This window comes from Weissella sagaensis (genome assembly GCF_005405285.1).
GTDB classification, from domain to species: domain Bacteria; phylum Bacillota; class Bacilli; order Lactobacillales; family Lactobacillaceae; genus Weissella; species Weissella sagaensis.
This window is the reverse complement of the sequence record NZ_BJDT01000007.1, coordinates 1-57,671: the sequence shown is the minus strand read 5'-3', so window position 1 is coordinate 57,671 and position 57,671 is coordinate 1. Positions and strand designations below refer to the sequence as shown.

General features: G+C 35.9%; 56 protein-coding genes, 4 tRNA genes, 1 rRNA gene, 1 other RNA gene and 1 pseudogene. 4 read left to right on the top strand and 59 right to left on the bottom strand.

From position 1 onward, the window contains the following. Positions 1 to 86 precede the first annotated feature (86 nt). The 7 genes from FFM55_RS07570 to FFM55_RS07540 all read right to left on the bottom strand — a co-directional run bounded on the left by FFM55_RS07570 (position 87) and on the right by FFM55_RS07540 (position 5,581). The gene (locus FFM55_RS07570) at positions 87 to 704 is read right to left on the bottom strand and encodes a histidine phosphatase family protein (protein ID WP_042493714.1); all 618 of its coding nucleotides are present in this window, start codon (positions 702 to 704) and stop codon (positions 87 to 89) included. A gap of 107 nt (positions 705 to 811) precedes the next feature. Further along, on the bottom strand, positions 812 to 1,765 hold the full coding sequence (trxB, locus tag FFM55_RS07565) for a thioredoxin-disulfide reductase (protein ID WP_042493713.1): 954 nt from the start codon (positions 1,763 to 1,765) through the stop codon (positions 812 to 814). Between the two features lie 161 nt (positions 1,766 to 1,926). After that, positions 1,927 to 2,802 carry a UTP--glucose-1-phosphate uridylyltransferase GalU gene (gene galU, locus FFM55_RS07560; protein WP_042493711.1) on the bottom strand — a complete coding sequence of 292 codons (876 nt, stop codon included), beginning with the start codon at positions 2,800 to 2,802 and terminating at the stop codon, positions 1,927 to 1,929. 7 nt (positions 2,803 to 2,809) lie between these two features. Beyond that, the gene (locus tag FFM55_RS07555) at positions 2,810 to 3,868 is read right to left on the bottom strand and encodes an NAD(P)H-dependent glycerol-3-phosphate dehydrogenase (protein WP_170999668.1); all 1,059 of its coding nucleotides are present in this window, start codon (positions 3,866 to 3,868) and stop codon (positions 2,810 to 2,812) included. Between the two features lie 69 nt (positions 3,869 to 3,937). Further along, complete coding sequence (hprK, locus tag FFM55_RS07550; RefSeq protein WP_042493707.1) at positions 3,938 to 4,867, bottom strand: HPr(Ser) kinase/phosphatase; 930 nt, start codon at positions 4,865 to 4,867, stop codon at positions 3,938 to 3,940. Between the two features lie 15 nt (positions 4,868 to 4,882). Continuing rightward, a complete protein-coding gene (locus tag FFM55_RS07545; RefSeq protein ID WP_042493706.1) occupies positions 4,883 to 5,266 on the bottom strand; it encodes a phage holin family protein in 384 nt (127 codons plus the stop codon). A gap of 141 nt (positions 5,267 to 5,407) precedes the next feature. Beyond that, entirely contained in the window at positions 5,408 to 5,581 is a 174-nt protein-coding gene (locus tag FFM55_RS07540) for a type II toxin-antitoxin system RelB/DinJ family antitoxin (protein ID WP_042493705.1), read from the bottom strand. A gap of 562 nt (positions 5,582 to 6,143) precedes the next feature. Here FFM55_RS07540 and FFM55_RS07535 point away from each other — a divergent pair. Further along, positions 6,144 to 6,593: a universal stress protein gene (locus FFM55_RS07535; protein ID WP_042493704.1), complete on the top strand. Its 450-nt coding sequence runs from the start codon at positions 6,144 to 6,146 to the stop codon at positions 6,591 to 6,593. Positions 6,594 to 6,732: 139 nt separating this feature from the next. After that, a complete protein-coding gene (locus FFM55_RS07530; protein WP_042493702.1) occupies positions 6,733 to 7,077 on the top strand; it encodes a hypothetical protein in 345 nt (114 codons plus the stop codon). Between the two features lie 76 nt (positions 7,078 to 7,153). Here FFM55_RS07530 and FFM55_RS07525 read toward each other — a convergent pair whose 3' ends face one another. The 24 genes and pseudogenes from FFM55_RS07525 to FFM55_RS07415 all read right to left on the bottom strand — a co-directional run bounded on the left by FFM55_RS07525 (position 7,154) and on the right by FFM55_RS07415 (position 30,760). Continuing rightward, on the bottom strand, positions 7,154 to 7,933 hold the full coding sequence (locus FFM55_RS07525) for a peptidylprolyl isomerase (protein WP_042493698.1): 780 nt from the start codon (positions 7,931 to 7,933) through the stop codon (positions 7,154 to 7,156). An 88-nt stretch (positions 7,934 to 8,021) separates the two neighbouring features. Further along, positions 8,022 to 9,107: an ABC transporter substrate-binding protein gene (locus FFM55_RS07520; protein WP_042493696.1), complete on the bottom strand. Its 1,086-nt coding sequence runs from the start codon at positions 9,105 to 9,107 to the stop codon at positions 8,022 to 8,024. 2 nt (positions 9,108 to 9,109) lie between these two features. Further along, positions 9,110 to 9,931, bottom strand: a complete 822-nt coding sequence (locus tag FFM55_RS07515; RefSeq protein WP_042493695.1) for an ABC transporter permease — start codon at positions 9,929 to 9,931, stop codon at positions 9,110 to 9,112. Further along, the gene (locus FFM55_RS07510) at positions 9,921 to 10,739 is read right to left on the bottom strand and encodes an ABC transporter permease (protein WP_042493694.1); all 819 of its coding nucleotides are present in this window, start codon (positions 10,737 to 10,739) and stop codon (positions 9,921 to 9,923) included. The genes FFM55_RS07515 and FFM55_RS07510 overlap by 11 nt, the downstream gene beginning before the upstream one ends. Further along, positions 10,729 to 11,841, bottom strand: a complete 1,113-nt coding sequence (locus FFM55_RS10140; protein WP_137600800.1) for an ABC transporter ATP-binding protein — start codon at positions 11,839 to 11,841, stop codon at positions 10,729 to 10,731. The genes FFM55_RS07510 and FFM55_RS10140 overlap by 11 nt, the downstream gene beginning before the upstream one ends. A gap of 129 nt (positions 11,842 to 11,970) precedes the next feature. Continuing rightward, positions 11,971 to 14,094 (bottom strand): elongation factor G, encoded by a 2,124-nt coding sequence (fusA, locus tag FFM55_RS07500; protein WP_042493691.1) that lies wholly within the window; start codon positions 14,092 to 14,094, stop codon positions 11,971 to 11,973. Between the two features lie 130 nt (positions 14,095 to 14,224). Next, complete coding sequence (gene rpsG, locus FFM55_RS07495) at positions 14,225 to 14,695, bottom strand: 30S ribosomal protein S7 (RefSeq protein WP_042493690.1); 471 nt, start codon at positions 14,693 to 14,695, stop codon at positions 14,225 to 14,227. A 19-nt stretch (positions 14,696 to 14,714) separates the two neighbouring features. Continuing rightward, complete coding sequence (gene rpsL / locus FFM55_RS07490) at positions 14,715 to 15,134, bottom strand: 30S ribosomal protein S12 (RefSeq protein ID WP_042493689.1); 420 nt, start codon at positions 15,132 to 15,134, stop codon at positions 14,715 to 14,717. Between the two features lie 768 nt (positions 15,135 to 15,902). Then, entirely contained in the window at positions 15,903 to 16,061 is a 159-nt protein-coding gene (locus FFM55_RS10075; RefSeq protein ID WP_228179998.1) for a HeH/LEM domain-containing protein, read from the bottom strand. Next, a pseudogene (gene rplT, locus FFM55_RS07485) lies at positions 16,038 to 16,451 on the bottom strand (50S ribosomal protein L20); the annotation flags it as partial. The pseudogene rplT and the gene FFM55_RS10075, both read right to left, overlap by 24 nt. A gap of 66 nt (positions 16,452 to 16,517) precedes the next feature. Next, positions 16,518 to 16,712, bottom strand: coding sequence for a 50S ribosomal protein L35 (gene rpmI, locus FFM55_RS07480; protein WP_042493686.1), 195 nt, complete (start codon positions 16,710 to 16,712; stop codon positions 16,518 to 16,520). Between the two features lie 25 nt (positions 16,713 to 16,737). Further along, positions 16,738 to 17,271 (bottom strand): translation initiation factor IF-3, encoded by a 534-nt coding sequence (gene infC / locus FFM55_RS07475; RefSeq protein ID WP_042493684.1) that lies wholly within the window; start codon positions 17,269 to 17,271, stop codon positions 16,738 to 16,740. Between the two features lie 175 nt (positions 17,272 to 17,446). Then, positions 17,447 to 17,866 carry a transcription antitermination factor NusB gene (nusB, locus tag FFM55_RS07470; RefSeq protein ID WP_042493683.1) on the bottom strand — a complete coding sequence of 140 codons (420 nt, stop codon included), beginning with the start codon at positions 17,864 to 17,866 and terminating at the stop codon, positions 17,447 to 17,449. Next, positions 17,863 to 18,300 carry an Asp23/Gls24 family envelope stress response protein gene (locus FFM55_RS07465; RefSeq protein ID WP_042493682.1) on the bottom strand — a complete coding sequence of 146 codons (438 nt, stop codon included), beginning with the start codon at positions 18,298 to 18,300 and terminating at the stop codon, positions 17,863 to 17,865. The genes nusB and FFM55_RS07465 overlap by 4 nt, the downstream gene beginning before the upstream one ends. Before the next feature lie 99 nt (positions 18,301 to 18,399). Further along, positions 18,400 to 18,966: an elongation factor P gene (gene efp, locus FFM55_RS07460; protein WP_042493680.1), complete on the bottom strand. Its 567-nt coding sequence runs from the start codon at positions 18,964 to 18,966 to the stop codon at positions 18,400 to 18,402. Between the two features lie 161 nt (positions 18,967 to 19,127). Continuing rightward, positions 19,128 to 20,471, bottom strand: coding sequence for a glucose-6-phosphate isomerase (locus FFM55_RS07455; RefSeq protein WP_042493679.1), 1,344 nt, complete (start codon positions 20,469 to 20,471; stop codon positions 19,128 to 19,130). A gap of 115 nt (positions 20,472 to 20,586) precedes the next feature. Then, positions 20,587 to 21,621, bottom strand: a complete 1,035-nt coding sequence (locus FFM55_RS07450; RefSeq protein ID WP_042493678.1) for an aldose epimerase family protein — start codon at positions 21,619 to 21,621, stop codon at positions 20,587 to 20,589. A gap of 125 nt (positions 21,622 to 21,746) precedes the next feature. Beyond that, positions 21,747 to 22,493, bottom strand: coding sequence for a sensor histidine kinase (locus FFM55_RS07445; protein WP_165207015.1), 747 nt, complete (start codon positions 22,491 to 22,493; stop codon positions 21,747 to 21,749). A 173-nt stretch (positions 22,494 to 22,666) separates the two neighbouring features. Continuing rightward, positions 22,667 to 23,395 carry a response regulator transcription factor gene (locus FFM55_RS07440; RefSeq protein WP_042493777.1) on the bottom strand — a complete coding sequence of 243 codons (729 nt, stop codon included), beginning with the start codon at positions 23,393 to 23,395 and terminating at the stop codon, positions 22,667 to 22,669. 308 nt (positions 23,396 to 23,703) lie between these two features. Next, a complete protein-coding gene (gene codA, locus FFM55_RS07435; protein WP_042493677.1) occupies positions 23,704 to 24,951 on the bottom strand; it encodes a cytosine deaminase in 1,248 nt (415 codons plus the stop codon). Positions 24,952 to 24,978: 27 nt separating this feature from the next. Beyond that, positions 24,979 to 27,057 carry a DNA topoisomerase gene (locus FFM55_RS07430; RefSeq protein ID WP_137600799.1) on the bottom strand — a complete coding sequence of 693 codons (2,079 nt, stop codon included), beginning with the start codon at positions 27,055 to 27,057 and terminating at the stop codon, positions 24,979 to 24,981. A gap of 38 nt (positions 27,058 to 27,095) precedes the next feature. Then, on the bottom strand, positions 27,096 to 28,493 hold the full coding sequence (locus FFM55_RS07425) for a cytosine permease (RefSeq protein ID WP_042493675.1): 1,398 nt from the start codon (positions 28,491 to 28,493) through the stop codon (positions 27,096 to 27,098). Between the two features lie 123 nt (positions 28,494 to 28,616). Next, entirely contained in the window at positions 28,617 to 29,669 is a 1,053-nt protein-coding gene (locus FFM55_RS07420; RefSeq protein WP_137600798.1) for a mechanosensitive ion channel family protein, read from the bottom strand. Positions 29,670 to 29,773: 104 nt separating this feature from the next. After that, the gene (locus FFM55_RS07415; RefSeq protein WP_042493672.1) at positions 29,774 to 30,760 is read right to left on the bottom strand and encodes a GMP reductase; all 987 of its coding nucleotides are present in this window, start codon (positions 30,758 to 30,760) and stop codon (positions 29,774 to 29,776) included. Positions 30,761 to 30,955: 195 nt separating this feature from the next. Here FFM55_RS07415 and ssrA point away from each other — a divergent pair. Then, positions 30,956 to 31,320: a transfer-messenger RNA gene (gene ssrA, locus FFM55_RS07410) on the top strand. Positions 31,321 to 31,837: 517 nt separating this feature from the next. Here ssrA and epsC read toward each other — a convergent pair. The 21 genes from epsC to FFM55_RS07315 all read right to left on the bottom strand — a co-directional run bounded on the left by epsC (position 31,838) and on the right by FFM55_RS07315 (position 51,271). Then, positions 31,838 to 32,341 (bottom strand): serine O-acetyltransferase EpsC, encoded by a 504-nt coding sequence (epsC, locus tag FFM55_RS07405; RefSeq protein ID WP_042493655.1) that lies wholly within the window; start codon positions 32,339 to 32,341, stop codon positions 31,838 to 31,840. A gap of 239 nt (positions 32,342 to 32,580) precedes the next feature. Next, entirely contained in the window at positions 32,581 to 33,492 is a 912-nt protein-coding gene (locus tag FFM55_RS07400; protein ID WP_042493652.1) for a PLP-dependent cysteine synthase family protein, read from the bottom strand. Between the two features lie 433 nt (positions 33,493 to 33,925). After that, positions 33,926 to 34,435 (bottom strand): Asp23/Gls24 family envelope stress response protein, encoded by a 510-nt coding sequence (locus FFM55_RS07395; protein WP_137600797.1) that lies wholly within the window; start codon positions 34,433 to 34,435, stop codon positions 33,926 to 33,928. A 40-nt stretch (positions 34,436 to 34,475) separates the two neighbouring features. After that, positions 34,476 to 34,673 carry a DUF2273 domain-containing protein gene (locus FFM55_RS07390; RefSeq protein WP_042493649.1) on the bottom strand — a complete coding sequence of 66 codons (198 nt, stop codon included), beginning with the start codon at positions 34,671 to 34,673 and terminating at the stop codon, positions 34,476 to 34,478. Positions 34,674 to 34,690: 17 nt separating this feature from the next. After that, the gene (gene amaP, locus FFM55_RS07385) at positions 34,691 to 35,245 is read right to left on the bottom strand and encodes an alkaline shock response membrane anchor protein AmaP (RefSeq protein WP_042493646.1); all 555 of its coding nucleotides are present in this window, start codon (positions 35,243 to 35,245) and stop codon (positions 34,691 to 34,693) included. Between the two features lie 42 nt (positions 35,246 to 35,287). Next, complete coding sequence (locus FFM55_RS10070; RefSeq protein ID WP_255313610.1) at positions 35,288 to 35,422, bottom strand: hypothetical protein; 135 nt, start codon at positions 35,420 to 35,422, stop codon at positions 35,288 to 35,290. A 415-nt stretch (positions 35,423 to 35,837) separates the two neighbouring features. Further along, positions 35,838 to 36,593, bottom strand: coding sequence for a TraX family protein (locus tag FFM55_RS07380; RefSeq protein WP_240006015.1), 756 nt, complete (start codon positions 36,591 to 36,593; stop codon positions 35,838 to 35,840). 165 nt (positions 36,594 to 36,758) lie between these two features. Then, entirely contained in the window at positions 36,759 to 37,322 is a 564-nt protein-coding gene (locus FFM55_RS07375) for a hypothetical protein (RefSeq protein WP_137600796.1), read from the bottom strand. Between the two features lie 91 nt (positions 37,323 to 37,413). Next, entirely contained in the window at positions 37,414 to 38,748 is a 1,335-nt protein-coding gene (locus tag FFM55_RS07370; RefSeq protein ID WP_042493641.1) for a C1 family peptidase, read from the bottom strand. Between the two features lie 74 nt (positions 38,749 to 38,822). Then, positions 38,823 to 40,499, bottom strand: a complete 1,677-nt coding sequence (locus FFM55_RS07365) for an aryl-sulfate sulfotransferase (protein ID WP_137600795.1) — start codon at positions 40,497 to 40,499, stop codon at positions 38,823 to 38,825. 491 nt (positions 40,500 to 40,990) lie between these two features. After that, positions 40,991 to 41,173, bottom strand: a complete 183-nt coding sequence (locus FFM55_RS09850; protein WP_141926526.1) for a hypothetical protein — start codon at positions 41,171 to 41,173, stop codon at positions 40,991 to 40,993. Between the two features lie 122 nt (positions 41,174 to 41,295). After that, the gene (locus FFM55_RS07360) at positions 41,296 to 41,556 is read right to left on the bottom strand and encodes a hypothetical protein (protein ID WP_137600794.1); all 261 of its coding nucleotides are present in this window, start codon (positions 41,554 to 41,556) and stop codon (positions 41,296 to 41,298) included. Between the two features lie 128 nt (positions 41,557 to 41,684). Then, entirely contained in the window at positions 41,685 to 42,563 is an 879-nt protein-coding gene (locus FFM55_RS07355) for an ROK family protein (protein WP_042493635.1), read from the bottom strand. A gap of 282 nt (positions 42,564 to 42,845) precedes the next feature. Further along, positions 42,846 to 44,636, bottom strand: coding sequence for an FtsX-like permease family protein (locus tag FFM55_RS07350; protein WP_137600793.1), 1,791 nt, complete (start codon positions 44,634 to 44,636; stop codon positions 42,846 to 42,848). 12 nt (positions 44,637 to 44,648) lie between these two features. Further along, positions 44,649 to 45,401: an ABC transporter ATP-binding protein gene (locus FFM55_RS07345; RefSeq protein WP_042493631.1), complete on the bottom strand. Its 753-nt coding sequence runs from the start codon at positions 45,399 to 45,401 to the stop codon at positions 44,649 to 44,651. Between the two features lie 154 nt (positions 45,402 to 45,555). After that, a complete protein-coding gene (locus FFM55_RS07340) occupies positions 45,556 to 46,599 on the bottom strand; it encodes a PTS sugar transporter subunit IIC (protein ID WP_228179650.1) in 1,044 nt (347 codons plus the stop codon). 955 nt (positions 46,600 to 47,554) lie between these two features. Beyond that, on the bottom strand, positions 47,555 to 49,120 hold the full coding sequence (rny, locus tag FFM55_RS07335; RefSeq protein WP_137600792.1) for a ribonuclease Y: 1,566 nt from the start codon (positions 49,118 to 49,120) through the stop codon (positions 47,555 to 47,557). 195 nt (positions 49,121 to 49,315) lie between these two features. Further along, entirely contained in the window at positions 49,316 to 50,899 is a 1,584-nt protein-coding gene (locus FFM55_RS07330) for an HAD family hydrolase (RefSeq protein WP_137600791.1), read from the bottom strand. Between the two features lie 79 nt (positions 50,900 to 50,978). Further along, positions 50,979 to 51,068, bottom strand: a tRNA-Ser gene (locus tag FFM55_RS07325). Positions 51,069 to 51,073: 5 nt separating this feature from the next. Continuing rightward, positions 51,074 to 51,147, bottom strand: a tRNA-Met gene (locus FFM55_RS07320). Positions 51,148 to 51,181: 34 nt separating this feature from the next. Beyond that, positions 51,182 to 51,271: transfer RNA gene (locus FFM55_RS07315), tRNA-Ser, on the bottom strand. Between the two features lie 226 nt (positions 51,272 to 51,497). Here FFM55_RS07315 and FFM55_RS07310 point away from each other — a divergent pair. Continuing rightward, the gene (locus tag FFM55_RS07310; protein WP_042493624.1) at positions 51,498 to 51,680 is read left to right on the top strand and encodes a hypothetical protein; all 183 of its coding nucleotides are present in this window, start codon (positions 51,498 to 51,500) and stop codon (positions 51,678 to 51,680) included. Between the two features lie 148 nt (positions 51,681 to 51,828). On the opposite strand, the gene FFM55_RS07305 is transcribed toward FFM55_RS07310, so the two are convergent. The 7 genes from FFM55_RS07305 to rrf form a co-directional block, all read right to left on the bottom strand. Then, positions 51,829 to 51,912 (bottom strand) — tRNA-Leu (locus FFM55_RS07305). A 154-nt stretch (positions 51,913 to 52,066) separates the two neighbouring features. Further along, positions 52,067 to 54,253: a Tex family protein gene (locus FFM55_RS07300; RefSeq protein ID WP_137600790.1), complete on the bottom strand. Its 2,187-nt coding sequence runs from the start codon at positions 54,251 to 54,253 to the stop codon at positions 52,067 to 52,069. A 1-nt stretch (position 54,254) separates the two neighbouring features. Then, positions 54,255 to 54,701: a hypothetical protein gene (locus FFM55_RS07295; RefSeq protein ID WP_042493622.1), complete on the bottom strand. Its 447-nt coding sequence runs from the start codon at positions 54,699 to 54,701 to the stop codon at positions 54,255 to 54,257. 112 nt (positions 54,702 to 54,813) lie between these two features. Further along, positions 54,814 to 55,374 carry a ribosome hibernation-promoting factor, HPF/YfiA family gene (gene hpf / locus FFM55_RS07290; protein ID WP_042493620.1) on the bottom strand — a complete coding sequence of 187 codons (561 nt, stop codon included), beginning with the start codon at positions 55,372 to 55,374 and terminating at the stop codon, positions 54,814 to 54,816. A gap of 152 nt (positions 55,375 to 55,526) precedes the next feature. Then, on the bottom strand, positions 55,527 to 55,952 hold the full coding sequence (locus FFM55_RS07285; RefSeq protein WP_137600789.1) for a ComF family protein: 426 nt from the start codon (positions 55,950 to 55,952) through the stop codon (positions 55,527 to 55,529). 241 nt (positions 55,953 to 56,193) lie between these two features. Continuing rightward, positions 56,194 to 57,486, bottom strand: a complete 1,293-nt coding sequence (locus FFM55_RS07280; RefSeq protein ID WP_042493617.1) for a helicase-related protein — start codon at positions 57,484 to 57,486, stop codon at positions 56,194 to 56,196. Positions 57,487 to 57,574: 88 nt separating this feature from the next. Continuing rightward, positions 57,575 to 57,671: ribosomal RNA gene (gene rrf / locus FFM55_RS07275) — 5S ribosomal RNA — on the bottom strand; the annotation flags it as partial.

The following is a 57,671-nucleotide window of genomic DNA, read 5'->3' as shown; positions in this document are numbered from 1 at the left end:
TTTGATTTCCTCCTAAATACTATTACAGGCTATTATACTTGTACAAGCACAAAAAAACATTAATTTTTAATAAAAATTACATTTCATCAATACTGTTGATTAAAAAAGTGTAAATACTTTTGACCATCAGTTGTCTGTGTCAATTTTGTCATACTAGCATTGCCTGGTTCTGGTAAATGTATTGTTGCTGGCGTTATACCAAAAGTCGCCATTATCACTGCTTTAATCGTAAATCCATGCGTTACTACCACAATATTATCAGTTGGATAATTTTTCGTCATTTCATCTAAAAAGATCTGTACACGTTCAACCACCTGTTCAAATGTTTCACCCTCAGTTGCATATTTAACATATTGTGGTAAAACATCATGCAAGATGTCATCAAAAACATCCGGATATGCCGTCATTAATTTTTGATTACTTTTACCGTCCCATTGACCATATGAAATTTCTAATAATCTTTCATCAGTTTGTAGCGACAATTGACCCGTTTTATTTAATAATGCCGCTGTTTGTTGCGTTCTGTTCAATGGACTAGCTACAAGATGTTGCGCAAAATCTAAATCAAAATGCTCTGCTAGCCTTGTAACTTGTTGAATTCCCGTTTCATTTAACTCTGTATTTTCAGTATTAATTTGACCTTGTTTTAAACCACTTGCATTTGCTAGCGTTTGACCATGTCGTACAAAATAAAAGGTTGTCATCGTGTTACTCTCCTGTATTAGCTAAAAAAGCTGGAACAAAATGATGTTCCAGCCAAGTGATACTAAAGATTATCAATAACATTGCTTAAATTGGTAAGTATGCCAAATTATGCTTTTGTTACCTTTTGCTGTTTTAACTTGAATTCTTCATTATATGAGAAGACATTTTGACCAGCTACGGCAGCATCACCCACAGCAGTGGTAATTTGACGTAGTTCCTTATCACGAACATCACCAAGAGCAAACATTCCTGGGCGTGCTGTTTCCATACGCTCATTGGTTTCAATCCAGCCTTGTTCATTTGTAACACCTAAATCAGCCACAACTTGTGATACTGGCAATACACCAACATAAATAAAGACACCAGCAGCATCTACCGTATAAACTTCATCAGTGACATTATTATGCACGCGAACGCCAGTTACCTTCTTGTCGTCGCCTAAAATTTCTTCAACTTCAGTATTCCAAACAAATTCAATCTTTTCGTTGGCAAATGCACGATCTTGCAAAATTTGTTGTGCACGTAATTTATCACGACGATGGAAAACCGTAACTTTATCAGCTAATCCAGCTAAATAAGTTGCTTCTTCCACAGCTGAATCACCACCACCAACAACAATTACATGTTGATTACGGAAAAATGCCCCATCACATACTGCACAGTACGAAACACCACGGCCAGCATAGGTATCTTCACCAGGGACCGCTAATTTCTTATAATCAGAACCAGTTGCAACAATAACCGTATTACTTGTATACTCATCCATATCAGTTACAACATGCCATGAACCATCTTCTTGTGCTTGAACATGCAAAACTGTTCCAAATGCATATTCTGCACCAAATTGTGTTGAGGATTTATACATATTTTCGGCTAAGTCAGGGCCTAAAATACTACTAAAACCAGGGTAGTTTTCTACTTCGGCTGTATTATTCATTTGACCACCATAAATACCGCGATCAATCATCAACACAGAAAGATTTGCACGCGATGCATATGTTGCTGCTGTCATACCACCAGGTCCTGCACCTAAAATTATCGTGTCATAATGTTGAACCATAATAACACCTCCATCTTCAAATACTTTATTTTCTTATTTCCTAATTACTTCTATTACATTTTACCTTCTTTGAAACAGAAAGCAAGCTATTTACTTACTTTTTGTTAACAAAAATAAAACTGTAAGTATTTTATCATACCAACAGTTTTATTTTTAACAAATTAATCTAGTTTATTGGCTAAATCTTTAATGTAGCGCTTCAAAGCTTCAGCTGTTTGTGGATGCTTCAAACCAAATTCAATATTAGTTGTCAAAAAGCCAATTTTTGAACCAATATCATAACGGTCACCCTTAAATTCATGCGCATAAACATGTTGACGCTTGTTTAACGTATCAATGGCATCTGTTAATTGGATTTCGTTACCTTTACCAGGCTTAGTATTTTCCAACTCTTCAAAAATTTCAGGCGTCAATAAGTAACGTCCAATAATAGCCAAATCTGATGGTGCATCTTCAGGCTTTGGCTTCTCCACAAAGCTATTAACTTGGTGAAGGCCATCAGCAACTTCCTTTTCAGGTGCAATGACACCATATTCAGAAACTTGATCGTGTGGAACCTTCATAACAGCCAACGTTGACTCACCTGTTGTATTATAACGGTCAATCAACTGCTTTGTTAATGGTTCATCATCATGCATCAAATCATCACCTAGCATGACAACAAATGGTTCGTCCCCAATAAATGACTTAGCAGTCAAAACCGCATCCCCCAAACCGCGTGGATGTGATTGGCGAATAAAGTACAAGTTGATATCGGTTGTTTCTTCAACAATCTTCAATAACTCATTCTTTCCCTTCTCACGTAAGTTATTCTCTAACTCAGGATTTGAATCAAAGTGATCTTCAATAGAACGCTTTGACTTACCATCAACAATCACGATATCTTCAATTCCTGAAGCTAATGCCTCTTCAATGATGAATTGGATAGTTGGCTTATCAACGATTGGCAACATTTCTTTTGCTAATGCCTTAGTAGCTGGCAAAAAACGTGTCCCTAATCCTGCGGCTGGAATAATTGCTTTACGTACTGGTTTCATGATTTAATTACTTCCCTTCTTGTGAGACTGGCCGTCCCATTAATAACTGCATAACATTTTTAACATCTTCATTGTCATAAATAACACGATACATAGCTGAAGTAATTGGCATTTCAACATGTTTCTTTTGTGCTAATTCATGCGCAACTTTGGTAGTTGAAATTCCTTCAATAACCATTCCCATATCAGCCACGACATCATCTAGTTGCTTCCCCTGGCCTAATTGCACACCTGCACGATAATTACGTGAGTATACTGATGTTGCCGTCGCAAATAAGTCGCCTACACCAGCCAAGCCCATAAATGTAATGGGGTTGGCACCAAAAGCTTGTCCAAGACGACTAATTTCAGCTAACCCTCTTGTAAACAATGCTGCTTTTGCATTAGCATCATATCCTAAACTCTCCAAAGCCCCTGCTCCAATGGCAATCACATTTTTAAGAGCTGCGCCGATTTCTGATCCCACAACATCGGTATTGGTATAAACACGGAAAATTTGATTGCTCAATACATTCTGTACATACTTTGCAACCGTCAGATCTGAGCTGACTGCCGTCACTAGTGTTGGGTCATGCTTGATAACGCCTTCAGCATGTGAGGGACCAGCAATAATCCCCAAGCCACCTAAATATTCACTTGGAATTTCTTCGGCAAGCATTTCAGATACCCGCTTATAAGTGACCGGTTCGATTCCCTTAGTCGCTGCCATAACAACAACTTTATGGTTAGTTTCCTTTAAAATTGTCACTAACTGGCGAGCTACTTCACGTGTTGCTTTAGTTGGAACAACACTTAACACAAGATTAGCGTCTGCAATTGCTTGCTTCATATCAGCAACTGCGATGACACCTTCATTAAGTGGATGTTCACCCAGATATTTTGTATTACGATGGGTTTCGTTAATTTCATCAACTTGTTCAGCACGATGACTCCACAAGCGCACAATATGCCCATTTTCAGCGGCAACATTTGCCAGGGCGGTTCCCCAAGAACCGGCACCTAAAACTGCAATAATTTCGCGACTCACGAGATTCCTCCTTGTTACTAATATCCCTGAGAATACCATAATAATACCACATCTTAATATCTTGGCAATCAAAATTTAAGCTTTGTCTACCCTTATATATTGAAAATACTATTTTGAATTATCAGAAATTAATTTATTTAAGTTATTATTAAATGTCTGAGTTGCATCGAATCCCATTAATTTAGCACGGAAATTTTTTGTTGCTGTCTCAACTAAAACAGCTAAATTTCGTCCAGCTTGAACAGGGAGAACAAAGCGTGGTAAATCAACGCCTTGTATAGTCATTACTTCCTCACCATTCCCTAAACGATCAACGTCTTGATCATCATGCCATTTAGCAAGATGTAAATTAAACGCAATCGTTGCATGTGAACGAACCGCTCCAGCACCAAATAAATCCATCACATCAATGATGCCCACACCACGCAACTCCATTAGATTCCTTAGAATTGCTGGCGGCTCACCTACCAGACGCTCTTCATCTTGTGCATAAACATCTACTCGGTCGTCTGCAATTAGTCGATGACCACGTTGTACTAATTCTAAAGCTGTTTCTGATTTACCAACGCCAGAATCACCCGTGATCAAAACACCTAACCCGAAAATATCAACCAATACACCATGAATAGATTCACGTTCTGCCAGACCTCCACTCAAAAAATACGTCATGTTGGCCAAAGTTTTAGAAGAAGTCAATTCAGTTGCTAATACTGGAATGTGATTTTCTTCGGCAGATTGCATAAATTCTTCTGGTAATTGCCGACCTGTTGACACAACAAATGTTGGTGTATTTGGTTGCATCATTTTTCTTGCAATCAATAACAACTCTTCATGATTCATACGATGCGCAAATGACGTTTCCGTAATCCCCATTAACTGAATACGTTCGGGTGCATAGTAATTAAAATATCCAGTCATTTCTAGACCAGGACGCGAAATATCTGGTGTCGTAATTTTTCGATCTAAATATTCCTCACCTGCCACAATTTTTAGACGCGTATTGTCTAACAAATCTTTTACTGTTAGTTCTTTTGTCATCTTTAATTCCCCATCTTATGCCTGTTGATTATCTTTATTGAAATAATTAGAAATGATCAAATTAACAAGCGACATTATAATTGCAATAAAGACCGCCCAACCAAAACTGGCAAACTTAAAGCCATCCCCAATGACCCAAGCTGTTAACCAAAGCACTAGTCCATTAATCACTAAGCCAAACAGTCCAAAGGTCAAAATGGTAAATGGTAATGCTAATAAATGTAACACTGGTTTAACTAGGGCATTTAAAATACCTAAAATAAATGCCGCTAAAATTGCTGTCCAAATACTGCTAATATAAAGACCGTTTCTAAACAATCCTGCCATTGCTAATAATGTAATTGTATTAATAATAATGCGTTGCCAAAAAGAAAAATTCTTAAAAGTAACTGTTTTCATAAAATTCCTCCAGTTATTCTTAATAAACAGTATATCAAAATTACAGTTATATTTGGCTAAATGTCTTGTAAATTAGTCTTTAAATATATAAAAAAAGCGGAAATGAAATAAATCATTTTCGCTAATATTGAAAATTTTTAATCAACGTTGATCTTTAGCTTTGAATAAATCATCAAATGGTGATTTCCCACTATGCGCAACTTGCGTTAAAAACATTTTAACAGCTTGTTGGGTGGTTAACCCATTTTCTTTAAAAACATTATCTGCTGCATTACGCACCTCTTCTTCAACACGTATTTGAATCAATTTTTCCATTGGCGCATCCCCCCTTTTACCTTATTAAGTATATTTAACCCATGCTTTATTATATACCATTTTACGGAAAATATCTTATTCCAGCATAGATTTGAAATACAAAAATTTTGTCTGTATAAAAAAATGCACTGTCTTATACAAGACAGTGCATTTAGATTGGCATTGCTAAGATTGACGCGTCTTAGCGCACGTGATGGTTACCCATCAGTCAACGTACACCCAATAGCAAAGCTAAAGGTAGTCATGTGCAGCAATCCGAGTTCCACAACTCGTTTTGCATCCTCCAGTATATACGACTGTTAATGAGGACCGTTTATAAAAGATCTATTATGATCTTTCTCGACTCATCGCATAAGTAAAATTATAGCACATAATAATATTTAAAACAATCTAAACATCATTTTAAACATTACTAGGTGAAAATTCACCTTTTGTATGAATTATGCATTAAAGGTGTCACCTAATTTTAAAGATTGCGCTTACATTTAACTATTATTAGGTATATAATACAAGTATAAAATAATTTATTTAAACATAATACCTTATAAGGATGGTGACTTCCATGGCAGAGGACAAGATTGCATACAAGAACATATTGGCTCCTATTGATGGATCGAAAATTTCTAGCGTCATAATTGAAAAGGCTGCTGCAGTTGCTGTGCGTAACCAAACTGCTCTAGATTTGTTGTATGTTATTGATACAAACTCAATTTCTGGACTAGCTGGTATGTCAATATCTGGTGATGTTGTTTATCAATTAGTACAAGATGCTGAAGAAAAGCTAACAAAATACGCTCAAATTGCTCGTGATAATGGTGCAGAACAAGTTAATATTCACGTTCGTTTTGGTTCACCAAAGACGGTTATTGCCCGTGATTTCCCACGTGACCACGATACTGGTCTAATCATGCTTGGTAAGTCAGGATTAAACGCACTGGAACGTATTCTTGTTGGATCAGTTACATCGTTTGTGGTGCAAAACGCTAAAACAGATGTTTTGATTGTGCAGTAAATTTTAAAAAGCCGGCTACTTCGTAGTTGGCTTTTTTATTGCCTATCCAACTTAATTTAATATAACTTAATGGACTTTTATTAAAATTAGGTTATAATAATTCTATGTTTTTAATCATTATTAACACAGGGGATGCACTATGAAAATTATTGGAAATACACTAGAAACAATTCATAAATTTAGACACGGACATGTTAGCCAACATTGGTTAAATGATCCATTTTTAACTTCATCGACCTCACTTGGGGCCAATCGTAATATTAAATTACAACTACTCTACTTAGATATCAATGATACGTTCTATTTAGTTGAAAGCACTTCAGCTATGTCTCATTCATTACAGTACCAGGATGGTGCAATTGTTATTTCTGACTGGTCACCAGCTGATTTTGCTGGTTTACTACGTAGTTACAATAAACCTGGTTTTGATAATTATTTCCAATTAATTGTTACAAATACTGCCCTAGCCTACTCAAATTCATAGCCTAAACAAAAGGCAGCAAACTATCGTTATTCGATAGTTTGCTGCCTTTTAAATGATATTAAACCACTAAAACTAACTAAGACTTTTTATCAATTGTTATCTTTACAATTTTATCTGGGTTAACCGGCGTTGATTTTTCTGAATGATCCGCATTATCTTTAACTTCAGCAGCTGCAATTTTATCCACAACATCCATCCCACTAATGACTTGTCCAAAAACAGTATAATGACCATCTAATGATGGGTTACCACCTTTTTTATACGCATCAATAATTTTATCAGGATATTTTGATTTTTTTAACTGTGTTGCTGAATTCTCATGATTTTGATTAATAAAAAATTGTGAGCCATTTGTGTTTTCACCCGAGTTAGCCATTGAGACTGCTCCCCTTATATTATAAAGATTAGGCGAAATTTCGTTCTTAAAGCCTGAGCCATCATCAATTTTTTCATTTTTATTCTTCCAAATTGATGCACCACCAGTTCCTGTACCAGTTGGATCACCACCTTGAATCATAAAATCATTAATCACGCGATGAAAAATTGTCCCATTATAGTAATTTTTTTGAGAATGCTTAACAAAATTTTTAACTGCTAATGGCGTATATTTATTAAATAACTTCAGTTTGATATTACCAGCTGTCGTTTCGATTGTCACAACTGTCTCATTTTTATGAACCTTTTTTGATAATTGTGGCAATGTCAATTTATTTAATTTTGTTTTTGAAAGAGACTGCTGTTTTTCAGACATCTCATCTTTATCTGAATGTGCCGACTGAAACGCAATCGCAAGTCCTAAAATAACAAAAACAACTGCAACCAACGCAACAATCTTTTCTGATTTGCCTTTCTTCATTATGTTAACTCCCGTTCTTAATTAACTTTTCTTGTTAACCCCATTTTATAATGCAATGCTTAGTGTAAAGATAAAATTTTACTTTAAATTAACGATTTGTCATTTTAAACTCTAAGAAGTAGTCATTATACTTACCAACCCAATTTGGCCCTAAATCTTCGTACACTTCAAGTTTTGACAATGTTTTATTATCAGGGTACCAAGATGGGTTATTTTTAATTGCTTTTGGTAATTGTTGCACTGCTTTTTTATTTGGTGTTGCATAGCCAACATAAATGGCATTTTGTTTTGCATTAGCTGGCTTACTCATAAAATTCAAAAAAGCATAAGCTGCTTTTTTATTTTTAACCGTTTTAGGCATAACAATATTATCAAACCACAAGTTACCACCATCGCTAGGAACAACATAATGCAAATGTTTATTTTCAGAAATCATTTCTGCTGCATCACCTGAATAATCAACTGCCAGTGTTGCTTCCTCTTGTGCCATATACGTCTTAATCTCATCTGCGACAATTGCTTTAACATTTGGCATTAATGTATCTAATTTTCCTTTAGCTGCAGCTAACTCCGGGATGCTTTTTGTATTAACAGATTGTCCACTAGATGCTAAAGCCATCCCCATAATATCCCTTGAAGAATCGATCAACATAATACTTTTTTTGTACTTAGGTTGCCAAAGATCATTCCAAGTTTTAATCTCACCAGGCTTAATGTACTTATCATTATAGACAATCCCCAATGTCCCCCAAAAGTACGGAACAGAGTATTTATTACCTTTATCAAATGCTTGGTTCATAAACTTTTTATCATAATTACCGAGCCCCGTTAATTTTTTATGATCCAATGGTAACAAAAGATTAGCAGCCTTCATCTTTTGAATCATGTAATCTGACGGTACTGCTAAATCATAATGTGTGCCACCTTGTTGAATTTTCGTAAACATTGCTTCATTAGAATCAAATGTTTCATAATCAACTTTATAACCTGTCTCTTTTTGAAACTTTTTTAACAAATCTGGATCAATATAATCTCCCCAATTATAAATTGTCAATTCTTGATGACCATTATTTTTAGTGCCAACATTTTCAGTATGTTCTAAAAAAATATTAACCCCGAATAGCGCTAACGTGGCACCTAATATAATTGTTGTTAACCAAATGATTTTTTTCATGATTAATGCACCACCACTCTATTACCTTTCTTTTTTTTGCTATTAGCAGCACTATAATTTGAAATAAAGTAATAGATAATAACCAAAACTAGTGACAACAAGAACATTAAGGTCGCCATCGCATTGATAGAAAGATCAATTCCTTGACGTGCACGTGAATAAATTTCGACTGACAGCGTTGAAAAACCGTTTCCTGTTACGAAAAAGGTTACTGCAAAATCGTCCAATGAATACGTAATTGCCATAAAAAATCCAGACAAAATACCTGGCCATGCATATGGCAAAACAACTCTTGATAACACTTGATAACTATTTGCACCTAAATCACGTGCTGCATCAATCAGGGCTGGATTCATTTCATTTAAACGTGGTAACACCATTAATACAACAATAGGAATTGAGAATGCAATATGCGCTAACACAACAGACCCAAATCCTAATTTCAAGCCAATCATTGTAAAGAAAATCAAAAAGCTTGCACCGATAATAACATCTGGCGATACCATCAAGACATTGTTTAACGATAATAAGACATTTTTAGTGCTAGCTTGTTTTGTATTATAAATACCAATCGCGCCAAATAAACCGATTAAAGTTGCAATTAGGGCTGACAATAATGCCACAATAAAGGTATTTACTAGCATCTGCATTAATCGAGCATCGGCAAACATATCGATGTAGTGTCGCCATGAAAATCCCGAAAATCCTGCCATATAATCACCTTTATTAAATGAATAAAAAATAAGGTAAAAGATTGGCGCATACATTAATATAAAGACAAAAACCAAATAAATATTTGCCCATTTTTTGTGCTTATCTACCATGCTTGCCTCCCTTCTTCTTACGATCTCTGGTTATCATCATCGTTAAAATCATTGCAACAATCAAAATGACACCAATGGTCGAACCCATTCCCCAATTTTGCGTAACTAAGAAATGCTCCTCAATTGCAGTTCCTAAGGTAATCACACGATTACCTCCAATTAGTCTAGTGATCATAAATAATGACAATGTTGGGATAAAGACGGCTTGAATACCAGCTTTAACACCACCCATTGACATTGGAAAAACAACCTTAACTAAGGTTTGCCATTGTGTTGCCCCCAAATCACGCGCTGCATTAATATAACTTTTATCTAGCTCAACCAGTGAATTAAAAATCGGCATAATCATAAAAGGTATTTCTATATATGCAGCAACAACCAAAAAAGACATATTTGTAAACATCATTTGATGCGGCGCAAAGCCTATTAATGATAAAAACTCGTTAATAGTCCCTGTTTTAGAGAATAGTCCTATAAAGGCATATGCTTTTAATAATAAATTCACCCACGTTGGCAAAATAACCAATAATAACCAAAATTGGGCATGCTTGAGACGACTCATTATATATGCCATTGGATAACTAATCAATAGTGTAATTGCTGTGACAATAAATGCAAAAAAGATTGAATTAAAGGTCATCCGTAGATAAGTACCTGAACTAAAATACGTCACATAATTTCCAAATGTAAAATGCCCATTAAGGTTCCCAAATGATTGAATAATCAATAAAATAACAGGGGCAATGACAAATAATCCTAACCACAATATATATGGAATTGTATAAGTTAGTGTGCGTTTACGATTCATTCATTGTCCCCTCCTCAGTATCATCATATTCTTCCATTCGTGCATCAAAATCTTCCTCAGACTCATTTAAACGCATAATGTGGATATCTTCAGGATCAAAGAACAAGCCACGCCGTTCACCAATAACAGCAGGATTAGTTGCTTGAATTTGCCACTCATTTTGATCATCATCATATGCTGTAATTTCATAATAATCACCTCTAAATGATTGGTCATCAATCGTGACAATTAATTTCCCCTTATCAGCACTTACTAAATCTAAATCTTCAGGTCGCAATACCACTTCAACCTGTTCGTTAAGTCGCATACCACCATCGACATTTTCAAATTCTTTACCTGCAAATGAAACTAAGTAATCTTTACGCATCACACCTGGTAAAATATTTGATTCGCCGATGAAGTCTGCTACAAAGTGATTAATTGGGGCATCATAAATATCCACAGGCGTACCATTTTGAACAATCTCACCTTCATTGGTAACAAATATCCAGTCTGACATTGCCAGTGCTTCTTCTTGATCATGTGTCACAAAAATAAATGTTATCCCCAGACGCTTTTGAATCTCACGTAATTCATATTGCATTTCCTTACGTAATTTATAGTCTAACGCTGATAACGGTTCATCTAACAATAAAACCTCGGGATCATTAGCTAATGCTCGTGCAATCGCTACACGTTGTTGTTGCCCACCAGACAGTTCTGAAATTTCTCGATCTGCTAAACCAGATAATTTTACTAGGCTTAACATTTCAGCAACTTTTGCTTTAATCTCAGCCTTGCCTTTGCCTTTAATTGACATACCAAATGCAACATTTTCAAAAACATTCATATTTGGAAACAATGCGTAATTTTGAAAGACTGTATTAACGCGCCGTTTCTCAGGCGGTAATTCATTAATTCTTTGACCTTCAAATAAAATGTCTCCTGAAGTAGCTTCTAAAAAGCCAGCAATTAAACGTAAAATTGTCGTTTTACCAGAACCTGAAGGTCCTAATAACGTATAAAACTTACCAGCTTCTATTACTAAATCAACTGACTTCAAAACAACATTGTCATCATATTGCTTAGCAACATGTTTAAATTCGATAATTGGTTGTGCCACTACCAGTACCACCTTTCTTTACATAAACTTTATTATACAAATTAATCAAAAAATAGTCGATAATAAAACAAAAAAGGACATTGATAAATGATTTTATCAATGTCCTTCTTAATTTTTATTAAATAAAACTTATTCAGCTGATGAAGAAGAACCGTACTTAGCAATAATATCTTCTTGTACGTTCTTAGGAACTGCTTCATAGTGGTCAAAGACCATTTGGAATGTTCCACGACCTTGCGTTGATGAACGCAAAGTAGTTGCATATCCAAACATTTCTGACAACGGAACCTTAGCGTGTACTAGCATTTGCTTTCCACGTTGGTCCTGTCCTTCAAGCAATCCACGACGAGCTGAAACGTGACCCATAGCATCACCCAAGTTATCCTCAGGGACCATAATGTCAACCTTCATGATTGGCTCCAAAATAACTGCACCAGCAGTCTTAGCAGCTTCACGCAAAGCTAATGAAGCAGCAATCTTAAAGGCAGCTTCAGATGAGTCGACATCGTGGTATGAACCATCATACAACTTAGCCTTCAAATCAACCAATGGGAATCCTGCCAAAGGACCATTGTTCAATGAATCCTTCAATCCAGCTTCAACTGAAGGGATGTATTCACGAGGAACAACACCACCAACAACGGCATCTTCGAATTCAAATCCAGCACCTTCTTCATTAGGTGAGAATTCAATCCAAACATCACCATATTGTCCCTTACCACCTGATTGGCGCTTGAAGTATCCACGAGCTTGAACAGTCTTCGTAAATGCTTCACGGTAAGCAACTTGTGGTGCACCAACCGTAACGTCCACGTGGAATTCACGCTTCATACGGTCAACAATGATATCCAAGTGCAACTCACCCATTCCAGAAATTAGTGTATCACCAGTTTCTTGGTTAGTTTCTGCACGGAATGATGGATCTTCTTCAGCCAACTTTTGCAAAGCAACAGTCATCTTAGCTTGATCAGCCTTAGTCTTAGGCTCAACAGCTAGTTGGATAACTGGGTCAGGGAATTCCATTGATTCCAAGATCAATCGACGATCTGGTGAAGTCAAAGAATCTCCAGTAGTCGTATCCTTCAAACCGATGGCAGCAGCGATATCTCCTGAGAACACTTCAGGGATTTCTTTACGATCAGTTGCGTGCATTTGTAGCAAACGACCAACACGCTCACGCTTGTCCTTTGACGTATTCATGATATATGAACCTGATTCCAAAGTACCAGTATATACACGTAAGAATGTCAAACGACCAACGAATGGATCAGTCATAACCTTAAATGCCAAAGCAGCAAATGGATCCTCATCGTTAGCAACCAAGTCAATTTCTTCACCAGTTTCTGGATCGTTAGCAACATATGGCTTAACGTCCAATGGTGATGGCAAATATTCAACAACGGCGTCCAACATCATTTGAACACCCTTATCTTTATAAGCTGAACCAGCAAGAACTGGGTAGAATTGTAGAGAAATTGTTGCACGGCGAATAGCAGCCTTCAATTCAGCTTCGCTAATTTCTTCACCTTCCAAGTACTTGTCCATGATTTCGTCGTCAACATCAGCGACGGCTTCAACCAATTCGTTGTACTTTTCTTCTACTAAGTCAACATAGTCGGCAGGAATTTCACGTGCTTCCCATTCTTCACCTAGTTCAGTGGTTGGGTACATTGCCTTCTTTTCGATTAAGTCAATAACACCTTCGAAATCGTCTTCGGCACCAATTGGCCATTGAATAGCCTTAGCATTGGCATCCAAACGATCCTTCAATGAATCAACAGACATACCAAAGTCAGCACCCAACTTGTCCATTTTGTTAACAAAAACAACACGGGGTACTTCATAAGTTTCAGCTTGGCGCCAAACAGTTTCTGTTTGTGGCTCAACACCGGCAGCCCCATCCAATACGGCTACGGCACCATCAAGAACACGCAATGAACGTTCAACTTCGATAGTGAAGTCCACGTGACCTGGTGTATCAATGATGTTAACACGGTATGGCTCGTTCTTATATTGGTCATAAAAACCATGCCAAACAGCTGTTGTGGCCGCAGATTGGATCGTGATTCCACGTTCCTTTTCTTGGTCCATAAAGTCCATTTGTGAAGCCCCATCATGAGTTTCACCAATTTTATGAATCTTACCAGTATAGTACAAAATACGCTCTGTCGTCGTTGTCTTACCAGCGTCGATGTGCGCCATGATTCCGATGTTACGAGTGCGTAGCAAAGGATATTCACGCTTGTTAGCCATGAGTAATTCTCCTTGAGTTTCTTAACAATTAACTGATTAATATGTTAATTGTTGGTTGTCTAGATATATTATACCGTAAATACACCAAAAGTGGCTACTGTCATTTGACTGCAGCCACAAAATTGGTCTATTACCAGCGGTAATGTGCAAAGGCACGGTTGGCTTCAGCCATCTTATGTGTGTCTTCACGTTTCTTAACAGATGCACCAGTGTTGTTGGCAGCATCCATAATTTCCTTAGCTAAACGCTCTTCCATAGTATGCTCACCGCGGGCACGTGAGTATTGCACCAACCAGCGCAATCCCAATGTCACACGACGTTCTGGACGAACTTCAACAGGAACTTGGTAGTTAGAACCACCGATACGGCGTGCTTTAACTTCCAATACGGGCATAATATTGTTCAAAGCTTCTTCAAAGACAGCCAATGGTTCATTACCAGTAGCTTCCTTAATACGACTAAAAGCATCATATAAAATTGTTGAAGCAGTTCCACGCTTACCATCAAGCATCAAGCGATTGATCAAACGTGAAACAAGCTTTGAGTTGTAAATTGGATCTGGCAGAACTTCAGCCTGCTTAGTGTAACTCTTACGTGGCATTATATAAGTCCTCCCTTAATTATTTCTTGTTCTTAGGGCGCTTTGCACCATACTTAGAACGTGATTGCATACGTCCGTCAACACCAGCAGTATCTAGTGCACCACGGATAATGTGGTAACGAACTCCAGGCAAGTCCTTAACACGACCACCACGAATCAAAACAACTGAGTGTTCTTGTAGGTTGTGTCCGATACCTGGGATATATGCAGTAACCTCAATCAGATTTGACAAACGTACACGAGCGTACTTACGCAAAGCTGAGTTAGGCTTCTTAGGTGTCATCGTACCAACACGGGTAGCAACACCACGCTTTTGTGGTGAAGACACGCGTGTGGCCTTCTTTAATTGTGAGTTATAACTAAAGTTCAAAGCAGGTGACTTTGACTTTGTGCTCTGTGACTTACGAGGCTTACGAACCAATTGGTTAATTGTAGGCATTTCGAAGAGTCCCCTTTCAAATTTTTATTCTATAGTGTTTAGTCCACATTTCCAGGCGTGTCATTTATTAAACAACAAACCAATGAACTTTGATCATTTGGTACTTTTGGTTTACGAGTTCAGCACGTCGCGTAACCGCAAACACCCTGCTAACTAAAAGCACAATTAATAATATACCACTGACTCGAATATTATGCAACCTTTTTATCATATAAAAAACGTTGATAGAATAACCTTTAGTTTGCAAACAATTCCGGGCGTATCATTTTTGTAAAATACACGACATTAGGCGTCTCTATAACTAGGTGCACACAGAAAGGACTTCATATGCTACTTGATTTTTTATTATTGCTAATTTTAATTCTTATTTCTTATCAAGATATTCGATTTCAACAATTTAATAGCATTTGGTTAGCGCTACCTTTATTTCTTGGTGCCCTTTTTTATCATACCCCTATTTTTATTATCTTAACCGGTTATATTATTTGCCTAACAATTAATGTTTTTACTCAAGAACACTATATTGGTAATGGCGATTTAGATGTATTAGCTACTATACTTTTCTACGTTAATTTCTATGAGTTTTGGTTAATTTGCTGCCTTGCTTGTGGCATTCAAATCGTTTTTCACTATATTAATGATCAAAAAACATTGCCGTTCGTACCTGCGATTACCTTTAGTTTCAGCATAATTGTTATTTATTCATTTTTATTTTGAAAATAAAAAACACCAAGAATAATATCCTGGTGTTTTTAAAAATTTTAAGAATTAAACCAAAGCTAACAAATCAGCCTTCTTTGCTGAAGAAGCAAATTCGATGCCGTTTTCTGACAAATATGCTTTAATTTCAGCAACAGTATTCTTTTCAGTTGGCTTTGAAGCAGCCTTCTTTGAAGAAGCAGCGTTGATAACAACACCCTTCTCCAAAGTAGCAGCTGACTTTTCAGCAACAACTTGTCCGTTGTCAGCCAATGCCTTCTTTGCTGATTCAACCAAAGCTGAGAAAGCTTCGAAATCTGAAACAGCTAGTTCAGCAAGCATCTTACGGTTCAAAGTTGAACCCATCAATGACAAACCGTTCATGAAACGTGAGTATGATAGACCATTCATACGCGCACCAGCATTGATACGTGCAATCCACAACTTACGGAAGTTGCGCTTAGTTTGCTTACGATCACGGAATGCATAGAACCATGACTTCCAAACTTGTTGCTTAGCAACCTTATAGTTGATGTGACGTTGACCACGGTAACCCTTGGCCAACTTAATCATCTTCTTACGACGTGAACGCGTAACGTTACCACCCTTAACTCGCATGGGTATTTCCTCCAGTAATTTCTAATTTATTCGGAACCAGTTATAACTATTTAACAATAATTATGATTAACGGCTCAACATTTGTGTATATGTCTTCAAAGTAGTGTGGTTCATCATTGAAGTACCACGCAATTGACGACGTTGCTTCTTAGTCTTACCGTGGAAACGGTGTGACGTATAGGCATTAGCTGACTTCAACCCACCATTTGCAGTTTTCTTGAAACGCTTTGCTGAAGCGCGATGTGTCTTATACTTAGGCATTGATATGTCCTCCAAACTGGTTTAATTACTTAGTTTCTCTGGGTGCAAGCACCATAAACATGCTGCGCCCTTCCATCTTAGCTCTTGATTCAATTTTAGCAATTTCCTCAAGCTCCGTTGCCATACGATTCATTACTTCACGCCCAATTTCCTTGTGTGTGATAGCACGTCCGCGGAAACGAATTGACACTTTAACTTTATTACCCTTGTTCAAGAACTTAATTGCATTGTTCTTTTTAGTATTAAAATCATTAATATCAATAGTTGGGCTAAGACGAATCTCTTTAACGTTGACAACTTTTTGGTTCTTTCGTTGTTCGCGTTGCTTTTTTTGCGCTTCGAATTTGAACTTTCCATAGTTCATAATCTTAGCTACTGGTGGCTTAGCATTGGCTTGTACCAATACCAAATCCAATTCAGCATCGTCAGCAAGGCGTTGTGCGTCTACTTTAGACATGACACCTTGGTCACCGTCATCCGTAATCAAACGAACTTCACGAGCACGAATGTGATCATTAATTAAATCTTTTTGTTGTTGTGGTTGGCGTGCGTTTGCTATGATCCTTACCTCCGAAAAAACTTGTGATAAAGTAAAAACGGCTTGCCGTTACACACGACAACCCGCCATTATCATCTTTAATAATAAAGTGATTGACCTGCTAAGTAATCTTAACTAGGTGAACAGCGGGTATGCCATTACTTTATTTCCTAACAAATACTTATTATACGCCAGACTAATCTAAAGTCAAGGCCTTATTCAAAATACCATTAATAAACTTACGTGACTTATCATCTGTAAAATCATGAGCTAATTGCAATGCTTCGTTAACAGCAATTTTAGCAGGTACTTCAGTAAACTTTGCCTCATAGATTGCTAAACGCATCAAAACAAGATCTGTTGTATTCAAACGTTCTAATGTCCAGCCCGTTGAGAGATAATCTGAGATGATTAAATCTAATTGATCTTGATGTGCAACAACCCCCGTCACAACCTGTGTTAAATCAGCTGGTATTTCTTGAGTCCACGCCACTTCCGGGTCACCAACTAATACTTGTGAGATAGTCGTTTCAACATCAGCTGTTGGATTTAGTGCCAAACCAAATAGTGATTGAAAGGCTGCCTGACGAATTTGGTGTCGATTTAGTTCGCTCATTTCTTAGTTCCTTCCGTATCTGATTCTTCACCAAATAAATTATTAACATCAATTGTGTTAGTTGTCTTTTGTGAAACAACACCTTGGACATGAACATTTACAAGGTTAACTTGTAGTTCTGTCATTGCTGCCACTTGGGATGTAATACGTTGTTGTATAGCATGTGATACCTTTGGCACACTCACACCGTAGTTAAGATATACATAGACATCAACATCTAATCCTGATTTAGTTTGTTGTAACTCAACACCTTTTCCGTGTACGCGTCGCCCAAATGCTTCTTGTGCACGCTCTGTTAATGAACCGCGTAGCCGAGAAACACCTTCAACTTCTTGTGCTGCCAACCCTGCGATAATTTCTAGTACGCGCATGCTAACCAATGTCTCGCCAGAGGCCTCATTTGAATATGTTAATACGATTGTCTCTTCTGCCATATGGAACTAACCTCCTAAATAAGTCGAAAGCGCCGGCCGGCTGCCGGTCGGCGCTTTCTTAATTAATATCGTTATTATACCTAACTTTCCTAGTAAAAACTAGGCACGTGACGTATATGATCCACCATTATCAGTATTAACAACTAACTTATCACCTTCATTGACGAAATCAGGTACAGTAATTACCAAGCCAGTCTCCAAAGTAGCAGGCTTACCACCACCATTAGCAGTAGCTCCCTTGATACCTGGTTGTGTTTCCGTAACTGTTAATTCAACAGTCTTTGGTAATTCAACATCCAAGATTTCACCTTCATAAGTTGTGATCTTAACAGTCATATTTTCTAGCAAAAACTTCAATGCATCTGAAATTTTATCTGCTGGAATAGAAACTTGATCGTAAGTCTCATTGTCCATAAATACGTGTTGATCGCCATCCGCATACAAATATTGCATGTCAGTTTGTTCAATACTTGCTGTTTCGAACTTATCACCAGGACGGAACGTTACTTCGTTTACCGCACCAGTACGCAAGTTCTTCAACTTTGAGCGCACAAAAGCTGCACCCTTACCTGGCTTAACGTGTTGGAATTCCAAAACGCGCCAGATTGATTGGTTATACAAAATTGTTAACCCTGTTTTCAAGTCATTCATACCAATAGTTGCCATGATTGAATTCTCCTAAATTTATGTCTTTCTGAATTATATTAGCAGGTTTTTAGAATAAAGACCAGCATTACATTAATTTTAGCACGATATTTGTAAATATTTTTTATATTTATCAAAAAAATCGAAACTAGCATTGTTTCGATTCTTTCATCAATTTTAAATTATAGACGAGCCTTTAGTGATTCTGTTAATTCTTCATAACCAGGCTTACCCAACAAGCCAAACATATTCCGCTTGTATGCTTCAACACCTGGCTGATTAAATGGATTAATACCATTTAAGTAACCTGAAATACCAACAGCTACTTCAAAGAAGTAAATCATTTGTCCTAAAGCAAATTCATTTTGCTTATCAATTTCAACAATCATATTTGGCACGCCACCGTCAACGTGAGCAAGTAACGTACCTTCTGAAGCAGTACGGTTAACATAGCTCATGTCTTTACCTTGTAGATATCCCAAACCATCATCTGCATCCATTGTTGGAATAACAACATCTGAAACTGGTTCTGTTACACGAACTAAAGTCTCAAATAAGTTACGACGACCGTCTTGAATATATTGACCAAAACTATGCAAATCAGTTGAGAAGTTTCCAGATGCTGGGAAAATACCTTTACCATCCTTACCTTCTGATTCACCTTGCAATTGCTTCCACCATTCACCAAATTGTGTCAACGTTGGATCGTAATTAATCAACAATTCAGTTGTGTATCCCTTACGATACAAAATATTACGATAAGCTGCATATTGGTAAGCAGGATTCTTAGTCAAATCTGCATCTGCATAAGTTTGTTCACCAGCTGCGGCACCGGCCATTAACTGATCAATATCTGCACCAGATACGGCGATTGGTAATAGACCTACTGCAGTTAAGACTGAGAAACGGCCACCAACGCCGTCAGGAACAACGAATTCTTCATAACCTTCAGCATCAGCTAATGTCTTCAAAGAACCACGGTGGGCATCCGTTGTTGCAAAGATGCGTTCACGAGCTCCCTCAACACCATACTTTTCTTCTAATAGTTGTTTGAACACACGGAACGCTACCGCTGGTTCTGTTGTTGTACCTGACTTTGAAATGATATTTACTGAAAAATCACGATCACCAATCAACTTAATTAAACTATTTAGGTATGCTGGTGCAATTGAGTTTCCTGCAAATAATACTTGTGGAAAATCACGTTCTTCATCACCATAATAGTTATTAAAGTAATCATTTAAGAAATCAATAGCTGCACGAGCCCCCAAGTAAGAACCACCAATACCAATAACAACTAGTACTTTTGAATTACCTTGGATCTTCTTAGCAGCTGCTTTAATACGTGCAAACTCATCTTTGTCGTATTCTGTTGGCAAATGTAGCCAGTCCGTAAACTCAGCTCCAACACCAGTACCCTTACGCAACAATTCATCTGCAGTATTTACCATTGGTTGCATCATTGACAATTCTTCTTCGCCAACAAATGCTGATAACTTTGAAGTATCAAATGATAGTGTGCTCATAATTAATTCCTTCTTCCTGTAAGTCCCATTTTTTAGCTTTACGGTATAGACCAATTATAACTTCTTGTTCCCTAAATTGAAAGTGTTTTCATGAATTTATTCACAACCATTTCAATTATGCTAAATTATTGAACTTATAGGTAGTACGGTATGTTTGTTTTTTATTAGCTGGCAATACAATGTCACCAAATCCTTCATGATTAATCGCATCACTCAAAGTTTGCGCTTCAAGCGCAATTGCATTATAAGGATGCGCATCAAACCATTCACGATCCCCCTCATGATAAGCCACTTCCGGATTAGCAATAAAGAATATAATCGCATTACGATCAGAATAAACTTCAATATTACGACCTGATTTTGGATCAGAAACAACTGCAGCTGGCTGACCTGCTACTTGATTAATTTCAAAGGCTTCATCAAATTTAACATCATAAGGTCCTTCTAGTTGCGCCAAATTATCACCAATTCGTGTGGGCTTTAGAAAATCATATGCCGTGTGGGCATTTTCAAAGAAATTTCCAGTTGGTGTTGTATCTTCATCACGTAACTCTAAACGGCGTTGTGAATTAATCTGCAAGTTCAAGTCACGAGCATCAGTATCAATTCCAGCTGGGTTAAAATAACCATGGCTTGTTGGATTATACAATGTTGTTTGGTCTGATTCAGCAGCAAAATCTAAAATAACTTCATCATTATCAGTTAGTGTATAAGTAATTGATGTCGGCATTGTCCCTGGAAAATTATCAATTGCTTCTGTCATAGTTGTTGTAAAAGTAACGGCATTATTTTCTTGGTCAATTGTAAAATCCCATGTACGATTTGAAAAACTATCTCTTCCACCATGCAAAGCATTTCCTAATTCATTATCCTTTAAATGGTATTGTTTACCCTCTAATGTGAATGTGGCCCCAGTAATACGGTTACCTACACGACCAATTGCATCACCTACTGAGTATAGTTGTTCCCATAACTTATCAGTTGTATGTAATCCTACCATCAAGTCATGACCGTCATTAGTCTTAAAGAATTGCCAAGTTGCCCCCCAAGTTGTAACACCGATTTGATGACCATTTTTATTTTCTAATACAATTTGTTGTGCTAAGTCACCATTTGGCATTTTCCCGATTTCATGAACTGATACTGTCATTTTTAATTTCCTCTTTCGTTCCCCTAAAGTGGTTTGTTTTTTCAATATAATTGTATTCTAACACATTATATTGTTTCTAATTGTACATAAATAAACCGTTTTCATAAATAATGTAACCTTAATGATTAACTTAATTTTTGTGGCAATATCACTTCAAAAGTAGTCCCAACATCAACTTTGGAAGTGACCTTAATTTCACCATTATTTGCCTTAATCAACTCACGGACAATTGACATTCCTAATCCTGATTCTCCTTTTATTGTGCGCGAAGGATCAGCTTTGTAATACCGTTGCCACATTCTGTCTATTTGATTAGCAGTCATGCCAATACCAGTATCCGTAACAAAAAGATGGGTTTTGCCTGCAACGTCTTTAGCTGAAACAGTTATAATACCATTTTTAGTAAATTGAATTGCATTCGCCAAAATATTAATCAAGATTCGTTCTACTTGGTCAACCGCGGCATACACATAAACATCTGGCTCACAAAGATTTTGAATTTCATTACCAAATTTATTTGCTTGTGGCCACATTTTTTCTATCAGTTCACCAATTAACAAGGTTACATTAAACGTCTCTGCTTGATTTTCTGCATTCCCTTGTCTCATACGCTCAAAAGAAAGGACTGATTTTACCAGCCTTGTTAAACGGTCCGCTTCTTCTTTAATTAAATCATAAGATCGCTGTTCGTTACCATCCATAACACCATATTGAAGGCCTTCTGCAAGGCCTGTAATTGTCGTCAGTGGTGTGCGCATTTCATGTGACACATTGGCTAACATGGTCGCTTCTTCATCTCTTTGTTCAACTATTTGTTGTTTCAAGGCCGCGATTTCATCTGCTTGTTGTACCGTTACTTTTTTTTGTCTCATAACCAATGTTATCGTTGTAATTAATAGGCCTATCACAATTACTAGCATCACAAAAAAAGCTATGTTAGCACTATTAATTAATGCCCAACTAGTTAATAAGAAAAGAAGTACGCTCAAAACCTTTAATATTATCTCAAGCCATCTATTTTTCATATTTATTCATGATCCTTTATCTATTTTCTTGGATTTTCTGGCAAAATAGAGTCATCAAACTTATAGCCAACACCCCATACTGTTTGAATAACTTGTGGCCCTACTTTTTCAATTTTTTGACGTAACTTTTTAACATGTGCATCAACCGTTCTTTCATCACCAAAATATTCATAATCCCAAACTAATTGTAGCAGTTGGTCACGTGAAAAAACTTGTCGTGGTTTTTGTGACAACACACGAAGTAAATCAAATTCTTTAGGTGTTAAGTCAGGTATCAACACATCATTTATATATGCTTCACGCGTGCGTGAATTTAATTTGAATGTCCGAGTTTTAATATCAAAATCGTCTGCAACATTATCATCTTGTCCGTTTGATTTCATCGTTGCTCGACGATGTAATGCTTTAATTCGCGCAATCAACGTAATCGGGCTAAATGGCTTTGTAACATAATCGTCTGCACCAACTTCAAATCCTAATACTTGGTCAGAATCAGAATCACGTGCTGTTAACATAATTAATGGCACCGTTTCTGTACTTTCTCTGATTTTAAGTGCAACCTGCATGCCGTCAATTTTTGGCAAATTCAAATCTAAAACAATGACATCCCAAGCTTGTTTATTATCATCAAATAATTTCAAAGCTTCTTCACCATCATAAGCATTAACCACATTCCATTGCTCTTTTTTGTAAAACATCCCCATCATTTCTGATACGGCAGTATTATCCTCTATCATTAATAAATTCATCTTATCACCCGACATTTCATTATTGTTTTATTTTATTTTTAAAAAAATCTTCACAATTATTATACAACGATGTGGCCTAAATTTTTTTATAGTGCTATCCCATCAACGCAACACTAAATACCAATCATTGTTACGATAAGGAGCCTATTAATAAAATGATTTCCTTTTAATGATAACCCTCATTTGACTAACACATGGTCACCACAAAGTGCATAATATCACAAAAACATTAATATACGACACCGTCATGATGGAAGTACATAAAAAAAGTAAGCCAACTCTTTTTAAAAGATGACTTACTTTTATAATTAATCTAATTTTGGTAAATCAATCTGCATTTTTGCAGGTTGTGTCTTTACTAATATTTTGCCTTCATGAACAGAATATAATATTTCAGCACGTTCATTTAAGGTGTTATACCAGTTATCCGCATTAAAAATCAAGAAATTAGCTGGCTTACCAACTTCAATACCATATTGATTTTCTACTTGCAGTGTACGTGCACCATGGTGAGTGATGAAACGATATGAATTCATCACTTCTGTATATCCCATCATTTGCGTAGCATGAAGCCCCATATGCAACACATCCATCATGTTACCATTGCCCATTGGATACCAAGGGTCTTTAATGTCATCTTCACCAAAAGCAACATTCAATCCTTCTTGATCTAATTCCTTAACACGTGTCAAACCACGTCGCTTCGGATACGTATCAAAACGACCACCCAAGTACATATTGATCAACGGATTGGCTACAAAATTAATATCAGCTAGCTTCAATAATCTCATTAACTTAGATACATAAGCATCATTATATGATCCCATTGCCGTTGTATGTGAAGCCGTTACACGTTCCTTTAAGCCAGTTTCTAACGCCAAGGTAGCTAATGTTTCTAATCCACGTGAAGCAGGATCATCAATTTCATCAGTGTGCGCATCAATCAATAAATCGTATTTTTGGGCCAAATCAAATACAAAACGTAATGATTCTACTGAATATTCACGTGTAAACTCAAAATGCGGAATGGCACCAATAGCGTCAACCCCCATCTGAGCTGCCTTAGTCATCAATTCTTTACCATTAGGAAATGATAAAATGCCATCCTGAGGAAAAGCAACGAGTTGCAACGTCATCCATGGTTTCACTTCTTCACGCACCTCTATCAATGCCTTTAGCGCTACCAAATTAGGATCAGTTACATCGACGTGTGAGCGGACAAACTGCAGCCCATGTGCAGCTTGAATTTTCAGTGCTTTGATCGCCCGCTGCTTAACATCTTCATGTGACAGTGTTTGCTTGCGTTCACCCCAAATACGAATCCCTTCAAACAAAGTCCCTTTTTCATTCCACTCTGGCTCACCGGCCGTCATCGTAGAATCTAGATGTACATGCGGATCTACAAATGGTGGCATCATCAATTTACCATTTGCCGCAATAACTTGCTCACCTTCATTTGCTTCTAAATAATCTGCAATTGCCGCAAATTTACCATCAATAATTCGTACATCTTGCCTCTTTGCTGCATTTTCAATCACAACTTGCTTAATTAGCATTGTCCCTATCCTCTTTATTTCTACTTACTACGATTTAGGATTTAATTTAAACCCATAGTATGAATGCCCTTTGAAAGTTTGTTTTGCTAGCTTACCCGTTGCAGTATACTGCTTGCCACGCTTTGTTTTAGATAAAAAGCTAACCTCACCACCAGACAATAATGTTTGAACCTCTACATCTGAAAATGTATGATCACTCCACGTTTTAGAAAATTGAATCGTCTGATTATTAAATATACCACTTACTTTTTCAGTTGTTTTTGCCTTACTAGTCGTTTTTTTTACTTTAGGTTTCCCTAGTATTGTTTCTAATTTTTGGGCATTTTCAACCATGATTGGCATATCATGCGCAACAACTTGCGTTAACGAATTCAATGCTTGTGGCATTGATATTTTAAATTCACCAACCTCGTTCATTATTTCAAATAATCGCTTCGTTATTTTGGGTGATGCAATCCATGTATTTTGTACCATAACAGCTGAAACATTACCCGTTTCAGTCAATGTTAGGCGCCCCTTCTTTTCTTGCATCATTGCTTTAACACCTTGACTCATTTGCGAGAGTGTTGAAACACGTGTTGCCCCAGTACCAACATTATGTTTTTCTAAAAATGCCATTAACCACTTTGTCGTTGGATAAGTTGGTTTTTTATTAACACCTTCAAAAATAAATGGTGTTGCCTGTGGGCCAACTTGGGTATTTGGCGTATGTGTATCCTCTTCATCTGCTTGCAGCGCTTTTTGTGCATCATACACAAGCTTATAATTAAGCGCAATCGGTATATTAAATGCCGTTTTAAAGGCTGGATATTGTGCTAATTGCGCTGTGACATGATCGTAAATATAATTTTCTGCCAACATCGCCAAATAATTTTTAGCTAATATTTCATAAATTGCTGCTGCACTTGGTCCATACTTAGATAAAGCGGCTAAATTAGCCGGTACTTTTGTTCCTGGTCGATTTGCACCATGCGATCCAGTCTCTTTTACATGTGTTGTACGCACTTGTCGATGTGTTAATAATTGTTTATCAACACCAACTACGTCAGCAATTTGATCAACTTTTGGTAATAGTTCAAAAAATTGCTCTGGTGTAACCGTTTTATCATCCGTTCTAGGATATGACACAATTTGTGCCTCATACATTTTTTGATAAGTTTGTAATACTTCTTTACTATCAAATCCTCTTGGCGCCAAAATTGCTGCTAAGCCTGCCAAATCAAGTAATTTATCAGGTGCTTGTTGCCGTTTTTCATGCTGTTCATTAGTGACATCAGCCGTAGCATAACGTTGTAGTTCTTGTTTTGCTTGTGCTTCATCATCATATCGCCACTCAGGTGACGTATTTTTAGGAGCCTGTCGTCGATAAATATGATTTGATGCATCTGTAAAGCAGACTTCATAATATGGCTTTTTGACATAATTTTTAATAGCCTGCATTTGTTCAAAAATTTTCCAAACAATAACTGATTTCAAGCGACCTTCACGTGCTACAACTTTGTATCCTGCTTTTTTTGCTGAAGTAGTGGCAATTCTCGTCAATTGCATTGAAGCAAAGTCCCAGCGACTACGTGTTTCTCCTTTTAAGTAGGCACCATGTTGCCACTTATCAGATACATCTGTTAAGTTCTCCATAGATTTTTGAATACTATTCGGTGCTTCATCCACAAAATTCGCACGTAACACGCGACCATGCCAACGAATAGCATCAATCACTTCCCATGCTAATAAATCACCTTCACCAGAAGGATCTGTATCAGTTGCGATTACTAGTGCATCATAGTTGTTTTTACTTTCTTGCTGTAGTTCTGTTAATTCTGTTTTAGTTGATTTTAAGCGTCCAGTCCGCGGCTGGCGTTGCTTTAAATAAGTTCTTTGCCAGTTCATCTCATCTAGTTGCCAAGGCAAATATTTCAAAGTCCACGACTTATACGCTGTTTGTTTCTCTTCACTAACCATTTCTTCAGGTTCTTTAAAACCCATCATATGACCATGCAAATTAACAATACGATAATCATTACCTGAAAATTGACCTGTTTGGCCACCTAATGCCTTAACAAAATTCTTCGCAGCAGATGGTTTTTCCGTCACAATTAAATATTTCATTTTTATAGTCCTCAAATATATTGTACGAAAAAAATCTATTATTTTACATATTTACCAAACACTTTTGTCAAAACATAATAGATAAGGCCAGAAAGAAGCATCGTCACAAAAGTAACACCAATGGTTTGACTAACCCAAAAGACTGATTTCAAACTGAAATATAACATGATACCAATCGCCCACGATGCAATGGCAAGCCAATTTACACCACCATGATACCAATACTTACCTGAAACCTTCGTTATCTCACTAATTTCATATTGTCCTTTACGAATAATATAATAATCTACTAAGAATACTGCTATTTCGGGTCCTAAGAACATACCAATATAATCCAAAAACACAGTAAAAGCATCTAAGAATGTTGCAAATAACAGTGGAATAAATGATACCAATGTTGCTATTAGCGTTACAATCCATAATGCTGGCGTTAGCTTTAACTTATGCCACATATTCGTCAATGCTGAACCAGCAGCCATTAGATTCACAGCATTAGCCGTTGTTGATGTAATCACTATAACTAATAGTGCAATAATACCTAATCCCAATTTAGAAGCTATTGTAGAAGGATCTGAATCATTAGGATCAAACGATTGATTCATAACCGCTGTACCAATAGTTGCTAACAAACCAATAAAAGCAAAACTAAATAAACCAACATTAGCACCCAAGAATGACCACCCGGTGCCCCCTGACTTCTTCTTAGCAAAACGTGAAAAGTCTGATGAGGCAGTTACCCAAGCCAAGTTAAAAGCTGCCAATATATCAACAGCTTCTCCTGATGAAATACGTACAGACTTAGGTGGTTGCCACTCAAAAATTTGATCTAAAGAAACATGTTGAAAAACAACAATTGCTTCCCAAATCACAAAAACGATAACCAATAAAATTCCTACACGTTCAATCATACGGACTGATTTTTCGCCTAATGAAATTGATGCTAAATGCAGTAATGACATGATAACAATTCCAACAACTAACCCAGTCTTGCCGCCATCAGCGTATGATGTCCAATTAAATAAATCTTTAAAAATAACAGATATAGAAATAGCTGCAATAAAGGTATTTGCTGCTGCCCAACCAATGAATTGAACCAGATTAATAATCGACGGTCCAAACGATCCTTTCAATCCAAAAGAGGCGCGTGTTAGGGTCATCATTGGTAATCCTGTTTTGTAACCCATATATGATGCTAACGCTAAAAATATGTATGACATTATCCCTGTCGCAATTAATGTCGTTGAAGCTGTATACATACCTGCTGCCGCAATTACCCCACCGATATACCAAGTTCCATTGTTTGCATTAGCCCCAATCCACGTTGCAAACATATCCCAATTCGACATCGTCCGCTGATTTTTGCCAATAGCTTGAATTTGACCAAACTCTTTTGCCACTTTTTTTCTCCTTGTATTAATTAAAAAAAATCGCACCATAACAATGGCGCGATTAAGTATACTTATCTCTTTTTACGCGCTCCTTAGCCAGCTCTCGTCTGACAATTAAAAAAGCAATATTTTGTTGTATAAAACTATACCCGTTTCTAAAAACTAAGTCAATTACGATTTTTGTATCGGCCAGTTAGTAACTGCTAATTGGATATCATGCTCTGCTAAAATACGCATGACTGCCATGTTTACATCTGCTCGTTCACTTGCAAAATCAGTATCAGCTGCCATTTTCAGCATAACACTAACATCAAATTCATATCCCTCAGGTAGCACTTGACTAATCGATGCTGACGCCGAGTCTTCGACAAAATGATCATTTTGTGCTAATTTTGCCATCGTATCCTCTGATGCTGCAATAATTTCTTTAGTTGTAGTATCTAAAGCTAAATAAAATGTTAACCCTATTTTTCTAGTAACAACTCGTGACCAATTTGTAATCGGCTCATTTGATAATGTTGCATTAGGAACAATTACTAGCGCGCCATCTAAAGTTCGAATTAATGTTGACCGGAAAGTGATGTCTTCTGCAACCCCAGCTACTGAAGGTGATTCGATATTATCACCAATTTGAAACGGCTTCTCAGTGATAATAATGATACCACCCAATAGGTTTTTAATTGGATCTTGAGCTGCCATTGAAACAGCTAATCCTGCTAATCCTAATCCTGCAAAAACACCATTAACATTAATGCCCCAGTCAGATAAAATCATCGTCACAGTCAAAGCCATCACAATAAATTGTAATGTTCGTTTTAAAAACGGCATCACAATAGAATCAACTTCAATATGAACTTTCGTACCAAAATACCTAAGTAAATCGGCTAATGATGCCATTAAAGTATAAATACCATAACCAACACTAAAAATTAAAACTGATTTATTAATATCATTAGCGTAATGCAAAATAGGTCGTGGCGCATGCGCAACATGTAGAGCCCAGACAATTCCAGCAAATAAAATTGCAATCTTCACAGGTCGTTCAAATGCTTTTAAAATATCTCGCCAAATTGAGAACCGTTTTGATACACGTTTTTCAATTTGTCCAAATAACGGGGTAACAACCCCTTTCGTTATAATAATCGTTATAATTAGAATTATTAAAGCGAGCCCAATAGCCTGCCAATCAAAACTATTGATTAACCATCTTTGCAAAATATTCATGTACAACTCCCTTCAATAGTATATACACCATATGATACCTAATTTTAGGCTACCATGCACCCCTTATAGTAAAAAAGACACTTCAAGCGAAGTGCCTTTCGAAATTAGTATGAATCACCGTTCACAATTGAATTTTTAACAATGACATAATCCACGTACCGCAAATCAGCCAATTGACGACCACCTGCATATGAAATTGATGATTGTAAATCTTGTTCCATCTCGACAAGTGTATCTTTGATAGCACCACGATATGGTACTAACAACTTCTTACCTTCAACATTTTTGTATTCACCCTTTTGAAATTGAGAAGCTGAACCAAAATATGTCTTATACTTTGCTCCATCTACTTCTACAATATCTCCTGGCGTTTCAGAATGCCCAGCAAATAATGAACCAATCATTACCATTGTTGCTCCAAAGCGTACTGACTTAGCTATATCACCATTATAGCGAATACCACCATCTGCAATAATTGGCTTCTTAGCAGCCTTCGCGCACAAACGAAGGGCTGCCAATTGCCAACCACCAGTTCCAAAACCAGTCTTTAATTTAGTAATGCAGGCTTTCCCAGGCCCAACCCCAACCTTAGTTGCATCAGCACCAGCATTTTCCAAATCACGGACTGCCTCAGGAGTTGCAACATTACCAGCAATGACAAAAGATTCTGGCAACGCCTTTTTAATGTACTTAATCATTTCAATCACTGAATCAGCATGACCATGTGCAATATCAATCGTAATATACTCAGGAGTTAAATCTGCAGCTTTTAATTGATCAATAAATTCATATTCTTCTTGCTTAACCCCAACAGAAATTGATGCAATTTGGCCTGCTTCATGAAACTTCTGCACAAAATCCAAACGTGTTTCTGGATTAAATCGGTGCATGACATAAAAATAACCATCTTTTGCTAACTTCATAGCCAATTCATCATCAATAACTGTCTGCATATTTGCAGGAACTACAGGTATTTTAAATGTATGATTACCTAGCGTTACCGAAGCATCTGCTTCTGAACGACTATCAATAATACATTTATTGGGGATTAATTGAATATCTTCATAATCAAAAACAGTTGTAATTTCCATATTAATAAACTCCTAAAATAAACGTTCGCTTTTTTATTGTTTTAATTTAATCTTAACCACCAAAAACAAATTATACACGAACTAAATACAATAAACAACTTTTTTATAAACTAAAAATGCGAATGTTATTGTCACTTCGTTATAAACTTTCTAGTTGTTAAACAACTAAATATTTGCTATAATTAATTGTTTAACGGGGTCGTTACGGAATCGACTGGCATTGTTTGGGCCGGTACTGCGTTTAGGGGTTGTGGCCCTATAATCCACTCAGTAGAATTAACTGCAAAAAATTCAAACAATAATTACGCATTAGCTGCCTAAAAACCAGCTAGCGTTGCTTATAGTTGTATTAGTTGTGTGCTACTATAAGTCTAAAAATGAACAACCTGCGCTAAATTCTCTCCGTCTGGGGCAATTTAGAAGAGGATAATCAGACTAACTAATTCGATCGCTTAGCAAAACAGCGTGCGATTAGCGAATTTTAAATTGTTTTGCTATGAACGTAGATGTATCGGTTGCAAGATGTTAGGACAGGGGTTCAACTCCCCTCGGCTCCATTTTATAGGCACTATAAACGTTGATATAAAGGTATTTGTGTTGATGTTAGTGCCAAATTAGTGGCAAATTTATTTTAAGTTTTTTTATTTTAAGGCCTGTTAAGCACGTTACTTAACAGGTCTTTTATTTACTGCTAAAATTTAATTGGTATTACATGTTTTGGCTACGTTACCTGAAATAAATGTACAAAAAATTCCCACCAGTCGTGATTGACGAGTGGGAATGAACTCGAGCTTAAATACGATATAACTACACTTACTTCCATTATAATAATTAGATAGTGAATCCGAGTTAGCTGCTATGAAGCTACGGCAAGTACCAATGTAAAAATAGTTTCTAACCTTCTTCTTACTACTTAGTACACGAGCGGTTACACTATTGTTTATCTTTGGTTTGTCCGTGAAAAGTTTAAAATGTATTGCCCAATTTAAAATCAGCGTTTTTTTCCAAGTTATCTCCTCATATCACTATCATGAAATATTTCATTTTACTTAAAAAGCTAATTGAAATAACCTTCTTCTACTTTTTCTCAACAATTCTGGCTGGATTACCAACTGCTGTTGTTTTATCAGGAACGTCAACTAAGACAACAGATCCAGCTCCAATTTTACTGAAAGCGCCCACGCTGATATGACCTAATATCTGAGCGTTAGCGCCAATAAAAGCCCCCTGTTTAATGTGAGGATGCCGTGCATCCGTAATTGATTTTCTAGCACCAAGCGTAACACCATGTAAAATGGTAACGTCATCTTCAATAATTGCGGTTGCTCCAATAACAACCCCAACCCCATGATCAATAAACAACCGCTTACCAATTCTAGCTTGGGGTGAAATGGTTATTCCTGTGGTATGGGTCGCATGCTGACTGAGTAAATTGGCTATTATAAAGAATCGCCTTAATACTAAAAAGTGCGCGATTCGATACCAAAATAAAGCCCTAATCCCTGGATAAGTTATCACTACTTCTAAAAGACTGTGAGCTGCAGGATCACGATTTAAAATTGAACGCGCTGTTTGAAACATGATTCTCCCTTTTCCTAAGAATTAATTCTATTTTCTAAGCTAACCAGTAGGTTCCTTTTTCCTTTTACGCTAACTAATATCTGCTTCTTTTGCTTTTTAATTTCCGTTTTAGCATCAGCATTCATTTTTTCAAAAGCGCCCCAAATTTGGACACCTAAACGAGCATAACTGTCTTAACTGACTCCACCACATAATAATTTTGTGCCAAATTTCATGATTATCCCCTACCTATTTGTGTTTTATGATTCATAAATATGTTCGCTCATATACCGTTCGCTGCTGTCCGGAAAAATAGTAACGATATGGCTATTATCGGGTAAACTTTCAGCAATTCTTAAACTAGCTGCCAGCGCTGCACCACTTGAACTGCCAATGAATAATCCTTGCGAAGCTGCCATTTCTTTAACTTGTTTAAATGCATCGGCATCTGAGATGGTTAAGATTTCATCTATGGGAACTTCTTTAAAAAATGGCGGAATAAATTCAACACCAATTCCTTCGGTTCGATGAGAATGCGCTGGTCCACCATTTAAAATAGACCCTTCTGGTTCAACAACAACTGTTTTGGTATGAGGATTTTGTTCTGTCAGGTATTTAGCAATGCCTGCAAATGTGCCGCCACTACCTGCTCCAGCAACAAAAGCATCAATCGGATGATCAATGTCGTTAAGTAATTCCGGTGCCAATGTATGATAGTAAGTTGCTGGATTAGCCGGGTTCTGAAATTGCATTGGGACGAAGCTATTAGGAATCTCAGACGCAAGTTGCTCAGCTTTTTCGATGGCACCACGAATTCCCTGATCACTGGGTGTGTTGATGAGGGTAGCACCTAATGCCTTCATAAGAATTTGTTTTTCACAGCTAAATTTTTCTGGTACAACTAAAATGGTCGGTAGTTGATAACTCTGCGCAGCTAAAGCAACACCAATACCTGTATTACCTGCAGTGGGTTCAATAATCGTTGTATCCTTGGTAATTTGGTGTTGATTAATGGCATCTTGAATAAGATATTGTCCCAAGCGGTCCTTGATACTTCCACCAGGGTTAAACATTTCCAGTTTTGCATAAATGTGACTGTGACGTGGCACATTAATGTGTAAATCAATAAGCGGCGTATGACCGATAAGTTCTGAAACAGCTTTTATTAACATAATATTATCCTTCTTAAACATCATTTAGATAGAAAAAGGGTGCGAAAACTCAAATGAATTTTCGCACCCTTTGTTTAGTTCATGCCTTTAACAGACATTGCATTTTTAAGGTCATTATTCCTCAAAAAATATCAACGCTAAAAGGCCAAACATCGCCAAAAGTGCGATGTTTGACAGCAGTTATTAATCACGTTAAACATTGATTGAATCATAATGAACCCTCCGAACTGATTTGTTCAAACTATACTGAATAACAGTAACTTTGTCAAATAAACTTTCGCATGCCCGCACCAAATTTTATCATTAAAATCAGAATGAGTGCCTAAAAATAGTTACAACAAAATTAATGGCTGATGCATATTAAAAGCTCGTGAATCTGGCAAAACTACCAGATTCACGAGCTATATTTTATATTAACTTATATCGCAAACTACTACTTCACACGTTCGTCATCAGATACCATGTTAGCAGTTGAAGACTTTACACTCTCAACACCATTAGATGTTTTTTCCTTGACAACACTACCTGCGTCAGTGACACGATCTTGTAGTGTTGTTTGTGAATTCTCAAATTCCTTTGTTGTTTGAATATCAACAACTTCAACATTCAGTTCTACTAATGCCAAGCTTGTTGTATCTTTAACTTGCTTAGTAATTGCTTGGACCAATGCATTGTATACATCATGTGCATTATGTCCGTATGCCATAACAATGTTTAAATCAACAGCAACTTGTTCTTTACCAACTTCAACATCAATACCATCAGTTGGGTTGTCACTATTAACAATCTTATTTTTGATATTTGTTACAAAACCACCGTCAACGCCTAATAGACCAGGTACTTTTTCAATTGCATTACCGACAATTTTTTGAATAACTTTGTCGTCAAATGTTAGTTCACCTTTTGTTGCAACTGCTGCTTCATTCTTCTTTTCAATAGCCATTTTAAATTCCCCTCTTATCTATAAATGTATGATGTACTTATTATTTTCTTGTAAATATTTTAGTAATAACTGATAAATCTATATTATATCTACCAAATAAAGCACCAATTCCTGCTGCTAATAAAGTAATGATTATGATTAATATCGTTTTCCAAAAACCAACAGTCACTAACAAAGTTGATAGAACGAAACCGATAAGACCACTAATCAATATATTTATTGATTTTCTGTCCAACATTTAATTCACCTTCCTTATTAAATAACTCGCGCTGTTTTACGCTTTGAATTTGATTTTTGATTTACTTTAATATCAACTTTAACTGGTTGCTTACCTTCGCCAGCAAGTAACTCTTCAATGCTATCACGTAATTCGTTTGAAATCCGTGGTAATTCTTTAATAGTCGCTTGCTTATATGCTGCATCAGCAACAACATAGAATTTATGTTGTCGCTTTGTATTTTTCACCTTAATTTTGATATTTGATAAATCTTCACCGGAAAGTTTTAGCTTAATAAACTGACTGATACCATAGTTACTTAGTGCTAAACGACCACTTTTATTCTTCTGTAGCGGCACATCCTTTAACTGTTTTGGCCAAACTAAGACAACAATCAAGATAACTGCTGTAATAGCTAACAAAACTAACCCATAATAGTAAATAAATGTACTAGCTGACAAAGTAACATTCAGCCCAATCTCTTTGAGTAATCTGACTGATTCTGTATAAATATTAGGCCAAATCATCAAACTAATTCCGAGCAAATATCCAAGAGTAAAAATCACTAATAGACTTCTTTTACTTTTTTGCATATCACGCCTCTAGACTTAATTTATGTTTACTCGTCGAAATAATTAACCGTGCAACTTATCCTCTAATTTATCACCGACTGCGTCAATTCCCTTTGCTGTAAAAATTGTTCCCAAAATCGTAATACCACTCACAAGTAGCATTAAAGATAGGGCTACCTTAAAAATCTTACCAATCATCTATTTCCCCCGTTTCTTACGTGCCATATAACTATTAAAACCTTTTACGATTACGATACTGCTTAATCACTCCATACAAGCGCGACAACAACTGTAATGCGGTCATAACTAGAGAAATTTTCTCCAATAAGCCAAGTCTGCCATCTTTTCTTTTCATAAGTGCTCCTCAATCTATTGACAAAACAAATAATGGCAACTGCCTCACCCCTAATTACAAAGCCATATTAACATGCAAAAATACGATTATCAATTAATTTGCTCAAAAAAATAATATTTAATACGTTTTACTGTTATGCTATATAATGCTTTTTAAATTTAAAAGCATTAAATTAATTTATCTCATCCGCATACAAACAAAAAATGCCAATATATTAGTCATTTCGCTAATATACTGGCATTTTCATCGATTAATTTTTTAAAATATAGTACTCAAAATATATATAATGATTAAATGGATTGGATAGAAATAATAAAATAAATTCTTCTGCCATTTTTGACCACTACCACCACGTTGTCCATTGTATAAATAAATAAACGGTAATACCGTAATCATCATATATTCATCATCAAACGTCAATGTTTGATACAAGGTTCCCACATCAACTTGCCCAAAGTAACTCATCAATGCATGCACGAACAAGAGTAATGAAAAAGTCATTACACCGACACTAATTCTTTTGAAATTTCCTCGGCACAGATAAAAAATTAGGCCCATCACTAACTCATATGGACCACCTTCGCTAATGAGAATAAATGAGATTATCACTATCAAAGCTATGATTAACATAAAATAGTTTGTAACGTGTAATCGATTAACGATTATCGTATCTAATATCCAAATCCACAACAACACCAGTGCTAATGTCATAAAAATATTTTGGCCTTGAAAAAGATAAAAGATGTCAAATTGTTTCGTATATGGATTAGTCGTATTATGCGTCAAAATATTGCGCAATAAATTAATACCATACATTAATACACCACCAATAAATAGACGCCAGAAGTACTTTTGACGACTATGTGTATAGTAGAATCCTTCAATAATAAAGAATATAAATAAAGGTGCAACAAAGCGTCCTAAGAGCGATACCCATAATGGTAAATGTAAGACACCGCCCAAATAAATATTAATGTGATCGATTACCATGAAAATAATGCCAATTATTTTCAAAGCAAACCCTGATAATCCTTTTTTATTTGTAGCGCCATACTATATATACAATCTCCTTTAACCTATTTGATTATATATAATACTATATTTCGTATATATTGGTCAAATTAACAATACTTAAATAAGACAATATACATCATTATAAATGAAATTATACGTATAAAATCATTGTAATACTTTTAATATATCACGTAAGACACTTTCTTGGTAAACCGGCTGTTTTTGAAAATTTCGTCGTTCCAATTCTACTGCCTGCATGGCTTGATCAGATGCCTTTTTTTGCACATCTTGCTTATTGACTTGAGTAGCATCATCGTTTGCTAACATGGTTAACAACGCATGATAATAACCCAAAAACCACCCATTAAAATACGGCATAATAAAATTTTGATGTTTCATTACATTATCCTGGTGTGCCGTTATAGCATGTGATTCTTCAGATAACATACTAATTACTTCTTTGCTGACAACACTCTTAATCTGTTCCATATCAGTTACAAACGGTATAAACTGTTCATTAGCCAATGCTTCAACATGATCTACCCAAGTGGCAGTTTGTGCCGCAGGTTCGACTCCTGAAGAAATACCAATGATATACAGATAAGCTGCCTGAAAACCACGTTGCATCCCCTGTACTAAGATTGGTCGTAATACTGTATCTATTTTTTGATCATTAATATCTTGATTATTTAATACTGCTAATTTTTTTGTTAATTGTTCTTTTAACATAGCGTCCTCATTTAATAATAGTTTATATTATGATTATAAACTAAAAGAGCTACTAGTTTTTAAATTAGTAGCTCTTTTAATTAGCATTTTATTAAGCTAATGCACCCATTGGATCCCATGGTGCTAATTCTTTAGGTGTCTCATTTTCAAAAATGTTGCGTAATTCTTCTGTCAAATATTCTTTTTTAATAACCACTTGATAGGTGAATTGGTCAAACCATTCATCTGACATTGTAAAGTATCCCTTGTGGCCGTTCTTGTCACCCCAAGAGTTTTCAACCTTCCACTTAGTTGGTTGACCATCTACTAAATCAACACCTGTCAAAACCATGGCATGTGTCATCAATGAATCACCGTAATCTAAACGCTCTGCTTTGGTTAAGCTAAAATCAATATCAAATAAGCTGTCTTCATCATACAACTCAGTATCCATTAAACCTGCAACGCGATCTAACTTAGGTCCCATATCAACCCCAAACCATACATTTTCACCAGCTGAAAGCTGCTTAATTGCAAGGTCCTTAAATGTTGCCAAATCAAGGTTTAAATGCTTAACATCACGACCACCAACAACTGATCCCAACATCTTTACCCCATATGTCTGGTTATATGGCTTATCTTCAGTTGGTGCATTGATAATTGAAATGTATTCACTCAAATCCCAACCAACATATTTCTTAAAGAAATCTTGTGGTGTCATGCTTTGCTCACGATGGAATTCGCCATCTTTATCACGGAATGAAAAATCAAATGATAGTGGTGGCTCACCAAATGTAAGTGATAGCATGTAATAATTTTCTTTATTCAATGCCTCAATCTTCGTATCAATATCAGCCTGCGATGCACCATCATTAACTAACTTACGCAAAGCAATAGCATCTTTACGTAGCTTACCATTATACAAGCGATTAAATTCAGCTGAATGTGATGACGCTTGTGACTCAGGGAATGCTGATTGTGGCACAACACCATACTTTTCAATAATTGCAACAATCATATCCCATTGACCACCATCTTGTTGTGGCGTTGCCAAAAGAAAACTTACTTCACGATCAGTTGTTGCCTTATCTGCAGTTGCGACAATATTATTGTAAAAATAATTTGCTTTTTCAAACTTGTCCCAGAAAAATGTGTAGCTTTGTGATAACTCAAAATCACCTGGCAATCCATACATTGCTTTCATATCATGACGCATTGTATTCAATGCCGCAAACATCCAGCAACGACCTGACTGCAATTGATTAGCTACAGGTGAGCTTTCTAAATCAACACTAAAAATAGGCGTCAGTTCACCAGCACGTTGATTGTCACGAGCTGACTTTAAAATACCGTTAGTTGTTACAGCACCACGTAAGATAGCTGCTTTAGGCTTTTCATTAACATCCTTTTTAAATGCTGCTAATTGTTCTTGGGTAATTTCACTCATTTTTTAACCACCTTTTTCTCATAATCATTTAAGTTTATCGCTTTAAATACTATTATGCAAGGTCAATAAATTAATTAAGATATCTTAATACGATAAGCACGATAGACGTAACCCTTTGATTGTAAGTTACTTAATTCAACATTGAATACCTGATATCCTTCTGGTGTAACCTCTAAAATATTTGAAGCATCTCCATTTTTTGCATTTAAATAGCCAAAATCAATTAGATAATTACCATTATCTAATAATCGATTTGAACCAATTCTATCAGTATAATTTGCTTCCCCTAACGCTTGTCCATATGACCAAATTTCTTTAGCTGTCATATTTTTTAAATTAATTTTAACTTCACGTCCTGCTGAATACTTTGTCGTCGCTTGCTTATCACCATAAGAAACAGCACTATTATTGTCATAGAATGAAATGATCTCTTGCCCATCTTTTTGTGAACCAGGCACCACACGAGCATCATGTTGACCACCATTAATTGATGTGCCATCTGCATATTTAAGCACATACTGCTGCCATTCCTTTGGCCACTTCTCCTTTGGCTTACCAGATAATATCCACTTTGGCTCCATAGTCTTATAGTCAAATTTCATAATCAAATCCTGGTGTCGAGATGAAATAATGATACTATCATCATGCTTATCATAATTAATGGCATTTTGATGTAACCAATCAATGCGACCATCACGACGTTTGGTTGCCTGATAATTTGCGTAAAGATCATCCGGGAAAATACGTTTAAAATCAATTACTCGTCCTACCTTACCTGTCTGACGATTAATTTCAACCATCGTATCTTCGATATATTTTGATCCATCTGAAACTGTCGCAAGTAGGTTACCATTTGGTAATTCAATCACATCATGATGCACAACCGTTGTTTCACCATCAGATTTACGAGCTGCTTTTAAATTTTCTGTTGATGCTGTTTTACTACTAAACTGGTAATCTCGATAAAGTTTACCGACATAATCAGTTTCAACTAAATCATTATAAACGCGTTTACTATTATCTTGCTTACGTAAAATCAATAAATGGCCGTTTTTTAATGTTTTAAAAATATGTTGATTATATTCCGTGGAATACCAACGAATTGCCCCATCAGCATCAATTGCGAATGGATTTTTAGTCGTTCTTGTAAAAACTGTTAACCCATTATGACCAATCGCCATTTGATTTTTACTTGCTATATTGACCTTAATATTGACATCAGCTAACCGTGTTGGCAACGGATCCGTTTTAATATTGATAACTTTTTCTTCAATTTGACCATTTTGCTTAGTTATTTTTACCGTTACTTTATTATCTGTATCAGCATATAATCCCACCACATTAATACGATGGGTTTTGGTCTGTTTATTAACTGTATTTGTAATGGCGGTATGATCCGTTTTACCAGCCACTGTATAGCTCACTTTAGCAGGGATATCCGTTTTAAAAATGACTAATGCTGTTAATGGGGATGTTTTATACGGATTCGTTTGAATAAACATTTTATCAAATGTATATTGATCATCTTGTGTTGCTTTATTATACTTTTGATTCAACTTTTTTTGTTTATCAAGCAAATCATCACTTAGGTGAATATCTAAATTATTTTTAATTTGTTCATCTGTTAATAATTTAGGATGTTGTTCACGATACATTTTATGACCATAAACACTACCGCCAATAATAAAAACACCGATAACTATTATTAACAGCCATTGCCACACTTTTTTTCTATTTCGCTTTTCTTTCATATTAACCCCTTCATTACTAATGATTAGTTATTGTCTAACTTATCTGTTGTCATGATAAAAATCAAGTTTTTATTAATCCTAGTCTTTTTTATACGAAAAACACCTACTAATATCATTTTAGTAGGTGTTTTTGAATCAAAGAATTTAATAATAAATTCTTTGATTTTCTTAGGAGTAGGTATTTAAATTTTACTTTAAATACTTGCGTAAATTTTTATGAGTATGGGCTGTCAATCGGGGTGGGCTCCCCTATCAACAACACTCATACTAAATTCTTCATCTTAAAATAAATATAAAATATCTTAAAAACAACCTTAACAAAATTAAAAGTGGCCCTACTCCCCTACGGAGCACAGCCACTTTAAATCATCTATTTTTAAGAGTAGAAAACATGAATAAGATTGATGACTTAATATTAATTATAACACTAAAAATGATAAAAACAATCATATTTCTAATCTTTTTTTAATTTTAAACTCAATACTTTGTTATTAACCTTCAAAAATCATCGGCACCTCTAATTGTGGAATATAAGTATTTAGCCCAATTTCTCGTAAGGCGTTGCTTTCTAAATCTGGTCTAAATAAGTTCCATGGTATTGCTACTTTTGCATCAAATTTAGTAGCAATTTTTAATTTTGTGCCCTTCGTTAAACTTAAAGCATGTATATTCAATAAATAATTCGTATTTAAATCAATAATTGATTAAATAACATTTTCTTACAATAAGCAAACAATACAAAAAAAGCAAACAATACAAAAAAGCCCCAAAAGTTACTATTGAACTTTTGAGACTTTCATTTTTTGTTTTCTGCAATAACGACTTTTAACGCAGCTGGATAGACACCACCACTTTGATTTCTTTTCATAAACAACGCTTTGAGGCCCTGTTTCAGATAATCTTCTCTTGGATCATTAACTGCTCGCCAAGTTGCTAAACCACCCATGGATTTAACAATAATATGCCCAACATCAGCATAAACGTTTTGTCGATTTTCAATGTAATAATCATATATTATTACATCTCTATCTTCATATTGTTTAATAACCGTTAACATATTAATTCTCACTTTTTTGTAAATTATATCTTGGAGTAACTAATCAATTATATCCTATATCAAGAATTTAACAAAATGTATCTGAGAAAATTTGTAAACAGGGCTTGTAACTATTAAAATCAGATAGTTTAGTCAGAAATCATATCCTTTGCTAAATAGAAGCAACCATAAATTCCAGCATTATCTCCGTTACCGACTGAAACAATGTAATCGTCTAAGTCAGGAACTGCAAGATAATCATGTAATTGTTCGGCAAATGACTCACGAACCATTGGTAGTAAGTTTTCACGATGAGGTACACCACCACCAAATACAATCCGTTCTGGACGTAATGTGGCCGTATATGTCAATGCAGCTTGTGCAAGATAATATGCTTCAATTTCCCATGCTAAGTGATCATCAGGTAACTCCTTGGCTGAAACTCCCCAACGTTCTTCCATAGCTGGACCAGCAGCTAATCCTTCTAAACAACGATCGTAATGGAATGGGCATAGTCCTTCATAAGTGTCTTTTTCATGCTTAGCCATTACAATATGGCCAGCTTCAGGATGTGAGTAACCCCCAACAAATTGACCATTTGCAATAATACCAGCACCCACACCAGTACCAACAGTTAAGTAAACAACATTTTCTACATCTGATGCTGCACCAGAAACATATTCAGCCCAGCCAGCAGCATTCACGTCAGTTGTCCAGTAGTATGGTATATCACGCCAAGATTTCATAGCACCTAAAAAGTTATATCCTGACCATCCCCGCTTAGGTGTATCTAGCACATAGCCATACGTTGCACTATCTGGTTTAACATCAATTGGCCCAAACGATGCAATTCCAATCGCTGCAATATCTTCATATTGATCAAAAAATTCTTGTACTTTTTTAACAGTTGTTGCACCATCTTCTGTTGGAAAGCTTTCACGAGCAATCACTTTTTCTGGCTCTTCAACTGGGGCAACAGCCACCACAAACTTTGTTCCACCTGCTTCAATAGCACCTAACAATGACATTTGGGAATCCCCCTATGATTTCTTAATTTATTTTTCTATTCGTAAGGTATTTTAATGTAATTCGATAATAAATGCAAACGTTTACAGAAAATATTATTAATTTAGGCGCAAACGATTACGCAAATGATCTATTAAAAAATAACAGACTCTATAAAATAGATGAATTAAAAAACGCCTATCTTGCGCGTTTAGATAGGCGTTTTATATAGTATGGACGTCTCATTACTCCACAACATTTTGAATATGTCTTCATTATAACGTATTCTCTATAAAAATGGCGAATTAGTTTTTTATTAAACGACGATACATCCAGACTGTTAAGATATAATAAATTAGATACAAAACTAAGATTCCTACTAATGACGGACCAAAGCCAAGATAAATATTATTTTCACCTGCCATTAATGGTGCAAACATTTTTAGTCCAAAAATAACATCTAAAACACCAATGATCATTGGAATACCAAATAAGATTCCTAAATCAGTAGCAACAGTCTGTGTAATTTGCTTATTACTTGTACCAATCATTGACAAAATACGGTAACGTTGCTTATCATCTGCAACCCCAGATAATGTCTTAAACATTAACGTCGCTGCTAACATTGCTAAGAAACCAATTCCCAAAAAGACTCCCATGAATTCAATACCACCAAAGATTCCTTTGGTTTGTTGATATCCTGCATAAGAACCGGCAGCGAATTCTACCTTAGTATTGTTTACTTTTTCTTCAATATTAGCATTATGTGCCAATGCTTTCTCATTGGCTAACATATCAGCAACTTTGACTAATTGTAACGATTGTACTGGTGTATTAGCTGGCATTTTTGATTGATTTTGCGTAACAACTACTTTAGCCCCATAGCTTTGGTTAAGTAGCTGATTAGCAATTCCTTCCAGCGTATACTCAGATCCAGGTGTTTTACGGATATAGTCTCCGGTTAACCATTTTGTCTGCATTGATGACCCATTTTTTTCAGGTACTCGAGCTGGTAATTTATTCTGATTAAATTCTGCACCATTAAAGTATACTGTTTGACCCTTTTTAACATAATGGTATGTTTGTTGCCATGTTACATCTTTTAAGTTATCCGTTTTAACCTTATCAGTATCATAAACTGCTGTCATTGAATAGCTTGATTCAGCTAGCTTTGGCAACATACGATAGTAACCTTGACCTACTGACATAGCACCCAAGGCTAATGCAAACATAATCGCGATTGATGATAACATTCGTTGATAATCTGGTAAACGAAATGATAACTGTCCATTAATAAACGAACGTAATCCTCGCATACTAAATGATGATTGACGCATCCCATTCGTTATCATTTTTAATGTACGACTGATAAACCAGTAAGTTCCCCAAACATTCAGAATTAAGATAAGTACAAAGCCTGCCATGCCTATCGATGCTACTTTTGGCATTAATGCATAACTACCAATTAACAAAGCTAGCCCAATTAAACCAAATAATAAATCTACTTTTGCGTGTACTTTAGGTTGATTTACTTGTTTATTAGCCAATAGTAACGTCAAAGTATCTTGTTTCCGCAAACGACGCTGATTATATAAACCATTTAACAAGAATAAAACTGTAAAAAATACTAATGTAATAACAACTGACTTAATAGAAATTGATTGCCAATGGGTTAATTCAACCCCTAATAGTTTAATCAAATAACTACTGCTCAATGACGTTAATGCAAACCCAACAATAATACCAATGATTGTTGCAATAACACCAATACTTAACGTTTCACGTAACAATAGTGAACTAATTTGTTTTTTACTTGCACCCAACATTGACATCAAACCATAGTCTGACTGACGTAATCGTAGCAGGAATGCATTCGCAAAATTTAAATATACAAAAGTAATAATCCCTAAAAGAATTTCACCAATTACGAAAATGATTGAGATCTGTGACACGATGGAATTAGATTCCAAAAATGCTTTGTTATTAGCCATTGCACTAAACATATAGAAAATAGCCGCCGAGATGATCAAGCCAACAAATAATACAATATAATCACGCCACTTTGATCGTAGTGATTTTAAAGCAATTCCAAACATATGCGCCTCCTACTAATTAAAGTTCCCTAATTCAGACAAAACTTGTTGATAAAAGACTTCACGCGGTTGATTATCTCGATTAATCGTTTTAGTAATTTCACCATCAGTTAAGAACAAAATGCGTGATGCAAATGAAGCTGAGAAAGCATCATGCGTTACCATAATAATTGAAATACCTTCATTAGCATTAATATTTGTTAAATAATTCATCATTTCACGGGCATTTTCAGAATCCAATGCTCCTGTTGGTTCGTCCCCAAAGATAAGTGCCGGATTGTGTACCAAAGCACGCGCTGCACCAACACGTTGTTGTTGTCCTCCTGAAAGCTCACTTGGATATTTATTTAAATATTCTTCAATATGCAACATTTGGGCGACCTTTTGAACAGCTTGCTTAATTTTTTTGACACTAGCTTTTTGTAAAGTTAGTGGCAAACTAATATTTTCTTGCACAGTTAAACTGTCAATCAAATTATAATTTTGGAAAATAAATCCCATATCCTGACCTCGGAATTTTGAAACTTCTTTGTCAGATAGTTGCCAAATATCTTTGTTATTGATTGTAACAGTCCCTGAAGTTGGCGCCATCAATGTTGATAGGATATTTAATAATGTTGATTTACCAGATCCAGAAGGACCCATAATCGCAACGAATTCACCTTTATCTACTGAAAATGACAGATCATGTAAAACATCTTGTTGTACACCTGCTGCACTTAAATAACTTTTATTTAATTGATTAGCAATCAATAATGATTCAGTCATAACTCTTCTCCTAATATTTCCAATTTATTTCTTTTATGTTACAAGCAATACTATACACAATCTAATATTGGGTTGTCAAATGTTTTGTTAGCTGTTTATTAAAAAAACAGCTGTTCAGCGTATTAATCGCTTGAACAACTGTTTTATAACATCATTAAATTTCTGGTAGTTTTAAATCTTTAGTATCAATTAAGTGTAATTTATCAATAAAAATGTATTTCATTAAGAATGCTAAAACAATGGGGATTACAAAGAAGACAATTATAACTCGAATTCCTATTTGACTACCGCTTGATTCATTCAATGCCGTAATGGGACCAATTAATCCTGACATACCAAATCCTGCTGAAAATGGTGTTCCTGCCATCTTTAATAGACTAGCAATACCTCCTGAAATGGCAGACGCAATCATCACAGGAATAAATAACTTAGGTTTTGATAACATGTTAGCCATTTGAATTTTAGGCGATCCCATAAAGTGAGCAATAAATAACCCCCATGAATTTTCTTTCATTCCCATAATCGCTAACACTAATGATGCCGTAACAATACCTGCATTTGCAGCACCTGCACCAACGCCAGCCAATCCTATAGCAGTAGCAATTCCTACAGATGATAATGGCGATACAATTAAAATTGCAAATAAAGCACCCAACAAAATCCCCATCACAAGCGGTGCTGTTGTTGTTGCTGCCTGCACAACCCTACCAATACTATTTTGGATTGATACCATAATTGGTAAAGTTACTAACCCTAATCCACCTCCAACAACTAAAACAGCTAGCGGCTCAAATACTGCTCGTAATTGACCAAGCACTTTATGGAAAAAAATCGTTACCAAACTAGCCATCAATGTTGTCAGCATTATATTTAAAATCACACCGGATCCACTAATTATAAACTGTCCATGTTGTGTCGTGACAACACCTGAAGCGATAAAAGTGGCTAATGCCATTGAGGCACTCTCGATAGTCCCAAATTTCAATAAAATTCCTACAGCAAATGCTGCAATCAACGGCAATGCACTCTGTGATAACATGACCATCATATTTAAGGTTTTCACAATTTCAGTTTGCGGCATTATCGCTAATAACTGGCTGATCAATGCTGCTGGAATTAAAGCAACAATGATACCGCTCGCATTACCATTCAAGATTGCTAGTCCAAATTCTTTTTTACTCACTTTATTCATATTCATTATACCTTTTCCCATAATTTTACGACTACTCTAATTTAGCTCTACATCTCCCCAGTCTTGATTGCAATAAAAAACTGGGTATTTATTTTAAAATACCCAGTCCCTAATAAAATTCAATTCAATCTATCAATTAAATTGGTTATTATTTGGTTTCGGATATTTTTTATCCGAAACCTAGCAAAAATGCTTTTGGTCATTCGGATAGTCACCTAAAAAACCAAAAGTAATACTTCGTTTCAGTTGTTAACGTCATATTAATCATCATTTTTGCCCCTTTACTTAATTGATAATATTTATTTTAATCTATTTTTCATTTTTGTCAACATAATTTAATTAACAAAAATAAAAACACCGTATATCTACGGCGTTCTGTACATTAAAAAACATACTTGATAGCTTTAAAGCAACTACCACGGGGAATACATACAGTATATCGATAATTAATTAAATATGCGAATAATTTGATTCTAATTTTTTTATAATAAAAAAATCGTATTGCGTATCCGCAAAACGATTTGGTGTGGATGACGACCCACAAAATATTTTTTGATTGTGAAAGCGTTGATGTTGATATTGAGTCGTCTCATCACCCTCTTACTGCTCGAATAAAATTCTAATTATCATTCTTTTTTTCTGAAGGAGAAGAGTTTTCAGCAAGTTTTTTTGAAATCAATTGATAATTCGAACAGTAAGAGTGAAATGCGACATACCAACTTAACGGCCCCAATTCCGTTAATTACTTCATAATCTTGTTATTCGTATACGTTCCCCCGTATCTCTAACACAAGTACTATTGTAAGCGTTTCCATTATATTTGTAAAGCTTTTTTTAGAAAAATTTCATTTTTGTATTAATGTGACAAATTAGATGTACGTACAGCAATCTTTTACTAATACAAAAAGAAGCGTAGGCATTAAAAATACCTACGCTTCTTTTAATTTATTTAGTTATTGTTTTATTTTGCATACTCAATCGCACGCGATTCACGAATAACCGTTACTTTAATATGCCCTGGATAATCTAAATCATTTTCAATCTGATTACGAATATCACGAGCCAACACAGTTGCTTCAATATCAGAAACAGCTGCTGGTTCTACAATAACACGAACCTCTCGACCTGCTTGAATAGCATACGATTTTTCAACACCATTGAATTCATTTGCGATAGCTTCAAGCTGTTGCAAACGTTGAACATAGTTTTCCAAAGATTCTGATCGTGCCCCTGGACGTGCGGCTGAAATAGAATCAGCTGCAGCAACCAAAACAGCAATTGCAGATTCAGGTTCAACATCACCATGGTGTGAAGCAATCGAATTAATCACGACAGACCGTTCTTTGTATTTAGTTGTCAATTCGACACCTAATTCTACGTGCGAACCGTCTACTTCATGATCGATAGCCTTACCAATATCGTGTAATAATCCTGCGCGCTTGGCAAGCGTAACGTCCTCCCCTAACTCAGCTGCCAACAAGCCAGTTAGTTTTGCGACTTCTATTGAATGAACAAGAACATTCTGTCCATAACTTGTACGGTAGTTCATCCGACCAACTGTTTTAACTAGGTCAGGATGCATATTATGAATACCTAAATCAAAGATAGTCTGTTCACCAACTTCGCGAATATGTTCATCCATCTCTTTACGAGATTTCTCAACCATTTCCTCGATACGTGCTGGATGAATACGACCATCTGCGATCAATTTTTCCAAGGTATTCTTAGCAATTTCACGACGAACTGGATCAAATCCACTCAATACAACGGCTTCTGGTGTATCATCAATAATTAAATCAATACCAGTTACTGTCTCAAGAGCTCGAATATTACGGCCTTCACGACCAATAATACGACCCTTCATATCATCATTTGGAAGTGTCACAACTGAGACTGTTGACTCAGCCACCATGTCAGCAGCAGAACGTTGAATTGCACTAACAACTAAGTTCTTAGCCCGCTTATCTGCTTCTGCACTGGCTTGCTCTTCACTATCCTTGATCATCACAGCTCGTTCAGCAACTAGTGCCTCTTTAGTCTCTGATAAAATGCGATTGCGTGCATCTTCACGAGTTAAACTAGCTACTTCAACAAGTTTTTCTTCTCGTTGTGCGACTAATTCCTCAGCACGTTTTTGCTTATCATTAACACTTTGGCGTTGATGATCCAATTTTGTTTCTTTGCTCGAAATAACTTCTTCACGTTTTTGTAGTGAAGCATCTTTTCGATCCAAAACAGATTCACGACTTACCAAACGATCTTCTTGTGATTTTACAGCAGAACGGCGTTCTTGTAATTCACTCTCAATACGTTGTTGGTAACGTTGGCTTTCGTCACGCGCTTCCACTAAAGCATTTTTCTTTAATTGCTCAGCATCAACAGCGGCCTGACTCGTTATTTCTGTAGCGGTTTGGTGTGAAATAGTCAACGTATGGTTAATTTTTGTCTTAGCCACTTGATAACCAATCACACCACTAATTACGATTGCGACAAGCAACAACAGGATGATCATTAATGTGCTGTTCATCTTGTTTCTCCTGTCTAGAGAATTGACGTTTATGTCAAATCAATAGTGTTTTTTTTTGCGCTTAATAACACATAACTAATTTTAGGCTTTTACGTACCATAAGTCAATGCAACTGACTGATACTGTAAACAACAAAATAGCGCCATATCAACATTTTCATGATGACATGGCACTATTTTAATTGTACGATTTACTTTATTTTTTATTTTTAATTTGCAAACGTAACATATAACTCATTACATAACGAATTATGACTGCAATAATTGGTGAGATATACAACCATGGTGAAATAAATATACCTAGTCCAGCTGCTAATAATAACAATATAATAACTGGCAAACTAGCCCAGCGTAACATCTTTTTATCTATCTGAATTAATCGATCTGCCGTTGCCCAAAATTTCCTCAAGTCTGTAATTTTCTCAACATGAATATCTGCGTTAAGATCTGGTCGATTAACCGCAACCGTAATCGCATCTGTGTCATCTGGTAAATTATCTTGATTAGTGACAAACATTGTATTTTTATTTGCTAACCATTCATCTAATTGTGCTTGTTTATTATCTGGCGTCAAGTCAGCCTTTATATCAGTTAATGATGACATCATTTTTTGTAACGACGCTGTTGCACCAACAGTATCTCCAGAAGCTATTTTTACTGATAAATGACGTTTTACAAAAAAGTCATTTAATGAAATTAATGATTTACTTAATGTATCACCAAAGGTAATAACACCGATTACTTGTAATTTATCAACAACATAACTGACTGAATTCCCCAAACTTTTATAGGTTGCTAGTGCTTCTTCATCAACAATATAGCCTTCTGCTAATGTTTGAGCAGCAGATAATACAGCAAAACGTTCATTGAAAACGACACCCCTCACCCCTGCGCCAAATACAATCTCTGGTTCAGAAGCTGTTGAAGGAAAAATTGTGTGATCTTCAGCATACTTAATAATGGCCTGTGATAAACCAGATTTGGGCTCTAATGCTAGTAGACCTGTTGCTAGTCCTAATATATCAAAATCACTATAACGTTCATCCAATGACAAAATAGAGTGAACGGTTACGCTATCATCAGTTAAGACACCTCTTTTTTCAGTCACAATCGTTGACACTTTATGCAACTTTTCAATAACACGAACATCTTTGAAATTAATACCTTGTGCAGGTAAGTCATCCAAGCTTTTTTCTCGATGCCATCCAGCCCATAGCGCTGGCCAATTTGCATCAGCAATTATTAATACTGATACCATTATCGTCAAACCATACACCCAACTGGCAGTTAAGCCAAAGAATAGCAGCGCATAGATTGCCAAAAATACTGTCATGATATTCAATCGACGTGTTGTCTTTTTCATTGGGTCATTAACAATGATTGACAAAGTCTCTCGTTGTAGTAAACCTAATGACCCCATCATAAATGACATACCAAACAATAGCATTGGTAGTGTCATGGTCCATAAGGCGTGATCTTTTAGATTAATAAGATAAATCCACAATACTACTAAATACCAAATCGTTTGACCCAAAATTGGTAACCACAAAGTCACCGTCTTCATTTGCTTACTTTGATATAATGCTTGCTTTATCATACGATCATCTAAATACACAATCGTTACAGCTCCTAAACCAAACAGCGTCATTATCAAATGGTTAATATGCGCTGTCACTAACGGCGATGTATTTAACAACGTTGGTAAAAAAATAACAGCTAACAATGCTAACATAAACATCACAATTGCGTATTGGTAATATCGAATTTTACGTACCGGCATATATTAAACCCCTCGCATACTTAGAAAATGTCATGATTACAAAAATAACCGTGCCCTAGGGACACGGTTATTTTAAAAAAGGAGATGGAGGGATTCGAACCCTCGCGCCGGTTTCCCGACCTGACGGTTTTCAAGACCGTTCCCTTCAGCCAGACTTGGGTACATCTCCATTAATTGCGGGTGTAGGATTTGAACCTACGACCTTCGGGTTATGGGCCCGACGAGCTACCAGACTGCTCCAACCCGCTATAATATTAAAATAAAACATCTAATGATGTTAAAAGGAGATAGGGGGATTCGAACCCTCGCGCCGGTTTCCCGACCTGACGGTTTTCAAGACCGTTCCCTTCAGCCAGACTTGGGTATATCTCCATGTATGTAATTGAACAACACAACCACAAAGAATATCTTACCTTTTTAAGCCAAACATGTCAACACTTTTTTAAACAATCGATTAATTCATTATTGATATCTTTTTATTTACAAAGATATCGTAATTCGAGTATTATGATATCACATTAATAACGAGATAAAAAATATTTTGTTATATAATGACATATCGCAATATTTTATATTTTGTTTTTTTGGAGGAGAAAATATGCTTGGATTAATTGGTTTAGCAGTTGTTATATTAGGACTTTTAATCTCGATACTAGGTAATACTGCCCCACTTATTCGTTTATACTTTGGTGATAAAAGTGTCGTCACTCAAATTGTTTGGGGCGGTGTCTTATTTATTATTGGTGCAGCTATCTTAATTTACAATGCCATTAACTTATAATTTGTGCTAATTTTAAAACAGCAAATGTTTTAGTAAATAATAATATCTAATAGTTAATTATGAGAAAAATCAGTATTCCCTAATAAATAAAGCCCTTGGTATATCAACATTTTGTTAATATACCAAGGGTTTCCTAAAATCATAAAAATGCGAACGAAGGGGATCGAACCCTCACGGTATTTCTACCACAGGATCCTTAGTCCTGCGCGTCTGCCAGTTCCGCCACATTCGCTTCGTTATCAATACACAGGTAATGTTAGCAAATATCTACAGTATATGCAACCCACCCAACGTTTGCTTAATAACGTTATTTACTCCAAATAAAAGCCTTGTGTGTTACCTGAAAAAAGTAGCGCACAAGGCTTTTATAATACCATACATATACTTTATTTATTTGGCTCAATCATCGACAATCCAATGCGTTGTCTTTTTTTATCAATCTCAGTTACCCAAACTGTAACAATATCGCCAACAGCAACAACAGTATGTGGATTTTTAACATGTGCCTGCGTCAATTTTGAAATATGGACTAGCCCATCCTCATGAACACCAATATCCACGAAAGCGCCAAAATCAACGACATTACGCACTGTCCCCTGTAATTGCATCCCCACCTGTAAATCATCCATTGTCAGCACGTCAGATCTTAACGTTGCCATTGGTGCATCATCACGTAAATCTCGACCAGGTGTAATTAATGATTCAATAATATCATGTAACGTTGGATACCCGACATTAATTTTTTGCGCAAAAGCAGGTGTATCTAGTTGACGTAATTTGTCTGCAGCTTGTGTCCCCAAATTTTCAACTCTTGCTTCCAAACAAATTTGTTCAGCTATTTTATATGATTCAGGATGAATATCAGTGTTATCAAACACATTTTTACCATTTGGAATCCGTAGAAATCCTGCTGCTTGTTCGTATGCTTTTGGTCCTAATTTTGCAACTTTTTTTAATTCAGTCCGCGCCTTAAAACTGCCATTTTCATTACGATAGGTAACAATATTATTGGCTGTGGTACTCGTTAAACCTGCAATATGCGTTAACAATTGCGGTGATGCAGTATTTAGATTAACACCTACCTGGTTAACTGCTGTTTCTAACACATGGTCTAATTCTAGAGATAGCTCTTTAGTTGGTAAATCGTGTTGATATTGACCAACCCCCACAGCTTGTGGGTCTATCTTAATTAATTCAGCCATGGCATCTTGTATACGCCGAGCAATCGAAATGGCTGATCGTTGTTCTACTGGTAATTCTGGAAATTCAGCTCGCGCAACATCACTAGCTGAATAAACTGATGCACCAGCTTCATTAACCACTGCATACCGTAGATTTGGTAAATCTTTTTTTATAATATCAACAATAAACTGCTGTGATTCACGTGAAGCCGTCCCATTTCCAATAGCAACCAATGATACACCATATTTATTAACTAATTTAATTATAGTATCTCGTGCATCTTTTGGATTATATTTGGGTGCTTTATGAGGGTAAATGACTGCTTTATCCAAAAATTGACCAGCTTTATCCACTACAGCTAACTTTGAGCCTGTACGAATTCCCGGATCAAATCCCAATACAACTTGTCCTCGCAGTGGGGCCGCCATTAATAAATGATACAAATTAGTCCCAAAAACCTTAATTGCATCCTGACTAGCCTGCGTAAACAGCTCCTTCCTAATTTCACGTACAATCGCTGGTTTAATAAACCTTTTATAGGCATCATTGGCTGCTGCACTCAAAATATCGGCAGCTAACCCTGTTTTACTACCAACTAAGCGGAATTTAAAATAACGATTAATTGCTTCCTCATCAGTAGTAATACTACCTGATAATACACCTTCACTTTCACCACGATTAATTGCTAAAATTTGATGATTTTGCACCCTTTTTAAGGGTATATCAAACTCATAATATAATTCAAATACTCCTTGTTCATCTTTTTTATCAGCACCACGCTTTAATTTAGAAGCCAAATGACCATTTTTATAAGTAAATTGGCGTACCCAATCACGAAGTCCAGCGTTTTCGCCAATCACTTCTGCAAAAATTTCATGAACTCCTGAAAACACATCATCACTCGTATTTAAGCCCTTTGTCGGATTAACATATTGCATCGCAACTGATTTCAAATCAACATCTGGAAAGGTCTGGATTAACTGTGCAAAAGGCATCAAACCCGCCTCTTTAGCAACAGTTGCTTTTGTTTGTCGTTTTTTCTTATAAGGTAAATAAATATCTTCAATCTTTTGTAATGAATCTGCTGCTACAATCGCTTTTTGAAGAGATTGTGTCATCATTTTTTGTTCACTAATGGCTTTATAAACCGTTTGTTTACGATTTTGGATTTCAGTTAATTGTTTAGTAACTGTTTGAATGTCACGAATTTGAACTTCATCCAAATTACCCGTCGCTTCTTTTCGATATCGAGCAATAAACGGCACTGTATTTCCGTCATTCAATAAATCGGTTACTGCTTGCACCTTTTTAGTAGGTAACGTTAGCCGCTCACCCACCTTTTTTGGCACATTAATTGCTATTATCTCGTTCATTTGATCTAAATCTGACATTTTATTTTGTTCCCATAGTAAAGATACGTCTAACCTGTGCAAAGAATTTATCTAAATAGATATCTTGGTCTTTTTCTGATTGTGTAAATGCAGTCAAATCAACCTGTTTTGTTTTTGTATCTAAAGAATCAGCCATCATCTTGGTTGCACTTGTATACGCAGTAAATAACTGTTGTATGTTCTTGTGGGCCCCAATAAATCGGACAGGTGCTGACATCCCATTTAACTTGCCAACAACGTCTTGATAAACTTCTACCGTATTTTCAAATTCTGTTGCTATTTCTACAAATTCTTGATCTGATAACTTTGAAATGCCATCAGATTTTATTGCTTCATCTAATTTTTCAAAATAAGGCGCAACATGATTCCCAGCTTCTTCAATGGTTTCAATATGCCCACCTAATAAAACACTATATTGTTGCATCGTAATAAATTTTTTCTTGCTCATTATTTTTCTCCTATAATACAAAAAGACTAGGAAAAATTCCCAGCCTTAATCGTTTCAATTTAATTAATTGTATGATTTAAATTTCCTATCTTAAATTATACAATACTTATCCTTAATTTAATGTATCAATTAATGCATATTTACCATCTCGACGCTTGTAAACAACCGCTGGTAAATCAGTCTCAGCATCTTGAAAAATGAAGAATTCGTGACCTAATAGCTCCATTTGAAGAACAGCTTCTTCAACATCCATTGGCTTCAAATCAACATGCTTTGTACGTACAATGTTCAACCCATCTTCTGAATCGTCTTCAGTCGCTTCAGGTTCAACCATGAAATCAGTATTCTCTAATCCCTTATATCCCTTTTCACGAGACTTGCGGTTAACCTTAGTTTTGTACTTGCGAATTTGACGTTCTAACTTCTCAGAAACAAAATCAACAGTTTGGTACATATCTGTTTGTGTATCTTCTGCACGCAACAATAAATATGGTAATTGAATAGTTACTTCTGTCTTAAAAGTACCTTCTTTATATGAACGCACATTAACACGAGCAATATAATTAGCTTCTGTGTTCAAGTAACGCTCTAAACGTGAAACACGCTTCTCGATGTACTCTGACATTGCATCAGTGATTTCAATGTTCTCACCACGTACCTTAAATTCTAGCATAATTCCGTCTCCTGTCTAACTGAATTTGCAAGATATTAATCCCCAAAATCTATATCTTACCCTACCGAAGATTTAAATTTGTATCCCTTCGGTAGTTATATTGTAACACATTAATAACAAAAAAAGAAAGCGTTACCATTTAATTGGTATCATTACCGTGATAACGTTATTGACGTTACATCCCGTGCACCAGCATCCAATAAACATTGTGCTGCATGGCGCAATGTTCGACCAGTTGTGTAGACATCATCCACCAAACAAATCTTTTGATTACAGACATATGACTGAGAAACAGCTAATTTAAACGGCTGTTTCGTATTTAGACGTTCCTGCCTATTCTTTTGTGACTGTATCTTTTTATTAGAATAACGATATTCTAGTAATTCTGCAAATGTTAAGTCCTCTAACCAACCAACAACTTGATTAAAGCCTCTTTGTGCATACGTCTTATCTGTAACTGGAATCGGTACAATCTGGTCAACATCTATTGTTGCTAATTTTTGCTGTATCATATCTTTAAAAATCAGACGTAAATGATAGCCGCCGTCAAATTTATAACTTTTAAAATATTCTTTCATTTTAAAATTATATTTAAATAATGCTTGATTATTAATTTTCGGATAACCCAGTTTAAACCATTGTAAGCAGTCTTGGCAATATTCTTGAGTTGTCTTTATCTGGCACTCTAAACATCCATTTATAGGATTGATCATTTCAAATTCACGCCAACAGTCACGACACACTATTTCTGGTTTAACAAATGAAAAATTAAATAACTTATTTAAATTCCAAGACTGTTTAATAAATTGCTGACATAATTCACATGTCATATTTCTTACCTAATATATTTAAATAATTTATCTCTGCTATAGCCGTCATCAGTTGCTTTGTTTTCTCTCTGGCATACACGGTAACGTTCCCTGTTGGCCTTTCTAAACTACGCCCACATCGACCAGCAATTTGAATTAATGCTGTTGCTGTAAAAATATTTTCATCTCCACCAAGAATTAAAACATCAATTCCTTTAAAGGTTACGCCACGTTCCAAAATAGTCGTTGTTATCAAACCATCAATTTGTTTAGCACGCATGGCTTGAACTTTTTCTAATCGCTTTTCATCTGTTGCGTAAGTTCCTAATATATTAATATCAGTACCTGTTAATTGGGCTACTACCCTTTTAACATCGTCTACCTCTGGAACAAATAATAAAAAATTAATTTTCATTTGTTTTAAATACATAATATGTTTAATCACTTTAAGTGGTAATTTACGCCTCCAGTTTTGTACTATTTTAATTGTTAAATTGGGAAGTTCATAACCATGAAATCGACGGGGTAATGTTGAGAATCCTATCATTCCTTGTTTTACTAATTTTTTTAATTGTTGATTTAAAGTAGCTGTCAAATAAAATTTAATACCTGTTTTTTTTAAAGCTTGCTCTGTCGCATAACTTAGCATTGTATTTTCTACATATGGGAATGCATCAACTTCATCAATTACAATAACATCAAATGCCTCTTTGAAAGTCATTAATTGATGCGTCGTTGCAATGACTAATTGTGTGTAGTAATATTCATCTTTACTACCACCATATAAGGTCACAAATGGTATTATAAATGCATTTTGTATGCGTTTTTTTAATTCAATTACAACATCAATACGTGGCGCTACAACAGCAATGCGCATATTATCTTGGATTGCTTTGGTTATCATTGGAAATAGCATTTCTGTTTTACCAGCTCCCGTAACTGCGTAAGTCAAATGGGAAATATTTTTTCTCAAAGCAATTAATTGTTGATTAGAAACTGCTTCTTGGAATGCCGTTAATTTTCCTTCCCAAATACACGGACGTTCACTATGCTTAAAATCATTTGGATCTGCTAAAGTTATTAAATAATCATTAGAAGTAATTCGCCCCATTTTTGAACAGCCCCAACAATAACTAACATTATTGGGTAATTGCCACGCTTTTAAAATTTTACTTTGACATCGTGTACACTGACCATTTCGAATAGCTGGCAAAATTTTCACATCATTTGGTAATACATCAATATTTTCTTTTGCACAGACTACATATCGACCATATAACAGAGATTTGTCATGAACTATCATTATGCTACCTCCTTTTTATAAAGACGGTATTTACCATATTTGTACACAAAAAAAGAGTTCACATTTTACTGTGAACTCTTTCCAAGTTGCATCGCGACGTCCTATCCTCGCAGGAGGCGATCCTCCAACTACTTTTGGCACTACTGAGCTTAACTTCTGTGTTCGGTATGGGAACAGGTGTGACC

What these genes read in the sequence shown, in the direction of transcription:
- FFM55_RS07570 (WP_042493714.1), bottom strand. Translation starts at nt 704, where the DNA reads ATGACAACCTTTTATTTTGTACGACATGGTCAAACGCTAGCAAATGCA.
- trxB (WP_042493713.1), bottom strand. Translation starts at nt 1,765, where the DNA reads ATGGTTCAACATTATGACACGATAATTTTAGGTGCAGGACCTGGTGGT.
- galU (WP_042493711.1), bottom strand. Translation starts at nt 2,802, where the DNA reads ATGAAACCAGTACGTAAAGCAATTATTCCAGCCGCAGGATTAGGGACA.
- FFM55_RS07555 (WP_170999668.1), bottom strand. Translation starts at nt 3,868, where the DNA reads ATGGTATTCTCAGGGATATTAGTAACAAGGAGGAATCTCGTGAGTCGC.
- hprK (WP_042493707.1), bottom strand. Translation starts at nt 4,867, where the DNA reads ATGACAAAAGAACTAACAGTAAAAGATTTGTTAGACAATACGCGTCTA.
- FFM55_RS07545 (WP_042493706.1), bottom strand. Translation starts at nt 5,266, where the DNA reads ATGAAAACAGTTACTTTTAAGAATTTTTCTTTTTGGCAACGCATTATT.
- FFM55_RS07540 (WP_042493705.1), bottom strand. Translation starts at nt 5,581, where the DNA reads ATGGAAAAATTGATTCAAATACGTGTTGAAGAAGAGGTGCGTAATGCA.
- FFM55_RS07535 (WP_042493704.1), top strand. Translation starts at nt 6,144, where the DNA reads ATGGCAGAGGACAAGATTGCATACAAGAACATATTGGCTCCTATTGAT.
- FFM55_RS07530 (WP_042493702.1), top strand. Translation starts at nt 6,733, where the DNA reads ATGAAAATTATTGGAAATACACTAGAAACAATTCATAAATTTAGACAC.
- FFM55_RS07525 (WP_042493698.1), bottom strand. Translation starts at nt 7,933, where the DNA reads ATGAAGAAAGGCAAATCAGAAAAGATTGTTGCGTTGGTTGCAGTTGTT.
- FFM55_RS07520 (WP_042493696.1), bottom strand. Translation starts at nt 9,107, where the DNA reads ATGAAAAAAATCATTTGGTTAACAACAATTATATTAGGTGCCACGTTA.
- FFM55_RS07515 (WP_042493695.1), bottom strand. Translation starts at nt 9,931, where the DNA reads ATGGTAGATAAGCACAAAAAATGGGCAAATATTTATTTGGTTTTTGTC.
- FFM55_RS07510 (WP_042493694.1), bottom strand. Translation starts at nt 10,739, where the DNA reads ATGAATCGTAAACGCACACTAACTTATACAATTCCATATATATTGTGG.
- fusA (WP_042493691.1), bottom strand. Translation starts at nt 14,094, where the DNA reads ATGGCTAACAAGCGTGAATATCCTTTGCTACGCACTCGTAACATCGGA.
- rpsG (WP_042493690.1), bottom strand. Translation starts at nt 14,695, where the DNA reads ATGCCACGTAAGAGTTACACTAAGCAGGCTGAAGTTCTGCCAGATCCA.
- rpsL (WP_042493689.1), bottom strand. Translation starts at nt 15,134, where the DNA reads ATGCCTACAATTAACCAATTGGTTCGTAAGCCTCGTAAGTCACAGAGC.
- rpmI (WP_042493686.1), bottom strand. Translation starts at nt 16,712, where the DNA reads ATGCCTAAGTATAAGACACATCGCGCTTCAGCAAAGCGTTTCAAGAAA.
- nusB (WP_042493683.1), bottom strand. Translation starts at nt 17,866, where the DNA reads ATGAGCGAACTAAATCGACACCAAATTCGTCAGGCAGCCTTTCAATCA.
- FFM55_RS07465 (WP_042493682.1), bottom strand. Translation starts at nt 18,300, where the DNA reads ATGGCAGAAGAGACAATCGTATTAACATATTCAAATGAGGCCTCTGGC.
- efp (WP_042493680.1), bottom strand. Translation starts at nt 18,966, where the DNA reads ATGGCAACTATTGGTATGAATGACTTGAAAACAGGGTTAACAATTTTG.
- FFM55_RS07455 (WP_042493679.1), bottom strand. Translation starts at nt 20,471, where the DNA reads ATGAGCACACTATCATTTGATACTTCAAAGTTATCAGCATTTGTTGGC.
- FFM55_RS07450 (WP_042493678.1), bottom strand. Translation starts at nt 21,621, where the DNA reads ATGACAGTATCAGTTCATGAAATCGGGAAAATGCCAAATGGTGACTTA.
- FFM55_RS07445 (WP_165207015.1), bottom strand. Translation starts at nt 22,493, where the DNA reads ATGAGACAAAAAAAAGTAACGGTACAACAAGCAGATGAAATCGCGGCC.
- FFM55_RS07440 (WP_042493777.1), bottom strand. Translation starts at nt 23,395, where the DNA reads ATGAATTTATTAATGATAGAGGATAATACTGCCGTATCAGAAATGATG.
- codA (WP_042493677.1), bottom strand. Translation starts at nt 24,951, where the DNA reads ATGCTAATTAAGCAAGTTGTGATTGAAAATGCAGCAAAGAGGCAAGAT.
- FFM55_RS07430 (WP_137600799.1), bottom strand. Translation starts at nt 27,057, where the DNA reads ATGAAATATTTAATTGTGACGGAAAAACCATCTGCTGCGAAGAATTTT.
- FFM55_RS07425 (WP_042493675.1), bottom strand. Translation starts at nt 28,493, where the DNA reads ATGGTGCGATTTTTTTTAATTAATACAAGGAGAAAAAAAGTGGCAAAA.
- FFM55_RS07420 (WP_137600798.1), bottom strand. Translation starts at nt 29,669, where the DNA reads ATGAATATTTTGCAAAGATGGTTAATCAATAGTTTTGATTGGCAGGCT.
- FFM55_RS07415 (WP_042493672.1), bottom strand. Translation starts at nt 30,760, where the DNA reads ATGGAAATTACAACTGTTTTTGATTATGAAGATATTCAATTAATCCCC.
- epsC (WP_042493655.1), bottom strand. Translation starts at nt 32,341, where the DNA reads ATGTTTCAAACAGCGCGTTCAATTTTAAATCGTGATCCTGCAGCTCAC.
- FFM55_RS07400 (WP_042493652.1), bottom strand. Translation starts at nt 33,492, where the DNA reads ATGTTAATAAAAGCTGTTTCAGAACTTATCGGTCATACGCCGCTTATT.
- FFM55_RS07395 (WP_137600797.1), bottom strand. Translation starts at nt 34,435, where the DNA reads ATGGCTATTGAAAAGAAGAATGAAGCAGCAGTTGCAACAAAAGGTGAA.
- FFM55_RS07390 (WP_042493649.1), bottom strand. Translation starts at nt 34,673, where the DNA reads ATGTTGGACAGAAAATCAATAAATATATTGATTAGTGGTCTTATCGGT.
- amaP (WP_042493646.1), bottom strand. Translation starts at nt 35,245, where the DNA reads ATGCAAAAAAGTAAAAGAAGTCTATTAGTGATTTTTACTCTTGGATAT.
- FFM55_RS10070 (WP_255313610.1), bottom strand. Translation starts at nt 35,422, where the DNA reads ATGATTGGTAAGATTTTTAAGGTAGCCCTATCTTTAATGCTACTTGTG.
- FFM55_RS07375 (WP_137600796.1), bottom strand. Translation starts at nt 37,322, where the DNA reads ATGTTAAAAGAACAATTAACAAAAAAATTAGCAGTATTAAATAATCAA.
- FFM55_RS07370 (WP_042493641.1), bottom strand. Translation starts at nt 38,748, where the DNA reads ATGAGTGAAATTACCCAAGAACAATTAGCAGCATTTAAAAAGGATGTT.
- FFM55_RS07365 (WP_137600795.1), bottom strand. Translation starts at nt 40,499, where the DNA reads ATGAAAGAAAAGCGAAATAGAAAAAAAGTGTGGCAATGGCTGTTAATA.
- FFM55_RS07360 (WP_137600794.1), bottom strand. Translation starts at nt 41,556, where the DNA reads ATGTTAACGGTTATTAAACAATATGAAGATAGAGATGTAATAATATAT.
- FFM55_RS07355 (WP_042493635.1), bottom strand. Translation starts at nt 42,563, where the DNA reads ATGTCATTGTTAGGTGCTATTGAAGCAGGTGGAACAAAGTTTGTGGTG.
- FFM55_RS07350 (WP_137600793.1), bottom strand. Translation starts at nt 44,636, where the DNA reads ATGTTTGGAATTGCTTTAAAATCACTACGATCAAAGTGGCGTGATTAT.
- FFM55_RS07345 (WP_042493631.1), bottom strand. Translation starts at nt 45,401, where the DNA reads ATGACTGAATCATTATTGATTGCTAATCAATTAAATAAAAGTTATTTA.
- FFM55_RS07340 (WP_228179650.1), bottom strand. Translation starts at nt 46,599, where the DNA reads ATGAATATGAATAAAGTGAGTAAAAAAGAATTTGGACTAGCAATCTTG.
- rny (WP_137600792.1), bottom strand. Translation starts at nt 49,120, where the DNA reads ATGAACAGCACATTAATGATCATCCTGTTGTTGCTTGTCGCAATCGTA.
- FFM55_RS07330 (WP_137600791.1), bottom strand. Translation starts at nt 50,899, where the DNA reads ATGCCGGTACGTAAAATTCGATATTACCAATACGCAATTGTGATGTTT.
- FFM55_RS07310 (WP_042493624.1), top strand. Translation starts at nt 51,498, where the DNA reads ATGCTTGGATTAATTGGTTTAGCAGTTGTTATATTAGGACTTTTAATC.
- FFM55_RS07300 (WP_137600790.1), bottom strand. Translation starts at nt 54,253, where the DNA reads ATGTCAGATTTAGATCAAATGAACGAGATAATAGCAATTAATGTGCCA.
- FFM55_RS07295 (WP_042493622.1), bottom strand. Translation starts at nt 54,701, where the DNA reads ATGAGCAAGAAAAAATTTATTACGATGCAACAATATAGTGTTTTATTA.
- hpf (WP_042493620.1), bottom strand. Translation starts at nt 55,374, where the DNA reads ATGCTAGAATTTAAGGTACGTGGTGAGAACATTGAAATCACTGATGCA.
- FFM55_RS07285 (WP_137600789.1), bottom strand. Translation starts at nt 55,952, where the DNA reads ATGAAAGAATATTTTAAAAGTTATAAATTTGACGGCGGCTATCATTTA.
- FFM55_RS07280 (WP_042493617.1), bottom strand. Translation starts at nt 57,486, where the DNA reads ATGATAGTTCATGACAAATCTCTGTTATATGGTCGATATGTAGTCTGT.